Raw genomic sequence first — 57,671 nt, forward strand, 5'->3', positions numbered from 1 at the left:
CTGACCGTGGAAAACGGATTCATCCAGCCAGGGCGAAAAAAAACCCCACCGAAGCGGGGTTTTCGAGCCACCCAATCCAGTGGATTAACCAAGCAGGTTAATGGGTAGCTGGTCAGCTCCCGGAATTGGCAGGGTGCTGATAGCGGAGGTCAGCGCACTTGGATCTGTCGGAATAGGCAGTTGGTCCGCACCAGGAATGCTGCCCAGCATGTCTGTCAGAACGGCGGGATCTGTCGGAATAGGCAGTTGGTCCGCACCAGGAATGCTGCCCAGCATATCAGTCAGTGCACTTGGGTCTGTCGGAATGGGAAGGCCACCCGCTCCGCCGCCACCTGCAGCGCCTGCGTCCGCACCGAGCAGTTCACCGACCAACGGCAAAACGCCGCTCGGGTCTGCACCAGCTGTGTTGTCGTAAATGGCCTGTCCAAGCGTTTGCACTCCGTCGGCCACCGCAGAGACCACCATGTCCGAGACTGCTGTAGTGACGGGCTCCAAGGGATTTAAAGCCGAATCGGGTGCGGTCAAAAGATTCAAGCCATCACCCACCGCATTCAATGTTCCAGGTACACCGTTGTCGGCAGCAGGGTCACCACTAGAGCCAACGACGGGTCCCAAGACACCGCTGGTGAGCGGATTCAGGGCACTTTGGTCCATGCTCAGCAATGTACCGGCGATACCAACACCATCGGTTACACCTGAAACAGATCCATTGTCAGAGCCTACCGCACCAGCGAGGGGGACGACCAAACCCGAAAGCGGTGTGTCCGCAGCGCCCATCGCCAATCCAGTTGAAATGCCATTCAATGTGCCCACCAGGCCATCGGACCCAATCGAAGGTTGGCTGGTCGTACCCACAACCTGTGCAAGCAAATTGACTACGCCGGAAGGATCCTGCGCACTTGCACCACTCAGGGCGTCACCGACCATGAACAAGCCACCGGACAAGGGGTCAACCACACCGCTCAAGGGTTGCAATGGGGTTGAATCGAGACCATCTGCAAGCGCCGCCAAACCGCCAGCTACGCCAGCACCACCGGTGTCGCCGGTGCCCGTGTCTGTACCAGTTCCTGTGCCTGTGTCGGTGCCTGTACCTGTTCCAGTGTCGGTGCCAGTTCCTGTGCTTGTACCCGTTCCTGTGCCTGTACCTGTACCTGTTCCGGTCCCCGTGCCTGACCCAGTTCCAGTGCCTGTTCCTGTATCACTGCCAGTTCCTGTTCCTGTTCCGGTGCCGGTCCCAGTTCCAGTTCCTGTACCGGTTCCAGTGCCTGTGTCAGTACCCGTGCCAGTGCCGCTATCGGTCACAATGGTGTCGCCACCGCCGCCACCGGCGGCTGCAAGGCCCAGCAGTCCGAGTCCACCCAAGGCAACCGCACCGGCACCGCCGCCAGCGGCGCTGGCCAGCAACCCTGCACCCACCAAGCCACTCATGGTGCCTTCATAGGGTGTCAAAATCGCTGAGCTGATGTCATCTGAAATGTCGTACAGCTCAACGCCTTCGGAGAGCGCAACCACTTCGGTGCGGGCATACCCGTCAGCGGTTGGGCTGGGAATCTGTTTGAGTTCGGCAGAGGCGCCAGGCGCCAACGTCAGCAATGTGCTGCCCTGGCCTTTGTATTGGGCGGGAATCAGCACTTCAATATCAGCGGCGGTTTTGTTGGTCAGTACGTCACCCCATGCCAAGCTGCCGTCCTGCCCCAGCGTCATTTGTTGTCCGGCTCTGGAAACGTCCAGGCCTGTGGTGGTGGTTTTAATGGTTGCAACGGGAGATGCCATGGTGGACCTCGTCAGTAAATGGATGTAAAAAGACTTCAAATGGATACAGGTTTTACTGACAGCCGATTGTGTTTGGATTCAAAAAAAGAAAAATTTTTTTTTGTTTTTAAATCAATCTGTTCGTGGAATGTGATTTGTTTTTCCGGCGATTTTGTTACATGTGTTGCGTGGATGTTTTTAACGTACTGACTGTGTCAGATGCATGCTTGGATACGACACACTTTCAATCCGCTGGCCCGCTGCCCGGCTTTGGGGCGGTGGTTGAGCGGCAAAAGCCTTTAACATGCTGATTGGTCTGTTGTAAAAAGAATGTGCTTTGAAAAGTTTTGTCCCGACACGGTTGGTTGCGGTGCTGCTGGGTGTTGCGCTCCTGGGGCACCGGTTTGCCTTGGCTCAGGAACCGGCGGATATCCCTGAAGTGCGGGTGACCGTGCCTGCCCAATTTGAGGACTTGATTCAAAATGCCATGGCACCGATTCGCCGGTCTGCCACGGTCAATGATGAAGGCGATGTGTGGCAGCTGTTTCGACGCTTGCGGCCTGTTCTGCGCGATGCCTTGGGCACCCGGGGCTACTTCTCGCCGGTGATTTCCCGTGTTCCCGATGCCAATCGATTGATCATCACCATCGACCCTGGGCCCCCCAGTGTCGTGACCGATCTACAGATTGAGTTTGACGGTGCCATCAATGAGCCGCAGTTTGCAGAGCGCCGTGAGCGCTTGAAGACGCTGTGGCTGCTGGGCCGGGGGCAAACATTTGATCAGGCTGAATGGACCGCGTCCAAAGACCTGTTGTTGCGGGATTTGCTCTCGCGCGATTTTGCGGCCGCCACGCTGGCCGAAAGCAGCGCACAGGTGGACCCTGAGACGCATTCTGTGGTACTTCGGGTGGTTTATGACAGCGGCCCCGTGTTTACTTTTGGCCCATTGCAAATAGAGGGACTGAACAAGTATCGCCCTGACCTGATAGAGCGTTACAACACCATTGAACCTGGCGACCGTTATGAGCAGGAGAAATTGCTCACCTTGCTGTCCGATTTGCAGAACACGAGTTATTTTTCTGGCGTTGATGTCAAGGTGGACACCGATGACCGAACGCCAACGCATGTGCCGATTCAGGTGTCTGTTCAGGAAAGTGATTCCAAGCGACTGGGCCTCGGTGCTGGCTACAGTTCAAACACCGGGTTTCGGACCGAAGCCAGTTACCAGTTCAATAACCTGTGGGACAAGGCCTACACCTTGTCGACCGGTGCCCGTCTGGAACAGAAGCGCCAGTCTGCTTACGCAGACCTGTTTTTCCCGCCCTCCCGGCGTGGCGTGGTGGACTCGTTGGGCATCGCGTCCGATCATCAGACCTTGAGCAATCTGGAGATCAATCGCAACTCGGTGGGGGGTATTCGTGAGTACCGGTTTGGCAGCAATGAGGTGCGCCTGGGTTTGAACTACCAGCAGGAGGAGCGGCAGTCGCTGGGTGTGAATTTCGGTGCGACGCAGGCTTTGGTGAGCAGTGCGTCGTGGACCCACAACCGGGTAAATGACCGGTTGAATCCATCCAGCGGCTACATTGCATACGGGCAGGTGGCCGCAGCCAGCGAGCAATTGGCCTCGGATCAGGATTTTGTTCGCCTGTATGGCCGCGTGCAGCGATTCTGGTCCCCATCCCGCCAAAACCTGTTCTCCGCCCGGCTAGAGGCTGGCACGGTTGCCGCCAGCGCGCGGCGCGACATTCCCCAGGATTATCTGTTTCGGGCCGGTGGCACCAACAGTTTGCGGGGTTTTGAGTTTCTGGACATCGGGGTGCTTGACCAAGGGATTTTGGTCGGTGGACGGCGCCTGATGATTGGCAGTCTTGAATACACGCGTTGGTTCAAAGGCAACCTGGGTGCTGCCGTGTTCACGGATGTGGGTGATGTGGCTGACAATTGGTCGCAACTGGATCTGCAAAAAGCAGTGGGTGTGGGTTTGCGCTACAAAACACCGGCAGGCCCGATTGCGTTGGATGTGGCCAAGGCGGTCAACCAGCCCCGCGTCCGCATCCACTTTTCACTGGGGGTGGCATTTTGAGGGTGCGCTGCCGACAACAGGGTTTTGCCACAGCGTTGTTTGGGTTGCTGGGTACCGGAATAGTGCTGCTGGCCTTGGGCATGTACTGGCTATTGGGGACTTCCGCCGGGTTGCGCTGGGCATTGGGTTTTATTCCGCAGACCCAAGTGGGCCAGGTTGACGGCACGGTGTGGCAGGGGTTCTCACTGGATGCGCTGGAGTGGGTATCCACCCGGGCAGACGGGAAGACCCAACGGGTTGCCGTGAGCGGCTTGAGGTTGCGTGTGGACTGGTCGGCCCTGACCACCGGAACACTTCGGATCGAGCAACTCCAGGCTCAAGCGGTGAGCCTGAATTTTCCGTCCAATGAAGAGGAAAAGCCGATTGAGTTGCCCGACAAGATTGAATTGCCACTGGATGTTGAGCTGCAGGCCCTGCGCATTGATCAGCTGGTGGTGTCTCCGTCCGTGGCGCTGGAGCAGGTGGATGCCCGCGCTGTGGTTCGCGATGGTGCATTGACCGTCGAGCAGTGGTCAACCCGCCTGGATGGTGCGGACCTGGCCGTGTCTGGCCGCCTGGTGCTTGAGAAACCCTACGCGTTGACAGCCCAGGCCGACGCCAAACGGACTGTGCAAGACCTGGCCTTGACCGCGCAAGCCCGGTTGGCGGGATCGCTCGACCGAACCGAGTTGAGCCTGACCGCAACTGGCCGGCAGACCCCGTCGGAAAAAGCGGGCAAACCGCGATTGACGCAGACGCTTCAAGCCAGTGGCGTGTTGCACCCGTTGACCTTGGCACCAGTGGAGTCGGCCACGCTGGATGCCCGCCAGTTCAACCCCAGGGACTGGTTCAGTGCCGCACCCAAGGCCTTGTTGAACATCCACCTTGCGGTTGAACCGAATGCAGACTTCAGCGTGATCAACGCCAACCTGGATGTAACCAACCAAACCCCATTGGCCCTGCAGCGCGGTGGGTTGCCCTTGGGCCGTTTGGTGGCCAAGGTTCATGCACAGTTAAAGCACGGCATTCCCGTGCAGGCCAGCGCCACGGTGCAGCCGATTCAACTGGCCGATGAGCGTGGGCCGGGTGGTTCTGTGCAACTGCAGGCTGCATCCGATCGTTTGAGCAATGGGCTATTGACTTGGTCCCTGCGTGGCCAGGGTATTCGGCCAACCGTGTTGGCCGATGTTCCAGTGGCTGATGCGTTTGATGTGTCCGTGAATGGCAGTGTGCAGGCCAAACGTTGGACGATTGATGCGTTGGACATTCAGCAAAAGAACGCGCGGCTTCAGGGTGACGGGTACGTGAACATGGCGGGCAACTGGCCTGCCCGTGTTCACGTGACCTTCAGCCACCTGAACCCTGCCGCGTGGGTACCCGGTGCATCCTCATGGGCTCGAGGTGACCTGAATGGAGACGGTCAGTTTGACGGCACCTTGAAGTCGGTTCGGGATGAATGGATGCCAGCGGGACGTCTGCGTTCGCAACTGCAAGCGTCACGTTTGGCAGATGCGCCAATTCAATGGCATGCCATGGCCGATGGAAGTTTGCAGCGACTCACCCAGGTGCAGGTTGATTTGAACATGCTGGGCAATACGGTTCGCATGGATGGTGCGTATGGTGCGCCGGATGATGTGTTGTCACTGGATGCACAGTTGCCGCAGCTGGCGGCCTTGGGGCGTGTGTTCAATCAACCGTTGGCTGGGGATATTCGGCTGAAGGCCCGCTTGAAGGGCCAGGGTCTGCAGGCCGATGCGCAGGGTGACCTTCAGGTGACTGGTCTTCGATTGGCAGACCAGGCGGTGGTTCAGGGTATTCAGGGGTCATTTGCCTTGGGCAGCCGACCCGAATCCCCCTGGACAATGGATCTTCAAGCCGAGGGCATTGGCCAGCCTTTACCGGGTAGTCCCCGTTTGCAGTTGGCGGAAACCTGGGTTAAGACCCTGCGCCTGCAGTTGACCGGGACCCGTCGTCAACACACCTTCAATGCACAGGTGGTCTCAGGGTTGACGCCATTTAGCCGTCAGCGGCCTTTGAAGGTCGACCTGAGCCTGCGCGGCGGGGTGGGGCCGCAAACAGACCGGCCGGGCCAGCCGCTGGGCTGGCGGGGTGTGTTGCAAAGCTTGAAAGCGGAAGGGTTGTGGACTCCCGCCCGAAGCCTGACCTTGCAAAAACCAGTCTCGCTGGTTTGGGCACCACGCTACCTTCAGGTTGGCTTGCTGGAATTGATGGGGGAAGACAAAACCCTGATTCGCAACACCGTGTTGAAACTGGATGGGTCGACGGTCCAGATTGAGGGTGAGATGCCTGCGCTGGGTATTCCGCGGTTGTCGCCAATTTTGAGAACCCAGGCCTCGATTGAACCCAAGGACTTGGTGGCACGGGTGAATTGGCGTTATCGGGCCAACGCAGCCAGTGTTCAGGGGGTGATTGATCTTCAGCACGTGTCGGGTGGCTTGCAGGTGCTGGAGGATTCACAAATCGATGTACCCATTGAGCGGTTCGATGCCCACTTGCAGTTTGACCGCACTGCAGCAGCCATGCAGTTGGACCTGGTGGCACCACAATTCGCCGCCATCAACGCCAACCTGCGCGTACCTGTTCAAAAAAACCCGGTCACCCAGCGCTGGGGCTTGGCAAGCAACGGGCCCATGCAGGGCAGCATCGCGGCAGGTCTGTATCAACTGAATTGGCTGGGTCCTCTGCTCAGTGGTGGCGTGAGAACCAACGGCACTGGTCAGGTGGCCGTTGCCATTGCAGGCTCATTGAATGAGCCCGATGTGCAGGGGCGACTGTTTTTCATGGATCTGGATATTTTTCAGCTGGACCAGGGGGTTCGGCTGGAAGACGGCAATGTGGTGGTGGATTTCAACACGAGCCGAGCACGCATTGAGCAAGCGGAATTCAATGTGTACAACCGCCGCCCACCCCGAAAGCGCATTGAGCAACTGGGGCCCCTGATTCAGGGCACTGGCCGGCTGACCGCCAGTGGTGAATGGAATTTGAATGGTTTGAAGGGCGTGCTGACAGTGAAGGCCCAACGCGCGCCCTTGGTGCAGCGCTTTGACCGGTGGGTGATGCTGGATGCAGGCCTGCAGGTGCAGCAGCCCGACCGCGAGGGCGAGCCTCTTCGCGTTCGCGGCGATATCGAGGTGCTGGGTGCGTATGTCGAGTCGCCCGATTCGGGCGTGCCGACCCTGAGCGACGATGTGGTAATCCAGGGTCGCAATGCGGCCAGTGCGGCGGGCTTGCCGTTGGATGTGCAATTGCAGGCCCGCTTGGGCAAGCTGTTCTATGTGAGTGCAGAAGGCCTGAACACGCGGTTGGAAGGTGGTTTGAAGCTGAGCATGCTGGAGGGGGTGGGCGGCAGTGGCAATCGCCGTTCCGGCCGACGTTTGTCTGCCACTGGAACCATTCAGGCGGTGGATGGAACGTACCGTGCCTATGGGCAGGACTTGACCATTGAGCGGGGTGTGGTGAATTTCCAGGGACCGTTGGAAAACCCGGGCATCAATGTGCGTGCGGTCCGGAAAGGGGTGGCGGTGGAAGCTGGCGTGGAAATCACGGGCACTGCCCAGCGGCCCAAGGTGACCCTGGTGAGCGACCCAGCGGTACCCGATTCCGAGAAGCTCTCGTGGATGATCATTGGCCGCGGTACCAATTCCGCAGATCGGGACCAAACCCTGTTGCTAACGGCGGCGGCTGCCATCTTCGGCAATGATGATGAAAGCCCTACCCGGAAAATTGCGCGCCAATTGGGCATCGACGATGTGGCGCTGAGTACGGGTTCACTCACGGCTGCCGATTCCCGGGCGGTGGGCAGCAAGGTGGCGGTGGCGCCTGGTGCAGACCTGTCGGCCAACGTGATTGGCGCAGATGACCCGTTGTTGTCACAACGGATCATCACGATTGGAAAACGCATCAGCGACAAGCTTTACGCCAGTTTTGATCAGTCGGTGACCACAGCCGCCAGTATTTTCAAATTGAATTATCAGTATTCCCGACAGCTCAGCCTGATTGCCCGAACCGGCGCCGACAATGCGCTGGACGTGCTTTACCAGATTTCATTTGATTGACGCCTGAGCCGGTTTTTTATACCAAGTCAGCTTCAGTTGTGCGTTGGCTTTTTTGGCATCAATCAATTGGTTGTCCAATTGTTCCAGTTCTTTGAACAGTTGATCGCTGTGGCGTTTGGGTTCAGCGACGTTTTCCACGGTGGTTGTGGATGCGGCCTGGATTGCTTCCCGGGTTTGTCGCAGCGATTGTTCAAGTGCCTGAATGCGGGATTGTCGATCCGTGGCCGACAGTTGTGAGCGATCGACATCGAGCTTTTGCTGCACACTGCGCACTTGTTCCTGCAGACGTGCCATCTCAAGTCGTACGGCATTGAGTTCTGACTGAAGGCTGTCGGCCAACGGCGAGTCGGCCTGCAGTTGTTGCTGCTGAGTCAGCAGTTGTGCTTCACGGTTCTTCAAGCGTTGCAGCAAAACCTGTTGGCTGTAGACCGCTGCCTGTGCCGCGACTGGTGGTTGCACGCCGGCATCGGGTGTTTGTTTCAAGGTTTTTTCCAGTGCAGCCTGCAGGCTGCGTTCCCGCTGCTGCAATCGAGCCAGTGCCTTGCTGTCGGTGTGTTGTTGCAGGTTCGATTTTTCCGCCAACAAGGCGGCAGAAATTTCCCGCTCCTTGGCCCGCAAGGCTTCTTCCAGTGCTTCAATTTGCTGGTCAGTGGATGTCTGGTTCTGAATGTTGAGCCAGGATAGCCAGGCATCACCAGCCGACTCCAGCACCTGTTCCCACTGGGCAGCCCGGTGGGTGTCCAACCGGATTTCGATCAGGTTGGTGTTGGGCAATTCACGGGCAGACAAGGCCTTGGCCAACTCCCGACTGGCGATTTCGAACGACTCCTGGGGTTGAATCCAGCTTTCTCCGCGGCGGTCCTCCAGGGCTTTGAAAGCCACCGCTGGGTCCTGGATGCTACCCAAGGTTGCTTGAAGTTTGTCGTGGAGTTGTTGCTCTGTCCAGTCTGTATTTCCGATTTCCAGCAGACCAACTGCACTGTGCGCAGGCCGTGTGAGGTAACCCCACACCCCGCCAATCAGCACGGCTCCGACCAGCAGCAACAGCAGCAGGGCACGGCGCCCCAGGCGGTCGGTGCGGTCGGTGTTGCGCATGGCGGGTATTGCCTTCAATTTCAACGCCCCAGGCCAGCAGCCATCATGATTTGTTTGGCACTGAGTTGGGCCTGTCCGGTGGCTTCACCCAGGGCATTCAAGCGGGTGGCGGTGATTTTTTCGTCTGAAAATTGAAGACGGATTTTTTCACCTTGCCGACCAACCACGGTCATGGTTCCCTCCGTGGGTACAAAGGCGCCCTGCTGGATGGCCAGGTCCTGCCCCACCATGTCGTACATGGCTTGTTTGGGCTGTTTGTTTTCACCCAGACCATCAGCCATCGACAAGGCCACATAGGAGGTGCCCGGGAACACGGATCGGTGCGTCTGGATTTGTTTGCGCACCCGCAGGCCATCCATCACGACACCATTCAATGCGCACTGACTATTCCAGTCCACGGAGGCTTTGTAAGAGGAGCAATAGCCAATGGCGCCGTCCAGGTAGTCGATCACGGGTTGATCACCGGACAAATCAATCCGTTGTTTGAGGCTGGCCACCGAGCCGGCGTATCGGGTTTTTCCAATGATTCGACCCAACTGGCCTTGGGATTGCAGTTCAAATTGCTTGGCATCGCTGCGGGTGATCTCCGTCAGCAGGCTGGACAGCACGCTGGGGTCTGTCCGGAAGCTCAATTCTTCACAGGCCGATTCTGCAATCGAGAAACGATCGGGGGCTGACCATTGGTCGATGGGTGCATGATCACTCACACTGGCCCTAACACGTCCACCCAGTGCACAAATTTTCAGGTCATACGACAGGGTTTTGGTATTTTTGGCAGCGTCGAAATCCCGCTTGGTGTTGGCATATCCGGTTGGGTTGAACCCAACCCGCAACACCTCGGGAATAAACTGGGCAGCGTTCAGGTTGACTGCAGATTGTGCCGATTTGGTTCCGAAATCTGTTTGACCAAATCCGAGGGAAAAGGACACCACCGCCTTTTTGGCCAGTTCAAGCCATTCACTGTCTTTGCTGGGAATCGGGTTGAGTTTGGGGAAGTCACCACACAGCTTGGCATCGGATGGGCCTGCTTGCTGACACTGTTCCGCCGATTGAAATACCAGAACATCTTTCGCTGTGTAGGATTTTCCACGACCGGCTGTGTCATCAGTAGTGCGGGGGGCTGCCAGTGGTGCGGTGGGCGGCGTCGGGTTGCCGTCGGCCTGGCTGTAATGTTGATGCGCCACTGCGCTGGCCACAAACAAGGCGAAAGCTGAAAACGGCGTGATCATTGTGAGGTCATCTCCAAAGTGACTGGGTATCAAGTTGTGTTGCAGTATGCCAGAAAGCGCAAAGGGCTTGCGCAGTTGCACAAGCCCTGTGAATTGCCGCAATACTGGATCAAGTCAGGTTGGTGATGGTTTGCAGCAGCGTGTCCTGGGCCTGAATGCTCTTGGAGTTGGCTTGATAAATGCGCTGCGTGGCAATCATTTGCACCAGCTCTGCCGTCAAGTCGACGTTGGCTTCTTCAACAGCACCGGCTTGAACCAAACCAAAACCGGCGTCACCCGCGTTGGATGCAAACTCCGGCCCGGCCTGCAAAGTGGCCACCCAGTTGTTGTTGCCCACCGGTTGCAAACCTTCGGGATTGCGGTAGCGGAACAATCCGATTTTCGCAATGTCTTTGGTTTGGCCATTGGCGTAGTTCAGGGTCAGAACCCCTCGGCCATCAATGGTGAAGTTGGTGTAGTCGGCTGCGTCGTAGCCGTTCTGGGCCAGGTTTTGTAACTGGAAGTCGGTGCCGTACTGGGTGCTGCCACGCATGTCGATCCGGACGTCGGTGTTGGTGCTGTCAAATTCTGGTGACAAGGCCGACAGGTCAATTTTGTAAACAGCGTTGGCGGGGTTGTTCAGTGTGCCGTCGGTTGAAAAGTCCAGCGCGGCGCCGGTGGTGGGGGCACCTGGGTATGCAGCCGCTTCCTGGGAAATATCCACGGGAACGTCGTTGACCGTGGCGTAGACGCGCCACTGGTTGGGGCCTGTGGATGCTGGCGTGGTGGCTGCTCCGAGCTTTTGCCAGAACACCTGCAACGTCAGTGGTTCGCCCAACTGGTTATTGATCACAATGGCAGAACTTTGCGCATAGGAATTGGGGTCGGTTGCATCAAAGGTTGGGCTGATGCCGGATGGCTGTGTTCGGGAGTCCAGGTTGAAGCGGAACTCCGTCTTGCCCGTTGCCCGGGGTGCAATCGGCTCTGTTGAGATGGTCACTGGTGAGGCCACGTCCAGCACGTTGCCAGTGTCTGGGTCCAGCGGGAATGCGAGGAGGTCTTTCCCGTCTGCCGTGGTGACGGTGTTGTCCCGGTCCAGCTGGAATTGCCCGTTGCGCGTGAGGAACTCACGTCCGTCCTGGCCTTTGACCTTGAAGAACCCGTTGCCCGAGATGGCCAGGTCCAGTGGGTTTTGTGTGGCCACCACATTGCCCTGGCGGAATTCCTGTTTGATGGCCATGATGTTGACACCGCCGCCCACTTGCAGGCCTGCGTCTGCGCGTGACAGCGTGCTGGCATACACGTCGCCGAACTGGGCCTTGCTGGCCTTGAAGCCCACTGTGTTGGCGTTGGCCACGTTGTTGGCAGTCACCTCCAGACTTTTCTGTGAGGTGTTCAGTCCACTTAATCCCTGTTGAAATACGCCCATCTTCGCCTCGCGCTGTGATGTTGTTGGGTTGGTACAGCTTGCACCAATGACGCTTATTTAACCGGAAGTCCATTCCAACAACTTGGCAGCACACCCTTCGAAATTCAGCGCATTGTTGAAAAGATACGCCGCACCGCTTTTGTTAAGGTGTGGCAATTGAAGGCAATGGACGTTCTGACCGACGGGAGCCAACACGTGGAATGCATTCCTCACATCGAAGAGCTCTACATTCGAAGTTACCCGCTGGGCGCTTCTGCCGGGGCCTATGATCGCAAGTTGATTGATCTTCCGGTCACGCTTCGTCTCCAGGAGCAATCGTTTTACCTCACTTACCGCCGAAGCCTGGCCGGCCAGTGGTCGGTCATGTGTTCGGATGTTCAACTGCGCGCCTTGCGAAAGCACTTGACCGTGATGCAAGTGCAGGCCAGTGAACTGGACACCGAGTTGGCTCGAGTTTTTGCAGCGGTGCAATCCAGTTGCGCGGAAGCGCTGGATGCCTTGCCAACGCATGCAACCCGTCGTGATGTGTTGGATGCCTTGATTCAGTGCGGGGGTATCAACCCGCTGTTGGTGTTGGATGAGTTTCGCTTTTATCACTTGACAGGTCCGCAGGTGTTGGCGGTCCGAATGCTGCCTGGGCCAGATGGTGCGCTGGATGACGTCATCGAGCTGAGCCTGGTGCAGTGGAAAGAATTCTGTGCGGTGTTAACGACATTGGCCCCCCAGGGCCGCAACGCCATGATGGATTGGGTGCGCAACACCCTGCAGGAGATTCGTTCGCCCCTGTCCCTGGAGAACGCTGCATGATTGCGCTGCTGGATATTGTTTCGGGGCAGTTGCCGTCGGTGTCCAACCCGGCACAATCTCTCACGCCCAATGAGCGGCAGGCTGTGGTGGATTTTTTACAGACGCAAACACCGGTGTCGGGGCAAGATTTGACCGACATGGACGACGCTGCTCTCATTGACCTGGCGTTTTCAACTGCCCTGGCGCAAATGCGTTCAACACAGGGTGCCGATCCAGCCACGAACAAGCCTGTCGAACTGGATGTGTCGACAACACCGACCGCTGCAGTGTGGATGGATGGATACCCGAACGGGTACAGCGCACTGCCTGGTTTGCAGGTTGAGGCCGACCCGCTCGGCAGGTCGGATTCGATGGCGACAGTAGACGATGTGGCCGACTCTGTGGCCGGGCCGCCCGCATTGCCGTTGACCATGGTGCCCCCCGTGGTGCCTTTCGTGCCGGTATCCGTGCCAACCGTGCTGCCCAACCAGGCGCCGGTGGCGGAGTCTGCAAGGCCAGTCGACCCAGTGTTGACGCGCAACGCGGGTGTGGAGCCAACCGTCAATGTGCCTGTGCAGGCAACGCCCGTCACAACGCTTGCACCGGCCCGGCCCGTGCAGGCGGCTGAGCTTGACGTGCCGGCCTCTGCAGCGGCTGAGGATGCTGTCCAACTGCCAACCGGGGCAGCACAACCAGTGCCACGTGTTTCGGCCACAGCCGCAGTGCCTGCTCAGCCAGTGGCGCAGTTGTCGCTGTACACGCCCGCACAAGCACCAACGCACAAACCGACGCAAACACCGACTGAAACCGCGGTTGTATTCGCAGCGCCTGTTTTGAAGGTGACCACAAACGCCAGCGATGCGGTGGAGCCTGAGGCAGTGATGCTGCCCAAGCCGCCTGTGCAAGCCGAGTTGCCTGGCCGACTGATGAACGCCTTAGCAGCCGATGCGCCTGAGCCGGTGCAGGCCCCTGCGGTGTTCACGGCACAGTCACTGCCAGCAGAGCCTGCGGTGACTGCGGCTGTGCCGAGGCCGCAGCCCAATACTGCCGCTGCCGCACCCATGCAACCCCCGGTGAATGATGCACCGGCACCTCGCGTTGAGCTGGCGACGTTGACCACGGCGGAGCGGGAACTGCAGCCGCCTGTGCTGTCGTCCCGCCAGCGCTTGCAGTCCGCCTCGGTGTGGGTTTCTGCAGAGCCCGTATCCGCTTCAACCCTGGAATGGATGAAGCAGAGCGAGCGTTTTTCGCGACAGTTGTCTGCCAACCCTGCGCAGCCGGATCAAGATCACTCGGTGTTGGCCGCTGACGATGCCGTGGCGGTACCCACCAGCCCAGTGGGTGTTGTGACTGCAGACCCTGCAGTATCGGGTCCGGTGGAGTCAGTCCAACCAGGGGTTTCAGTGCCGCGTGGGGTAACGTCCATGAGTACTGTGCCGCCGGTGGCATTGCCGCGAGGTGCTGGCCGTGCTGAAGAACTGATCACTGTTGTGAATGACGCGCTCAAATCCATTGAAATGCGTTTGCCGGGTCGGGTTGAGGTCACCCTGCATTTGCGCGATGGTGCCCGCCTTGACCTCTTGGTGATGGCTGAAAACCGGACCATGCGGTTGGAAATGAACACAGACCGGGTTGGTTTGGGTGCAGGCCTTGGTGACGGCGCTCAACAACTGGGGCGAACCCTGGAGAACATGGGTTATCAACTCCAGCACTTGAAATTCAATGGCGATATTCTCGTCAACAGCCCGTCCAGTGGCAGTGACGCGGGCACGCCCGGGCAAGGTCAAAGTGCAAGTCAGGGGCAGACTCAATCCCAATTCAACCAGCGGGGTGAACAGGGGCGCGGTGTGTTCCACCAGCCTGATTCGCCAGCGGCAGCCGATGCAGCTGAGGCGCCGGCCGAGACTGAGCCGGTGAAGGCCAGCGGGATCAGTCTCTACGTTTGAAGGGCGTCCGTGCTAGCGCAGGATAACGTTGTTGACCAGCCATGCGCTGGTTTGCGGCAAGTAGTGCAATTCCACCACCACGTTTTCCGTAGACGGCCGACCATCGACCACTTGTGAGAACACAGCCCGGGCGCGGTTGGTTTCGGTCAGTGTGTCTGACACATACACATAGCGAAACGATTGAATGTGTTCATTCTGGATACGCAGGGCCACGGCTTCGCTCAAGAGCTTGATGGCCATGCGGTGCTCGGCCGTGTTCAGACTGAGCTTGGTGGCGGCGGCCTGATCGTTTTTTGCAATCGCGTCCAGAAATGATTGGGCTGCAATCCGGCGCTGAGAAAACTCCAGGTCCTTGCTGCAGGCGGTCATCAGCAACACAGCGCCCATCAACAGACCCATCAGCAGTGTGAGCCACGGGGCTTTCCGGTTTGCGAACATCGGGGGCAGTGCAGTCATGGCGTTGGGCATTGTTGGATCACTTTGGGTTTTTTCGGTGTTTTACTGCAAAGTTGCGCAAGGGCTGCTGGGCGATACTTTGCACACAGAGTAACCGAAACCTGTACAGGGGTTCAACGCCATGAATGAAATGTCCAGATTATCCAGTGCTTCTCCCTTGCAATTGCTGGGTACACAGTCGGGCATCAGTCCTCAGTCTGCATCCGGCACGCCCAGTTTCACCGAGGTGTTTGGTGATGTGTTGTCGTCGGTCAGCAAGGCACAGGACACCTCCCGTCAGTTGTCGGTCGGTCTTCAGATGAATGATCCCAAGGTGTCTGTGGAAGACGTGGCCATTGCGTCCAATGAGGCACAACTCAAGTTTCAAACCTTGCTCCAGACCCGCAACAAATTGCTGCAGGCCTACAGTGACATCATGAGCATGCCGGTCTGAAGGAGTATCCATGCTCGCTGAATTTCTCACCCAAGATGAAGTGGATTCGCTGCTCCGGGCCATCACCGGAGAGGACTCCTATTTCAATTCGGATGATTCGGAAGAGTCGCAAGTCAAGCCCTACAACCTGGCCAAGCAGGAGCGCATTGTCCGTGGGCGCATGCCAACGCTGGAGATCATCAATGAGCGATTTGCCCGCTTGTTGCGCATCGGCTTGTTTGATTTCATGCGGCGAATGCCCGAAGTCACCGTGGGCTCTGTCAAAGTTATCAAGTACAACGAGTTCATCCGCAACCTGGCGGTGCCCACCAATTTGAACCTGATTTCGCTCAAGCCACTGCGCGGCAATGGTTTGGTGATTCTGGACCCCACCATGATTTTTGCCATGGTCGACACCATGTTCGGTGGTGATGGTCGCTTGCAAACCGAAATTGAGGGTCGCGAGTTTTCCGCAACCGAGCAGCGCATCATCGCGCGGGTGCTTGAGGTGGTGTTCTCCGAATATGCCAAGGCATGGGCACCGGTGTACCCGTTGGTCCCAGAGTATGTGCGCTCGGAAATGCACACCCAGTTCGCCAACATTGCAAACCCCGCAGAGATTGTGGTGTCCAGCCGGTTTGAGATTGAATTGGGCGCCACTTCCGGCACCATTCACATTTGCATTCCCTATTCATCGCTGGAGCCCATCCGGGATGCGATGAGCTCGGCCGTGCAAAGCAACCAGGGTGAAACGGACCGCCGTTGGTCCAAGATGCTCAAAAGCCAAATGCAGCAGGCCGAAGTTGAGTTGCAGGTCAACCTGGCATCGACCCAGTTGACGGTTGCTGATGTGCTCACGCTGCAGCAGGGCGATTTCATTCCCTTGAGCATGGGGCCGACCGTGCAGGCCCGCGTTGACAACGTTCCCGTGTTTGAGTGTTCTTATGGCGTGAGCGGGGGGCAGTATGCGGTCAAGGTGGAAAAAATGATTAAACCAGGTGATGACTCCACGTTGCTGAGAACGCCCAGAGGTGCGGATTTCAAATCGCTCAGCGAGGTGTATTCGCTGGTGACCCAGCATGGTTCCGAACACCTGGACAAGCTGACTGACATTGCCAAAGCCGATTAATTCAGGATTGAGTTTCAACATGACCACAGACACCAGCAAAACCCAAGCCGATCCCGCGAGCAAAGTGATTTCAGAATCTGAACTCGGCGAGGTTGAGGCGCATCGCTTCGGCATGCTGTCCGGTCAGGGCAGCGAGGAATCGGGCAACGACATCGACATCATTTTGGACATCCCCGTGACCCTGAGCGTTGAACTGGGGCGAACCAAAATTCCGATCAAACACATTCTGCAGTTGGCACAGGGCAGTGTGGTGGAGCTGGATGGCCTGGCTGGTGAGCCCATGAATGTGCTGGTCAATGGTTGCCTGATTGCACAGGGTGAAGTGGTGGTGGTGAACGACCGCTTCGGTATCCGTCTCACCGACATCGTGACGCCCTCGGAGCGGCTGCGCAAACTCAACGGCTAAGGCATGCTCCGTTTTCTTCTTTCAGTGGGCATGGCCGGGTTGCTGCTGTCCCACAGTGTTCAGGCGGTTGAATTGGGCCGGATGGAAATCCGTTCCCAGGCCGGCATGCCGTTCATCGCCCACATTGCACTGACAGCCAGCCCCCAGGAGTTGAGCAATCCCGAATCGGTGGTTGTGAATTTGGTGGGTGGCGACAACAGCGATTTTCAGGGCAGTGTCAGAACCCGGCTTTTCCTGCAGCCGCAGGGAGCGGGTGGTTTTTTGCGTGTCACAGCATTGGACCCGTTGCCACGGTCGGTGGTGTTGACATTTTCGGCCTCAACACCCGACGGACCCTTGTTGCGTGAATATGCAATCGACAATGGTGTGGTTCGCACCCGTGACATCCAGAGGCCCAAACCCCCTGCGCCACCAGCACCCACACCCGTGCTAAAACCGGTGGCCGAACCGGAAGATGCCGATGTCAACGCTGACAAGGTGTTGGAACCCGCTCCACCCGAGGGAATTGAGCTGCGGCTGTTGGACCAGACCAATGATGGCGCGATGCCGTCCCCCCGCGCCACAGCCAGTGACCTGGAATTGCTGGCCAAGTCGGATGCAGCACTGAATGCAGACCCAAACCTGCGTGAACAGGCACGCACTGCGCTGGGTGTGATGGGTCAGTTGAAAGACCGTCTGGCCTTGTTGTTTCAAATCAAAGCCAGCAAGGCCGTGGTAGAAGCCGCAGTGAGTCGGGACATTGAACAGGAGCCCAGCAGCTACACCTTAACGTTGCAAACGGATGCAAAGACCAACCGTGCGCAGCCTGTTACTGAAACCGGCAGTGCGCCGGACAAGCCGCTAGCGCCTGTTCAGTCGCCCGCTGTGGGTGCACCCGCTTCAGCATCTGCCGCGCCAGCCTCGTCGGCAAGTCCTTCGGCGCAAACTCAACCACAGCAGCCCGTGGCCAAACCGGCACAACCCACGCGGGGCAATGATTTGATCCGCTACTTTGTCATCACGATTGTGTTTGCAGTGATTGTGCTGGTGGCGGGTTATGCCTGGATGCTGCGCAACAGGCCCCAGTGGATTCCCGCCCCGATGCAGTCAACGGATGCCCCTTCCGCGCTGCGTGAAGAACCGGTATTGCCCGCACCGCAAACACCGGTGGCCGCCTTGCCCAACCGGCCCGAGTTGCCTGAAGCGATGATGGATGAGCCAGTGGCGGATGCCAAACCTACCCCGCAGGCTGCACCACCGGTGATGGCGAGCTTGCCGCCTGAGCCCGACTTTGATGACACGCCGCCGGACTGGGCTGATGCCGATGATGATGCCATTGATGTGCCGCCTGCTGCGCAGGCCGATGCCGAGGTTACCAACCCGATGGTGGATGTAGAGCCTGAGCGGTTTGAAGAGCCTGAATTCAAGAATGAAAACGATGCCCGCATTGAGTTGGCGGCCGCCTACATGGAAATTGAGGACTTCGACGCTGCGATGAAATTGATCGACAGTATTGAGGGTGAGCTCACGGAGGTGCAGATGAATCGCCTTCAAAAAATTCGTGAAGAAATGACGCAGGGTGAGGCGGATCAATGAAAAGATTTGGATTGGCCACTGCACTGATGATCGGTTTGCTGTTGGTGCTGGAACCGGCATGGGCGCAGCAATTGCCAGGTTTCGTATCCACCCCGGGGCGCAACGGCTCCACCGTGTATTCGCTGCCCGTGCAAACGCTGCTGTTCATGACATTCCTCACGGTACTGCCCGGCCTGCTGTTGATGATGACCGGGTTTACGCGCATTGTGATTGTGATGTCCCTGTTGCGGATGGCGTTGGGCACGCAGAACTCGCCGCCCAATCAGGTCATCATCGGGTTGAGTCTGTTTCTGACTTTTTACATCATGTCGCCCACCTTCAATCAGGTGTACAACCAGGCGTATCTGCCCTACGACGACGGAAAAATCACCTTCCAGCAAGCTGTGGATGTGGCCACCAAACCCGTGGCAGCATTCATGATCAAGCAAACCCGAGCCGAGGATTTTTCACTGTTCGCCAGTTATGCTGAAAAACCCGTGAGCAAGGTGGAAGATGCGCCCATGTCGGTGCTTATCCCGGCTTTTGTCACCAGTGAACTCAAGACGGCGTTTCAGATCGGTTTCATGATCTTTCTGCCGTTTCTCATCATTGACCTGATTGTCTCCAGTGTGCTGATGTCCATGGGGATGATGATGTTGTCACCAATGCTGATTTCACTGCCATTCAAGTTGATGCTGTTTGTCTTGATTGATGGCTGGAACCTGCTGATGGGTTCCCTGATTCAAAGTTTCGCGTGAGCCGACATGTCGGAAGACAATGATGTCGAACGCGAGTTACCGGCCACCGAGCGAAAAATCCAGAAAGCTCGGGAAGAGGGCAACATACCGCGATCCAAAGACCTTGCCGGCGCATTGGTGGTGCTGGTTGGTTTGTTGGGGGTCAGTGTTCTGTCCGGGTTCCTGACCGACCAAAACAAGCAATTGATGAAATCGGCCCTCACCCTGAGTGTGGCCGATGCCAAGGACCCCGCCCGCATGCCGGTGGCTTTCATGGAATTGCTGCTCAAGGCATTGCTCGTGATTTCCCCCTGGTTGCTGGCGGTGGCTGTGGCTGCTGTGGTGGGCACTTTGCTGGTGGGTGGTGCGGTTTTCGTCACCAAAAACCTGGAGCCCAAATTCTCCAAGCTCAACCCAATCAGCGGGTTGAAGAACATGTTTTCCGCGCATGCCATGTTCGAGTTTGTGAAAGCCCTCGTCAAAGCGTTGGTGATTGGCGGTGTGGCGTTCGGCCTGGTGTGGATGAATGTGAATGAATTTCCCCGCATGATGACCATCCCCCTGCCCAACGCGATTGAACTGGCAACCGCCTTGGCCCTGAAGGACGCGATGGTGCTGGCCTTGGTGTTCGCGGTGGCTGTGTCGCCCGATGCACCGTACCAGATTTTCCGGTACCTCAAGCAGTTGCGGATGAATGTGGAGGAGATCAAGCGGGAGCAGAAAGAGTCCGAGGGAGATCCGCATGTCAAAGCCCGTGTTCGGCAAATACAGCGGGACATGTCGCGCCGACGCATGATGGCCTCAATTCCCAATGCGGATGTGATTGTGACCAACCCCACCCATTACGCGGTGGCCCTGGCTTACAAGGATGGCAAGGGTGCGCCACGGGTGGTGGCCAAGGGCGTTGACCTGATTGCCCACCAGATTCGTGAGTTGGGCAAAACCCATCACATCGCCCAAATTGAAGTGCCACACCTGGCACGTGCGCTCTACAAGCACGTGGACATTGACCGGGAAATTCCCCCAACGCTGTACACCGCTGTGGCCAAGCTGCTGGCCTATTTGTACACCATGGAGCAGGGCCAGGTTGATGAGGCGGTGTTTCCCGGCGAACAGGACATTCCGCTGGGCATGGACCCTGGGCCAAGCCCCGAGTCTTGAACCGCCACTGCGCTACCGATTCCAGATCGGAATGGTAAACAGGGTGTTGAATGCGCTTTCGAAAAAGCTGACAAAGAATGGCAGGGACAGGTACAGCAGCGCCAGGCCTGCGAAGATGGTGATCGAAAACCCCACCGACATGATGTTGAACTGCGGCGCTGCGCGACTCAACAGGCCCAAGGCGATGTTCACCGACAGCACACACGCCATGATGGGCAAGGTGAGCTGCATGGCGATTTGAAACAACAGCAAGCCACTTTGGGCAATTTTCAACGGGTTGAGAAAACTGAAATCGGTCGAGATGGGCACCACCTGAAAACTGGTGAGGATGCCATCCATGGCCATGAGATGGCCATTCATGCTGAGGAAGACCAGCGTGGCCATGATGTTGAGAAACGCGCCGATCATCGGCGAGGTGGTGGCTTTTTGCGGGTCAATGAACATGGCAAATGCCAGGCCCATCTGCAAGCCAATGAAGTCACCAGCCACCTCCATGGCGGCGAAAATCACCCGCATGAAAAACCCCAGTGAAACCCCGACCAGAATTTGCTGAAAAACCAGGGGAACCAGGGGCTGTGTGGTGTCGAAGCTGGCCACCGGTGTGCCGGCCACCAGGTATGCCGTGAAGGCAGCAAGGCCAATTCGCACGCGGCGGTTCACCGAGCGTGCATCAAACAGGGGAGCCGTGGCGAGCAGTGCGCTGACGCGAATGAAGGGCATCATCCATTGCATGAGCCAGGTGTTGAACCATGCACTGTCGATCTCAAACATGGCGGGCTTAACCAATCATGCTGGGGATGGTCTGGATCAATCGGCGCGAATAATCCACCAGGGTACTGAGCATCCAGGGGCCCAAGGCCAACAAACAAAAGAAGATGGCCAAGACTTTGGGGATGAACGACAGGGTCATTTCGTTGATTTGTGTGGCCGCTTGAACGATCGACACCAACAGTCCCACGATCAGTGCAATCAAGAGCAAGGGTGCAGAGACCATCAGCATGGTCAGCAGGGCATCCTGCCCAAGGTTCAGTACCGTCTGTGCATTCATGAAAAAAATTGTCCTGTGGGGGGCAGTGGGCCTTGTGGACATTATTTCCAAACCGGTGGCGGATTGGCCATGTGAAATCCCACCAAAATCAACCATTTCATTTGTGCTGTCGCCGTCAAAGAGTTGTTACAGTGAATGCATTCGATGTCAATGTGGACATAGCGCGCATGTACGGTGCCAAGGCATACAAATCGGTGGATTTGAACACCGCGGTGATTTCAGCCACGCCGCATGGTTTGATAACCATGCTGATGGACGAGGCAATCAAACGCATGCGCCTGGCTGTCATCCACATGGAAGAACGCCGGTATGCTGAAAAAGGCACCTGCATTGGCAAGGCGATACAAATCATTCAGGACGGCTTGATGGCCGCCCTGAACATGGAGGAGGGCGGTGAGATTGCCCTTCGCCTGAAAGGCCTGTACGAATACACCACACAGCAGTTGGTCTTGTCGTCAGCGCGCAATGACCCGGCCTTGTTGCAAGTGTGCATCGACATCATGGGTGAAATACGGGCTGGCTGGGTCGAAATTGCCCATGTGGCCGACAGTGCTGCCAAATCCGCCAGCGCTGGCGTGTAAGTCGGGGCGGGACCATGAACCAGTTTCGACCCGAGCCCGATGCCCATCCCGTCATTGCCCTGTATGCACAAATTGCCGAGCAGGCCGCGCGTCTGTTGCGGTCAGCACAGCAATCCCAGTGGGATGAATTCGCCCTCCAGGAGCAGCAATTCAGCCAGCTGGTCCAGTCGCTGAACAATTACCCGGAAGATCCCCAAACGCTGACGGAATCGGAGATCCTGCTTCGCACCGTGTATTTGCGCCAAATCATGAATGACAACGATCAGACCCACCAGTTGGTCAAGTTGCGAACCGATGAACTGGAACGAGCGCTGGTGTTGCAAAACAATGCAGACCGCCTTGAGAAGGGCTACGGGGAATAAGCACCATGAAGCTGGAAGGGCTGCCCAGTCCACAGTTGCAACAAAAAACCCAGGCCTTGTTGTCCCATTCCATTTCCGCGGTGCAGGGTGCCATGGCTGCGCAGGTGGGCGAGGATTATCAAAACCAGCGTTTGCAGGGCAGGGCCCTGAGTGGCCAGTTCATGGGGTACGACCCCCAAGGGCTGGCCAAGTTGAAGGTTGGGAATTTGGTGGTCCGTTTGCTGCTGCCCGTGGGGGCCAAGCCACCGGCCATTGGTGCCACCCTGGTGGTCAACATCACCGCGCGAGATTCCATCCTCCGGGGCGCTGGAGACTTGCCCGGTGAGTTAACCGAGTCATCTGACTTTGTGGGCGTGCTTAGCCGGCAGGCGCTGTTGCAGTCTGGTGCAAGTGACCTAGAACCCGATGACCTGTCTTTTCCCGCATTTCGGGCCCTGCACAGCGAGGATGTTCAAACCGATGTGAGTGAGAGCGGGCAACTGCTGGGCAAGTTGGTTCAGGCCATGGGTCCACGCGAGGGGGTTCGATTGGTGTTGATGGCCACGCAATTGGGCTTGCTCAGCCGCGTGTTGTTGGGTGAACCAGCCGATGGGGAACAACGGCCCCCCGAGCGCATGCACCCCTTGACCGAAGCCCTGGGTTTGATTGACGGCGGCGCGGATGACCTGCGCGACAACGCGACCCAGCTGGCCCGTCAACTGCAGTTGGCCATACAGCGCAGCGGGTTGTTTTACGAGTCGCATGTGCGACTGTGGCGAGAAGGCAAGTGGACCTTGACCGAGCTGGGCGAAGAGCCACAGTCGGATTGGGGGCAGGCCCAGGCCTTGGCGGGAACGGAGGCCTCGTTCAACCCCGAACAGAACAAGTCGGCTTGGTTAACCAACCTGCAATTGAATTTGCTGCACACGCCCCGCTTGAGCCTGGTGATGCCCGGGCTAACGGGCGAACCCATCCACCTGACCATCGCGGCCAGCCGGCAAGACAGCGACGATCCACCCGATGAGTCGTCTGCCGAACAGGCTGCGCAGCCCACACCCTACAATCGGTTTGAGTTTGACATCCGCATGCAACTGCCCACCTTGGGGCGAGTCCACGCGCAGGGTGTGATAGCCCGGCACAGCACTGATCTAACGGTGACTTTTGAAGAGGGCAAGCAGCCGCCCGAGAGCGCTGCCCACCAATTGAGCCGTGCATTGAGCGGCGCCCGGGTTCAGGTGCAAACCTTTCCGGATGAAAACGCCTAAAAACCCCCTCTTTCTTCTTCCCCGTTCCGCAGGGCAATCCACACAATAGTTTCAAATCCCGAAATTTTTGTGAGTTGTCATGTCGGAACTGCAAACCGTACCCAATGCAGGCAATGCTGTGGCCACGCAGGCCCTGTCGCCTGTTCCAGGCCCGCTGGCGCAAGCCGGGACGGCCGGGGCGGCATGGAATCCGGATCGCCTCTTCAAAGGACTTCGCGGGCTGAGCCCCCAAAAGCGACTGACCTTGTTGATTGCACTGCCGATGTTGCTCGGTTTGCTGGTGGCCGCCACGTTGTGGTCCACCCGTCCGGACTACAAAGTGCTGTTCACCAGCGTCAATGAAACAGACGGCGGCGCCATCATCAACTCCCTGAAGCAAATGGGTGTGCCTTACCAATACAGCGACAACGGGGGTGCCATTTTGGTACCCGCCGACAAGGTGTACGAAACCCGGTTGCAATTGGCCAGCCAAGGTTTGCCAAAAGGCAGCGTGGTGGGTTTTGAGTTGTTTGAAAACCAGAAAATGGGCGTGACCCAATTTCAGGAGCAGGTGAATTTTCAGCGGGGCCTGGAGGGTGAACTGATCCGGTCTATTCAGTCGCTGGACGCCGTGCATTCTGCGCGGGTTCATTTGGCGTTGCCAAAAAACAGTGTATTTCTGCGTGATCAACAAAAGCCGACAGCGTCCATCGTGGTCAACCTGAATCGCGGAAAATACCTCAGCCGGGAACAGGTCGACGGCATTGTCCATTTGGTGGCCAGCAGCGTGCCCCAACTCAGCCCCCGTGATGTCAGCATTGTGGACCAAACAGGCGCTTTGCTGACAGCCAACTCCAGTCCGAATGACCCGGCTTCGCTGACAGCAGACCAGATGGCCAAGGTCCAGAAAATGGAAGACACCTACAACAAGCGCATCATGGATTTGCTGGTGCCGATTGTGGGCGATGGCAATGTGCGCGCCAGTGTCACCGCCAAGGTCAATTTCAAGGAAGTGGAGCGGTCCGAAGAAAGTTACAAGCCCAACAATGAGAGTGGCAATGCCAGCATCCGAAGCCAGCAGCAATCCTTGAATGCCGAGGGTGCCGGGCTGAATCCACAGGGCGTGCCTGGCATGATTTCCAATTCCCCAGGCGAAACCGTGGCACGAATTGGTGCAGCACCCAACGCTGGCAATGGTGCCAACAATTCAAACAGCAATGGTGGTGTTCAAAGTCGGGAATCGCTGGTCAATTATGAGGTGGATCGGGAGATTGTGCGGACCAAATCCAACCAGGTGGATGTGGCGCAAATCAACGCAGCGGTTTTGTTGAACTACAAAAGCGTGACCAACAGTCGGGGAGAAACCCGTGAGGTTCCATTTACGCCAGCCGAATTGGCATCCATCCAGAAAATGGTCTCGGATGCCTTGGGCATTGATGCCAACCGAGGTGACACCTTGTCGGTACTCAACCAAAGTTTCGTGGGCAAACCCGAGAGTTTGGAAGCCGTGACCGAGCCATTGCCGTGGCAATCCTTGGTCAAGAATGCTGCAGTGCCTTTGGCATTGTCTGCGGTGGCCTTGGGATTGATTTTTGGCTTGTTGCGGCCCATGTTGAAATCACGGGATGGCGACAAGCCTGCCCCGCTGCAAGTCCAGCAAGACCCGTTGATGGAGGAGGATTCCGCACTGTGGCCCGAGCCTGTGGTGCTGCAGCGGAAATCAGATCAACCACCGATTTTGATTTCAAGCTCCGACAACCGGCAAGTGGAAGAAGTACAGCGCGTGGTTCGCCAAAACCCTGAATTGGCAGCCAACATCGTTAAGTCCTGGATTGGTGATTGAGAACGACTATGGCCAGCCAAGCCCCTGTGAATGCTGAAACACCCGTGGATGGAAAGAACGCTGCAGGCTCAGCGTCTGCGCCCGTCGCAACACCAGCTGCACCAGCCCGCCGTGAAGACGGTTTGGACAAAGCGGCGATTTTCATGCTGAGCCTTGGTGCGGACGATGCAGCCGAGGTGCTCAAGTTTTTCGGTCCGCGCGATGTAAACCGGTTGCTCACCCGCATGACCAACTTGCGCGATGTAAAGCAAGACCGTGTGGATTCCGTGACCCGAGAGTTTTTAGAAATCACCTTGGACCAAAGCGCCATCGGCACCTCGTCGGATCAATACATCCGGTCCATGCTGAACAAAGCGCTGGGCGAAGAGCGGGCCGGTTTCCTGGCTGATCGCATTCTTCAGTCGGGCGACACCTCGGGCATTGAAAGCCTGAAGTGGGTGGATGCATCCAGCGTGGCCGAGCTGATTAAAAACGAACACCCGCAGATCATCGCCACCATTCTGGTTCACTTGGAACGAGATCATGCCGCAGCCATTCTCAACGAGTTTCCAGACAAAGTGCGCAAGGATGTGACCATCCGCATTTCCACGTTGGATGGCGTACAACCCAATGCGCTGCGCGAGTTGAACGAGGTGTTGTCCAAAGCCCTGGCTGGCGGTGAGAAGGTCAAGAAAAGCACCTTGGGTGGCACCAAAACAGCGGCGGAAATCCTCAACTATGTGGGCACAGCCAATGAACAGGCGGTGCTGGAAAGCATCCGGGAATACGACGATCAATTGGCCCAGAAAATTCAGGACGAGATGTTTGTGTTTGACAACCTGATGGACCTGGACAGCCGCAGCTTGCAACAAACCCTGCGCGAAATCGACAACGCCATTTTGGTGATTGCATTGAAAGGCGCACCAGAAAACCTCAAGGAACGTATTTTCCAGAACATGAGCCAGCGCGCCTCGGAAGCGGTTCGCGACGAACTGCTGAACAAGGGGCCGGTGCGCATCTCGGATGTGGATGCTGCACAAAAGGAAATTCTGCGGGTGGTTCGCCGGTTGGCCGACGAAGGGCAGATTGTGTTGGGTGGATCGGGAGAGGATGCTTTTGTCTAAGCGGATTGTGAAAGGTGTGGAAACGGCCACACCCTGGAAAGCCCTGGCGCCCGACTCCAACAACCCCATTGGCGATTTGTTGGCCCACAAGGCACTGATCAAGCAGCGTGAAGAGGACATCATTCGCAAGGCACAAGCCCTGCGACAAAAAGAGCACGATGTTGAGCAGGTGGTTCACCAAAGCCGCGAGCAGGGTTACGAGGATGGCCACCGTGAAGGGTACAACGACGGTTTGAAGCTGGCCAATGAGGAAGCAGCGCGCTTGGCGCAAGTGTGTGTACAACTGCAAGCCGAATTAAGTGCCATTCAAAACCGGCTGGCCGAACGGATGCTGGACCTGGTGGTGGTATCGGCCCGTCAAGTCGTGCAGGACCACACCGTTCGTTGTCCCGAATCGATTGCCGCGCTGCTGAAAGCCGCCATCCAGTCCATCTCGGCGGATGTGGTGTACATCACCGTGGCTGCTGCACCGGCCACCATTGCCAACATGCAATACCACTTGCAAGCGCTGGGCCCGTTGTCCACGCAGGTTCAGCAGTCGGTGGCGGTCAATTTCAAAGAGGACCCGCGGTTGGCTGAAGGCGGTTTCATGGTGTATCACACCGCAGGGCAAATGGATTATTCGCTGGAGACCCGCTGGCGCAATGTGTTCTCGGCCTTGTCAGACCAACCGGAACACCTGCACCATGCACAGCCCGGTTGAGCCACCATCGGCCTTGCTCAACTGGCTGGATGATTGCACTGCGCAGGTGGTTCGCACCGATCAAGCGGTGGTGTCCGGTCGTTTGATGCGTGTCCAAGGCTTGGTGGTTCAGGCTGCCGGCCTGGAGTTGGCGGTGGGCACCTTGTGTCACATCCATGCGGGACTGCAAATGCTGGAGGCCGAAGTGGTCGGCTTCTCGGATGGCTACACCTACCTGATGCCCCATGGCGAAACGGCCGGGCTTCGACCGGGTTTGCGCATCACGCCGCAGCCGGCACAGTGGCCATTGCCCAGGCTCCACCAGCGGTTGCCCGCCTATTTGCCAGAGCAGCAACACAGCAAACACCTGCCGGTGGGTGACGGGTTGCTGGGTCGTGTGCTGGATGCCAACGCACGTCCTTTGGATGGCCTCGGGCCCATCCGGTTTTCACACAGCTCGCCACTGGCTGCACGTGCGGTCAACCCCATTGAGCGGGTGCCAGTTCGTCAACCGATTGATGTGGGTGTGCGCGCCATCAACGCATTGTTGACGGTGGGCAAGGGCCAACGCCTGGGCTTGTTTGCAGGCTCTGGTGTGGGTAAGTCGGTGCTGCTGGGCATGATGGCCCGCTTCACCTCCGCAAGCCGGATTGTGGTCGGCCTGATTGGTGAACGGGGTCGTGAAGTCAAGGAGTTCATTGAAGACATTCTGGGTGAGGATGGTTTGAAACGGTCGGTGGTGGTGGCAGCACCAGCGGACAGTTCAGCCCTGCTGCGCCTGCAGGGTGCCGCCTATGCCAGCACCCTGGCAGAGCACTTTCGAGACCAGGGGCATGATGTGCTGCTGATCATGGACTCGTTGACCCGCTATGCCCAAGCGCAGCGGGAAATCGCGCTGGCCATTGGTGAGGCACCGGCCACCAAAGGCTATCCCCCTAGCGTATTTGCCAAACTGCCCGCCCTGGTGGAGCGGGCCGGAAATTCCTCCACGTCGGGTGGGTCTATCACAGCGTTTTACACGGTGCTGTCCGAGGGGGATGACCAGCAAGACCCCATTGCCGATGCAGCCCGGGCCATTCTGGATGGCCATTTTGTGTTGTCCCGAAAGCTGGCCGAGCAGGGTCACTACCCGGCACTGGACATTGAGCAATCCATTTCCCGTGTGATGCACAACGTCACAGAGACCGTGCACATGGACACTGCGCGCTATTTCAAAGCGCTGTATTCCAAGTGCACCGCCAACCAGGACCTGATTTCGATTGGGGCCTATCAGCGCGGTGCCGACCCCATGGTCGACAAGGCCATCGACCTGCAGCCTGCCATGCGCGGGTTTTTGCAGCAAGGGATTCAGGAAAGCTGCAACATGCTCGACAGCCTGGATGCACTGGCCCGGGTGTTCAACCCGGACGCCACAGCGCAGTGAAACAGGCGCTTTTCGCCAGATTTCTTCCCGCATGCCAAGAAGGCTCCCCCGTACACTGAATTCATCGTGGGGGAATCATGAGCAAAGCCATTGAACTGTTGAAGGACCGCATCAGTCTCGAAGTCAGCGAGATGGAATCGCACATGGCCTTGATCCAGTCCAGCATCGAGAAAGGTCAGCACAGCATCCACATGCTGACCGATTACGTTCGCCAGTATTCAGAAAAATTGGCATTCATGGGGCAATGCACAGCGGTTGATGAACTCACTCCGCACACCATCAGTGGCACCGAATTGAAGGCGCACAATCAGTTTGCCGGAAAGCTCATGTCGGCCTTGGCTGCGCAGGTTCGGCAAAATGAAACCAACAAGGCCTACCTGCGGCAAGCGGCTGAAAATTTGAAACACCTGAAGCTCAAGCAGAAAACGCTGGAGCAATTGCTGGCAAGGCGCGAGGCTGTTCTGGAAGAAAAACAGCTTCGCCGTGCGCAAAAAGAACTGGATGAGCTGGCCAATGGTCGGTATGCCCGCACCCTGCTGCTGAAGTCTGCAGAAGGGAGGCTGGCATGAGCGTGCCCCAAGCCACCCTGAATGATGTCCTGAAAAACGCGGTGGACCTGAACAAGGCCCGTGCCCTTGCTGCGCCAGTGTTCATTTTGCTGGTGTTGGCCATGATGGTGTTGCCATTGCCAGCCATGGCGCTGGATGTGCTGTTCACCTTCAACATTGCGCTGTCCATGGTGGTGTTGGTGGCAGCCCTGTACACCAAAAAACCGCTGGATTTTTCGTCTTTTCCAACGGTGTTGCTGATCACCACGTTGCTGCGCCTAAGCCTGAATGTGGCCTCCACCCGCGTGGTGCTCTTGCATGGTCATGAGGGCACTGATTCAGCCGGCAAAGTGATTGAGGCTTTTGGCCACTTCTTGATTGGTGGCAATTTGGCGGTCGGCATTATCGTGTTTGTCATCTTGATGGTGATTAACTTTGTGGTGATCACCAAAGGCGCTGGACGCATTGCAGAAGTGTCTGCCCGTTTCACCCTGGACGCCATGCCCGGTAAGCAAATGGCCATTGATGCCGATTTGAATGCCGGGTTGATTACCGAGGCCGAGGCCAAGAAGCGTCGACAGGAAACCGCACAAGAGTCGGAGTTTTACGGCTCCATGGATGGTGCGTCGAAATTTGTTCGTGGTGATGCCGTGGCGGGTGTGTTCATTCTCATCATCAACATTGTGGGCGGACTGGCTGTTGGCATGTTGCAGTACGACCTTGGCTTTGCCAGCGCCGGGCAAAAATATGTATTGCTCGCCATTGGCGATGGCCTGGTGGCCCAAGTGCCTGCGCTATTGATTTCCGTGGCTGCCGGTTTGGTGGTGGCGCGCGTGGGCCAAGGGCAGGACATCGGCACCCAGGTGGCCTCGCAACTGGCGCAGTCCCCCCAGGTGTTTGCCATGTGTGCAGGCGTGTTGTTGTTGCTGGGTTTCATTCCCGGCATGCCCAACCTGCCATTCCTGATGTTCGGTGCCGGCATGGCCGGGCTGGCTTACTGGCTGCAAAAGCGGTCCATGGCCCCAGTGGAAGACAACACCGAGCAGGCCGTGAGCCGCGCCATGAAAGAGGTGGCCGATGCCAGTTGGGATGACATCAAACCCGTTGAACCCCTGGCCCTTGAAATTGGCTATCGCCTGATTCCCCTGGTGGACAAAGGGCCTGACAGCGATCTGCTCAAACGCATCAAGGCCATCCGGAAAAAATTCACCCAGGAAATGGGCTTTCTGCCACCCCCCATCCATGTGCGGGACAACCTGGATTTGCCACCCAACAGTTACCGCCTGCTGATCAAAGGCGTCAACATGGCGCAGGCCGATGTTGAGCCGGGTGCGTGGTTGGCGATTGATCCAGGCGAGGTGGTGCTGCGCTTGCCTGGCCCTCAAACTGTTGACCCCACGTTTGGCATGCCAGCCTACTGGATTGAGCAGGACATGACCGAGCGCGCCCAGGCCGGTGGCTACACCGTGGTGGACGCAGCCACCGTGATTGCAACGCATGTGTCGCACCTGTTGTCCAACCACGCGTCCAAACTGATCGGCCGCGTGGAATGCCAGCAACTGCTGGAACACTTTGGCAAGTTGTATCCCAAGGTGGCTGACGAGTTGATTCCGAAAATGTTGTCCCTGTCGGCATTCCAAAAAGTGCTGCACAACCTCTTGGATGACAGGGTCAGCATTCGCGACATGCGAACCATTTTGGAAACGCTGCTGGAACACGCACCCAAAACCCAACATCCAGTTGAACTCACCGGCTTGGTTCGCATTGCCCTATCCAGTTCGATTGTTCAAGGCTTGGCTGCACCCGACCGGGATTTGCAAGTGTTGGTATTCGACCCCAAGCTGGAAAACATGATTATCCAGTCCAATCAAGGGCAGGCACCGGCCGACGTGGCGATTGAGCCCAACCTGGCCAACACCATGAGCAACAAGCTCACGCATGAGGCGCAGCGCCTGCTCGCCATGGGCCAAAGCCCCGTGTTGCTGGTGCAGGATTTCTTGCGCCCAGCGCTTGCACAGCTGCTGCGCAAAGCTGCGCCAGGCCTGACGATTTTGAGTCATAGCGAAGTGCCGGAGTACAAAAAAGTCTCCGTGTTGTCTGTCATTAAATAATTGGGTGCGAATGTGTTGCAGAAACGATTGGCAGCAACCTCAGCGGAAGCCTTGAAATTGATCACCGATGAATTTGGTGATGACGTGGTGATCGTGTCGACCAAGCAGGTGGACAACGGCGTCGAAGTGATTTTCGCCAGCGCCCAGGCGGTGGCCTCGCTGGACCTCAGCCCTGATGGCAGTGTGCCCAAGGCCAAGCTCACCACGCGAAAGCGTCCGTCCGATCCTGCGCACAAGGAACCTCGCCCCCAGGGTGTTGAGCTGGACAATCGCGAGGCTGCACAACCCGACATGACCGAGGCACTGGCTCGGGAAGTGGCCCAGCTCAAGAACTTGGTGCAACAGCAATTCAGTCAGATCAGTTGGCAAAACTGGGCCACTGGCGACCCCTTGCGCGGCAAAATCTGGCAAGACCTTCAAGACCTGGGGTTCTCGCCACTGGTGGCCCGCACGCTGGTCGATGGCATTCCGGAGGGACTGGACCATGTCAAAGCCAGCGCCTGGGTGATTGAAGCCATCGCCAGCAAACTCACCGCGCTTCAGCCTGACATCGAGATGATTCAGAAAGGTGGTGTGTACGCTGTGGTTGGCCCCACCGGCAGCGGAAAAACAACCACCATTGCCAAAATTGCTGCGCGTTGCCTGGCCCTGAAAGACCGCGCCTCCGTTGCCCTGATCACCACCGACACCTACCGCATTTGCGCGATTGACCAGTTGCGGACTTACGCCAAAGTCATTGGCGTGCCCGTGCACGTGGCACTCAATGCTGGCGAGTTGGAATCGCACCTCAAAACCCTGTCGAAAAAACACTTGGTGTTGATCGACACCATGGGCTTGTCCCCCCGCGATGTGCAAATCACCGAGCAGATCGGCCTGCTGGACCGTCACGATATTCAAAAGCTGCTGGTGATGAATGTGTCGTCCCAGCCCCGGGCTTTGAGTGAAGTGGCAGACCGCTTCCGCGGCAACGGTTTTTACGGTGCTGTGCTCACCAAGCTCGATGAGTGCTCTTACATTGCAGGCAGCATCGACCTGGCGCTGCGCGAAAATCTCAATTTGATGTACATGTCGACTGGTCAGCGGGTTCCCGAAGACCTCTACCTGGCCGATGCGCACTTTCTGGTGCAACGGGCCATGCGTCGCCAATACGAACAAGCCTATGCCCGAACGGAAGAGGAAGTTCAGTGGCTGCGTTATGGTGTGGCCAATCAGGTGGTGAATGATGACATTCGACGCACTTGAAAAAGCCGCGCTGCTGGAGCGGCACATGCCCGAGGTGCAGCGCATTGCTGCCCAGATCCGCAGCAAACTGACCGCCAATGTGGAATTGGACGACTTGGTACAAGTGGGCATGATCGGCCTGATGGATGCCCTGCAGCGCTACACCCATGGCGAATCGTCCTTTGAGGCGTATGCACATTTCCGGATACGCGGCGCCATCATGGACGACCTGCGTGAAAAAGACCATTTGCCCCGTGCGGTGCGGCAAATGCGCAAGCAGGTGGAACGCCAGCGCCAGCAGCTGGCCCACCAACTGGGCCGGGAGCCCTCTGAAATGGAGTGTGCCGCTGCACTGAATTTGCCGCTGGTGGAGTACCGAAGCTGGCTCAATGATTTTGAACAAACCCAATGGGTGTCGTTGGAAGACATGGCCGACGACACCCAGGGCGTGCAGCAGGTGATGGACCGGTTGACCGAGCAGCAAGACACGCTGGAAGACACGCTGGCCCAACGTGAAAGCCGTGAAGAATTGCTCAACCTGATTGACGGTTTGTCAGACCGTGAGCAATTGGTGTTGCGCCTGTACTTTGAACAGGAAATGACATTCAAGGAAATTGGCAGCCTCATGGGCGTCAATGAATCCCGCGCCTACCAAATGCACAACCAGGCCTTAACCATCCTGAAAGGCATGGCAGCCCAGCGCCTGGCGGGCTGATTCAAAAAAGCCCCGGTAAACCCGCTTTGTTCAGCCCTTTGTGTGTCGGGGTGCTGGTCTACAGTGGTGACATGTTTTCCCTGTGTGCGGGTACTTGTCATCATGAGCCAAACCAATTCAGCCCCCAATCCCCGAGACATTCACGACGGATTTTATGAGTCGCTGGAGGCGCAAGCCCGTGATGCACTGATCACGGGTGACTATGCACGGGGTTCGCTGATCAACCCAGCCACGGTGCTCATGCTCCTGGCCGAGTTGAGAAAGTCACGCAGTGCATTGAAATCCGTGTTGGGGCAGGGTGATTATCAGCAGGGTTACAAAGACGGTTGGGTGGATGCACGCTTAACACCGCCCGCCGATTGCAAGCCTGTGGCGTGGGCCATCATTCAACCGGGTGAGAAACTGGTCAAGGTGTTTTCCGAACCACCCCAAACATTGCCGGCCAATGCGCAATGTCGCCCACTGTATGTGCAGGCTCAAACTTCACTTTCTTCTTCAGTCAAATAGCGCTGGTAGTGTTTGTTGTCAAAGCAAATCTTGGGGCCAGGCCGGCTCTGGATGTCGCACAGCGCACACTGAAACTGCCCCGCCACATCATACGGATCCACCACGAAATTGCCCTGGCATTGATGGCAGGTGATGGTTCGTAGCACACCGCTGGCCACATGGCGAAACAAGCTCCAGGCGCGGGTCATGCTCAAAATGGGTGGGTTGTCGATGGCCTGCACCGTTTGCAGGTACAAGGTGTATGCCGCAATCAATACATCGGTTTTTCCAAGCTGCGGGTTGTCGCATTCCACTGTGTTGTAGATGCTCATGAACAAACTGGCATGGGCATTGGGCGCACGGAATAAAAACCACTCAGTGGAAAACGGCAATGGCCCCTTCTGGGGCGCTTCACCTTTCACTTCCTTGTAAATCGACAGGCAGCGGTCACGCGACAACTGGGGAAACTCCGACTGAATCACCTGCAAGCGCGCACCCAGCGCAATCAGCTGGGCAGCCTTTTGAACGGCTTGCGCATCGTCCAGTACGCTTTTCTTCAACGCAGTGCCCATGGTCAACCCGCCAACTTGTGCTCAACCGGGTGACGAAATCCGAGAATGCTTGCATGCAGGGCCGTGAGTCGAGGGTCAGTGGACTGGTCATTGGCCAGTGCCCACAGTTTTTCATGGTCAAACCGCAAGGTGCACAGCGACAGCGATGTGGAGGCCAGGCGCATCAGGTCCGTGGTGCTCATGTCCATCAGGGTGTCGGCCACACCATCGGGCAGGCCCAATTGCGCTTTGGCGGTCACCTTGTTGTCGTTCAGCATGCGCTGGGCCAGCATCAGGAAATTCAGGTTCAATTCCCGCAGCTCATTCAACATGCGTTCTGCGCTTCCTTTGCCCACGCTCAATGCACTCATGGTTCCTCCGAACAGCAGCCTTGGGGGTGCTTGTGTTTCATTTCAACTTCGCCGTACAATCGCCTCACTGGGTCTGCAAACTTCAGTCAAGCTTCGCGGCGTTTCATTCAGTGTATTGCTCGATGGGACGCCATGATGAAAAAGAAAACCGCGTTTATTGGAGGATTTCTCCTCCTGCTTCTTCTGCTGGGTGGCGGTGCCACCGGCTTCATCTATTACCAGGCCCGTCAGTTTCAACACACCATTCAATCCTGGGCTGGTGAATCGGGTCTTGAGTTGGGCCACTTGCGCCTGGGCTTGGGTGACCTTGAGCAGGGCGATTCCTTTCCAGTGTCCACCGGACAATTCCGGGTGTCGGTGCTGAACCGCTGCAATGCAGAAGTGCTGGATGTTGGCGTGGTCAAATACACCATGGGTCAGGTGCCGTTTTTTTACGAGCACGGCAATTTCCAATGGTTCCCCGCCGATTCTGACGACACCGATCCCCTGTTGACCGTGACCACCTTGCGCAAAGCCAACTCGGTGGATGTCAGCCTGCAACCCTCCCCATGGATGAGCACCTTCGCGCTGGCACCGGCACTCAAGCTTCAAGTGGGCAGCCGCCAAATTGAGCTCGACATGGCTGCACAGCTCATCAAGCTGGCTGCTGTCACCGAGCAGCCGGATGACCTTCTGGCTCGTCAGGTGAGCCTGAAACTCAAATGGGACACCCGTGATGCCCTGAACTCCGAGCTTCACGTGCATGCAGACCAAATCAGCAGCGATACCCACAACGTGAAAGACCTGGACATGCGCGTGATTGCCGAAAGCGATGACACCGATCAAATCCAGTGGGTGTTGAGCGCAGAAACCGGTGCATTGAAATGGGGCGATGTGTTACTGGACAAAACCAAAACCGACACCAGTCTTTTTGTGGGTCACAGTCCCTCCCTGCAATTCCTGTTGCAATCGGCCATGCAGTCATGCGGTGGTTTTGCAACCGCCAAAAGCCATGAGTTCAATGTTCAGTCTGCCTACAACCTGCTGATCCAGAAAGGCCTGCGGTTGCAGCACACCTTGACTGGTGAAATCAATGCCGCACCCGTGGTTTGGGACACCCGAATCAGCCTGAACCCGCAGCTGGACTTCAACACCGGCCTGATTCACCTGGGCCGTTCCATCGACATCACCAATCAACTCACCATTCCGTTTGACAAATTTGGCAAGAAGCAACTGGCACAAGCGATGGAGACCGGGCTGTTTACCGCCCGCGAACTGAAAGGCCCTTATGACATCAAAACCACCCGCAACGCCAGCCTGCTTCAACGGCAACTGGCCGCCATGGATTCAGCCAGCGGCCAGCGGGGTACCACGTTGGCCGGGTTGTGGGCCAATGATTTGAAACGCTGGTTGAACGACGCGGAGCAATCGCTGTACCTCAAAGAGTTTGCTTTGGCACCCAATGTGTCCACCACACCCCGGGTGAATTTTGAAGGGCTGGATGGTGTTCGCGTCGATGCACAAGGCGGTGTTCGAAAACTGCTGAAAACCCCGTAGGGGCCAGCGCAATTGCCTGTCGCCTGTTTGAAACCACCTGTTTTTAGCCTGTTTCAAATTGCCGGCGGGGCCGCTGTGCCACAGATAATGAATTGACAAAGGCTTTGCGCACACACCATGAAAATACTCATCAGTTTTATCGTGGCCACACTCAGTATTTTTGGTGGCTATATGCTGGCCGGTGGCCAGCTCTACCTGCTGTTACAGCCAGCGGAGTATCTCATCATCGTGGGCGGCGCGGCTGCAGCGTTTTACTTGGGCACCAGTCAGAAATCGCTGACCATCCTCAAAGGTGTGCTCAAGAAAAGCATGCAGCCCGAAATGCAAACTGACGAATACATGGACGTCATGGGCGTGATGCACGATGTGCTGGCCAAACTCAGCCGTGAGGGCATGATTGCCATTGAGGCCGACATTGAACGGCCCGAGTCCAGCAACCTGTTTGGTCGTTATCCTTCCGTGGTTCGCGACCCGCAAACCCTGAATTTCATCACCGACTATTTGCGGATGATGGTGACCTCCAAAATGAGTGGTCAACAAATTCAAAGCGCCATGGACGATGAAATCACCGCGCGCCGAAAGGAAAACGACAAGGCAGCCGGTGCCATCTACAAAACAGCCGATGCCTTGCCCGCCTTCGGCATCATGGCCGCCGTGATGGGTGTGGTGCACGTCATGGGCTCGGTGGGCCAGGTGAGCAATGCCGAACTGGGTGTGATGATCGGCAGTGCGCTGGTGGGCACCTTCATTGGCGTGTTGATTGCCTACGCCTACGTGGGGCCTTTGGGACAGTTTGTGGAAAGCCGCCTGGCCGACCAGGTTAAAAAGCTGGAGTGCATACAAGCCATTTTGGTGGCGCACATTGGTTACGGTTTTTCGCCGGCATTGTCGGTGGAGTTTGGTCGCAAAACTCTGTTCAGCGGTGTGCGCCCCAGCTATGACGACATGGAGATGCGCATCAAGGAACTGCGCAATGCAGGCACCGGTAGCGGTGGTGCAGCAGGCGCTTCGGCCACCAACATCTTTCAGGCCCGTTAAATCGTCATGAAAGACGCCAGCCCCAAGCCAGCCATTGTGCTGGTTCGTCGACAAAGTGACGATGAGCTTCCCAAGCCTTTTGGTGCCTGGAAGCTGGCCTATGCCGACTTCGTGACCGCCATGATGGCCTTCTTCCTGCTGATGTGGCTGTTGTCTTCTCCGCGCCCGTCTGACCTGGCTGGTTTGGCCGATTACTTCACGCTCAGCAAGCCCACGGCCACACAAGCCAAGGGGCAGTCTGCATCGCAAAGCGACAGCAAAAAAGACACACAAGGTGGCAAAGCCCGCGAGCAGGACAAAAAAGAGGCAGCCAAAGAGGTCAAGCCCCAATCCAGCATGCTGGAGATGGCCCGGCAAGAACTGAAGATTCAGCAAGAGAAGGCTGATCAGCAGCGCCTGGAAAACCTCAAAGACCAGCTGCAGGCCATGATCGACAAAGACCCCAACACCCGCCCGTATCGAGACCAAATCAAACTCGACAACTCGGTGGAAGGTTTGTTGATTCAGTTGATTGACGGCGGCAAGCGCCCAATGTTTGATTCGGGCAGCGCCAACCTGCGCCCCTACGCAGCCGATATTCTGGGGCGCCTCACCCAAGTGCTGAACCAGGTCGACAACCGCATGACGGTGACTGGACACACCGACGGCATTGCCTTCTCCGCCCGCGGTGGCACCTATTCCAATTGGGAATTGTCCTCCGACCGAGCCAATTCATCGCGCCGCGCCATGGTGAGCAGTGGCCTGCTGGAACAAAAAGTGATTCGCGTGGTGGGCATGGCCGACGCCAACCCCATGGTGGAAGACCCGGCCGACCCGGTTAACCGCCGCATTGAAATTTTGGTGCTCACCAAAAAAGCGGAAGTGGATTTGCTGAAGCGTCGAATACTGGAAGGCCTATGAACAGCAACGACAACAAGGAAGATGTGAGTTTTCTGGAATCACTGCCGCGAATCGATAAGTTCACCGGCATTCGCGAAAGCGAGCCATTGCCGCGCAACAATGCGTTCAAGGATTCGCTGCCCCTGCAAGGCACCACCGTCCTGATTCTGGACCGCAGCGCACCCTCCACCAAGCATCTGAAAGATGAACTGGCCCAAATGGGCAGCACGCAGTTTGATGTGGTGAACAACCCGAACGATTTTTTCCGCTACGTGCTGGAGCGCAATTACGACTTCGTGTTTTGTGACTACAACATTGACGAACGCCGCAATGGTGCCGTGGTTATGGAAGAACTTCGCACCAAGCAGGCCGCCCATTTTGGCAGCAGCATCATTGTGGTGTCGGGCGACCGCTCCTCCAGCGCGCTGGTGGGCATGATGGAATTTGAACCCGAAGCCTTTCTGATCAAACCCTTTTCTGCCGAAGAGTTGTCCAAGCGCGTCATTCGCATTCATGCACGCCGCATGGTGCTCAAGGCCGCCTTAAAGGCCAAGCACTACAAACAGTACGACGCCGCCTTGGTGCTGTGTGATGAAGTGCTGCGTGACTTTCCACAATACGACAAGGATGTATTCCGCCTGAAGGTGGAGGTGTTGCTGCAGGCCAAACGGCATGATGAAGCCGAAGCCCTGTTGAAAAACCACACCTCGCTGCAGGCACCCGGCTGGATCGACCTCACCTTGGCACGCTTAAGCCGCATCAAGGGCGACAAAGGCGAAGCGGAAAGCTGGCTGCGCAAAGCCATCACCTATGCCCCGCACTTCATCCAGGCGCATGACGAACTGGCCGATTTGCTGATCGAGTCCAGCCGCGTGGAAGAGGCACTCAGTGTGCTGGAAGGCTTGAGTGCGGTGGTGGCGCCCTCCATCAAGCGTTTGCGCTGCTTGTCCGAACTGGCCGACCTGCAAGGCTACGATGACAAAAAACGGAATTACCTGAACCGGCTGATTGACCGCACGGTGGGCACCACCCTGGTGTCGGCCAACGACTTTTACCGCCTGGCCCAAGCCCAAATCGACAACCAGCGCCCCGATGAGGCCTACAAGGTGTTGGGCCGCATGCGCAGCGTGATTGATGCCGCGGAAGCCGAGATGGCCGAAAACCTGCTGATTGTGTACGGCCACTACCTGAACAACGATGTGGAGCGCGCCAGGGCCGACCTGGAAGTGGTGGTGAAGAAACAAATCAGCAAGGGCATTCAACTGTGCACGGAAGGGCGCATTACGCTGATGACCCTGTGCGCCCGTTTGGGCTTGCTGAAGAAAGCAGAGTCGCTGCGCCAGCAGTTGCTCAAAACCACCGCCAGCACCGCCACCGTGTTGCGCATTCACCGGGCCATGCAAACACCCGCAGCACCGGCGAAAGCAGCATACTGACCTGTCCAGCCTGGGCTTTAGCCCTGCTGTTGCTGTTGCAGGGCACCCAGGCGCTGGGTTAGCAAATTCTGGCTGCTTTGCAGGCTGGAAATGCTGGCATCCAGTGCCGAGAACTGCTTGAACAGCCGTTCCTGAATGCGGTCCACCCGTTTGTTGAATTGAATGCGGTCATTGTCAATGCGGCGAATGGCCGCGTTCAGTGAATCGCTGCGCTGGGCCAGTGGGCCTGCAATGCCGGTGAGGTCCTTCAGCACCTTGTCCAAATTGCTCAGCAAGCCCGTGTTGCCACTGCTGGTGCTGCCCAAAATGTTTACAGCGCCATTGGGGTCGCTGGCCACCAGGGCATCCAGCTTGGCGCTGTCATCCAGCACCATCAAACCGGTTTTATCAATCTTGATGCCCAAGTCGCTCAGGTATTTTTGGGTGCCGCCCACATCTGCACCGGCGGCCAACACCCGGCGAATGGACTGTTCAATTTGACCGGGCAGGCTTTCGCTGGACAGCTTGGCGTCCTTGTCCTGGTTGGCCTTCAGGTTGCCAACGGTTTTGTTGTAGGCGGTGATGAAGTCGGCAATTTTTGACTTCACGGCGGCATTGTCCACACCAAAGGTGCCAGTGATGGTGGCGGTGGCCGCGTCCACCTTCAGCGCCGCAAAGCTTAAGCCAGCCACTGCATTGTTGAACTGGTTGCTGCTGCTGGCCACGCCAATGTTGCCATTCACCACCGCTTTGGCGTCTTTCGCGGCCGACACCTGGGTCACATCCCCCGCACTGCCAACGGCCGGGTCAAACAACAAAGCCTCCAAGCCATTGGTGGGGGCACCCCCGGCATCGCCAATCTGAAAGGCCTGTGCCGTGCCCGTGCCCTTACTTTCAATCACCAGGCGCTTGTTGGGTGTGCCAATCACATCGTCCACTCGGGCGCTGATGCGGGTTTTCAACGTGGTGTCGGCATTGATGGCGGCGGCAATGTCACTCAAGTTGTATTCGCCACTGGCATTGGCCGTGAGCGCCAGGTCCACCGTGGTGCCATTGCTGGTAAACGCTCGGCCGGTGTCTGCATCGGCCACGCCATTGGCGTTGCTCGCCAGTGCACCAAAAGTAAAACGAAGGGTGCCTTGCGTGCTGGCCGCCACGCCAGTGGTCAACTTGCCGGCGTTGTAGCCGGTGGTTTGCACCAACTGCTTGGTGGCCAACTGGTTCACCTTCACCGTGTAGGTGTTGTTGGTGCCGTTCACCAACGTGGGGGTCACAATCTCGGGGTTGGTGTTTTGGGTTTTTTGGGTGCCGGCAGCCAGCTCCCGAATTTTTTTGGCAGCGTCCTGCAGGCTGGCCAGGTTGCTTTTGATCAAGCCAAACTGGCTAATGCGGTCTTTGTAGTCCGCCTGTTGCTGGGTTTTGGGCGCAAACTTGGCCCGTTCCAGGTTCACCAATTGGCCCACAATGCCATTGATGTCCAGGCCCGAGCCCAAGCCGTTTGCAGTAATCCCCATGCTTAGGCACCACCCGCGTCAGAATCTTTCAACATGCGGGCCACCATGTCTGCATTCACATTGGCCTGGGCTTTCAGCGCGCTGTCTCGCTGGCCTTGCATGCTTTCCCCCAGTTTGCCCAGCACGCGCTCCAGCCCCTCGCGGGTGCCCAGGTCGGCCTCGGCTTTGCTGCTGGCCGCACTCACCGTGCTGGTCAGTTTCTCCAGCCGTGTTTGCGCCTTGTTCAAAGCCTCGTTCACCAGGCTCACGGCTTGCGCCAGTTGTTTCAGTTCGGTTTGGCCAGCCCCATCCAGGCCTTGCTTGGCCACCTTGGCCAGCACCGCCACCGCTTCCACCACATCGGTAAAGTTGGCCGTGTCGGAATTGGCCAGGCGCCGTTGCACATCGGCCAGCTCTTGCTCGGCCCGCACATTGGCCAGTTCGCTCAACAGGCGCAGGGATTTGTCACCGGCCTTTTTGAGGGTGTCGTCGCTGGCTGGGCCACCTTCACCCAACAGCAGTGGGCGAATTTCCTGAAAAGCGCTGGTGGCTGCCTGAAACACGCTGCGTGCACCTTGCAGTTCTTTCAGGAAGGCATTGGCCGTGTCCACCTGTTGGCGTTTTACGGAGCTGAGTTCCACCGTGCTCTCGCTGGTTTGAGCGCGAACAGCCGCCCCCGGGTTCCCCTTGTTCACTGGGGCCTCCGCGGAAAAAGGCTTGATCAAGTTCAAACTGTTCTGGCTCACGGCGCTGCTCAAGGTGGTGTCGGTGCTTTGCGGCATAGTCGTTTCTCCATGCAATCAAGCCAACTTGCACAAGGCGTGGCTCAACCCATGTTGCAACCTCACTGTGGAATACGGCTCAAGGGGATGTGAACTTTACAAACACCACCCTACACCGCAAACACAGCCGTGCCACAAAAGAAATCGGGCCAAAACCAGGGTTTTGACCCGAAAAGCTGCTGTATACAGCCCCAAGGCGGCGGGTAACCGCCCGGGGTTTGCTGCCGCGTGTGGATTAACGCAGCAGGGACAGTACGCCCGATGGGATCTGGTTGGCCTGGGCCAGCACAGAGGTACCAGCCTGCTGCAGAATCTGCGCACGGGTGAGGTTGGCAGTTTCTTTGGCAAAGTCGGCGTCGATGATGCGACCGCGGGCGGCGGACAGCGAGGTGCTGCTGGTGTCCAGGTTGGCCACCACAGAGTCCAGGCGGTTGATGCCGGCGCCGAGGACGGAGCGCTGGGAGCTGATGGTGCTCAGGAACGTGTCCAGCTTACCGATTGCAGCACGGGCATTTGTTCCGTCTGTTCCATCAATCGCCGCACCCGACAGATAGCTGCCAAGTGTGAAGTTTGTACCGTTCGATGTCAGGCTCAAGCTCAGTGCGCCGATTTGAACGCTGGTATTGCCATTGACCGCAGCCTTGTTTTGCAGTCCGAGGTTACCCAATGTCAATGCGGTAACGGTATTTGTGTTCGCGGCGGTCACATCAATGGCATCGCCCACGGCATCGCCATTTTTGTCGAGGAACTGAACAGAACTAATGATATCAGCGCCACCCGCAGCGTTGCTTGCACGTAAGTCGGCAATTCCATCACCGTCCAGGTCATATGTTGTGGATGCGCCCTGGGCTACGGCTGCTACACCATCAACGACACCGCCGCCTGTTCCGGTGATGTTTGCCAGAGTCAACGCATTGGATGTTGGCGAAGCAAGAACACCTGTGGTTGTGGTTGTAGAGAAAGTACTGAAAGCACCTTCGATGTCACCCAATGACACAATCAGACTATCGGTATTGTTTGCGCCCACTTGTACATCAAGGTCAACGGCGGTTGATGTCAGAAGCTTGATGCCGTTGAAGTTGGTGTTCTGAATGATGCTGGAGACGTTGGATTTCAATGCATCGTATTCTTCTGTCAACTGATCACGGTCTGCAGAGGTCAGCGTACCTGTCGATGCCTGAACGGCCAGTTCACGCATGCGTTGCAGGCTGTCAGTCACAGAGCCCAATGCGCCTTCAGCCACTTCCAGGGCAGAAATACCGTCATTGCTGTTGCGCTTGGCCACTTCGAAGCCACCAATTTGTGCGCGGAACTTTTCGGAAATGGCCAGGCCGGCTGCATCATCCTTGGCGCTGTTTACACGCAAGCCTGACGACAGGCGTGCAATGGCGGTGCTCAGTGCGGCACCGGATTTGCTCAGGTTGTTCTGTGCGAACAAGCTGGCGACGTTTGTATTAATTCCTGCCATGTTAACTCTCCCGTTGATCTGTCTGTTTGGCGTTGTTGTCGAGGGGGTTTTCTCCCTCTTGTTACCTTGTTACGGGGGTAGGGCAACTGAACTTTATTTTTCCATCCGCAGCAAAATGTTATTCACTGTTAACGAAATCCTCACAAATGATTGATTTTAAGAATAGTGATTAAGAATAATGCCGATTTGTAACAAATTCAGGGTATTTCGGTTTGCCGTTATTTCGGCGAATGTTGAGCCACTTCAATAAAAAAATCGGGCTCATGCGATGAGCCTGTTAACGAATCACCCCAAACCGGCCGTCTAACAGCATGCACAAACTATCCGCTGTTCCAGTCATATGCACTTGCGTGCTGACTTCTCTTCTTGCCTCCTGCGCTACGTATCAAAGAAACAACGGGGGTAACCCATTCACTGGAAATGCAGACCCCTGTGCCAGCTATCAGGGGCGCGTCATTGCCACAGTGCTCACAGGGTTGTTGGGTAGTGTGATCGGTCATGAAATGGATAAAACCGGCGGCGCCATAAAAGGTGCGGCGGCGGGTGCTGCATTGGGCTATTTGATCGGCCGTGACATCGATCAGCGCAATTGTGAGTTGTTCAAAATCGCCCAAACAGCACAAATGGAGCTTTCCATTCAGACATTGAAGGCCAGTTCTTTAGATAAGGCGGTCGGGTCCAGTGTCTCCATTCAGGCAGCCAGCGCGCAGTTTGCCAGCAATGCTTCAACGCCAACACCCGAGGCTCAGCGTGCTTTTCGGGCCATGGCCAACCAGTACTTTGGTGAGGTTCCGCCCCAGGCCACGGCTAAAGACCGCGAGGCCATCGCGGCAGCTCGTCAGAAAATGCGCATATTTTTGGTGGGGCACACCGACGACACAGGCTCTAGCGAACGCAACGCAGAGCTTTCGGAAGCCAGGGCTCGTGAAGTTGCGAAAATTTTTGAGCAGGCAGGGTTTGATCGTGCTCAAATTTTCTATCAAGGTGCAGGAGAAACCTTGCCGGCCAAGACCAACCTCACTGCAGAAGGGCGAGCTGCCAACCGCCGTGTTGAAATTGTTGATTTGGCCACCGAGGCTGATTTCGCCACGTATTTAAGCCAACGGGTGGCCAACCCGGCTTACTTCAGGGCAGCGGCCATCGAGCCACCAACCGACAAGCCGCAGGGTGGGGCCACAGGGGCTACATCGGGCAGTGTGGGCAAGCCTGCTGCGCCCACCAAACAACCGAAAAGGAAAGAAGCCACTGGCGTGGCCGCAGCGCCCTCTAAAGCACCGGCTTCCCCGCAGCTCGATTCTGGAATAGATTTCGGCGGCGAACCCGTGAAGGGCCGGTTCTCAACACTCAATATTGGAAGTACGCAGTCTGAGGGGCTGTTTTCGCTCATCAGCTCCGCGCAGGCAGACGACAGCAGCCCTGTGCAAAGTTGCTCTGTGGACCGCCCAAGGATTAGTCGCGGTGTGAAAGCCCTTCAAAACGACCAGCCCCGCAAGCCCAGTGTGACGGATTATCTTCCAAACCTGTATGGCACGGCATGGACCGGATCGGCCAATGGCCACTTGCTGGCAGTCACCAACGTGGCTGTTCTAAAAGATGGTGGCCTGCCCGCGCAGGACCCCACCGTTTTGATTTACAAAAATTACGACTCGGTAAAAGGTGCTCAAGCGGACATTCGGCAAGTGGCCAAAGTGAATACCTATCGAGGTGACCGTGGCTTGCTCTATCGAGTGTTCTTGAAAGGCCGCGAACTCGACTGTATTGATTTCGTGATGTCTGATTCAGCCAGCGGACGAGGGGTAATGAATGTGTTGTACACCCGGCGTGGTGAGCTGTATCAAAAACAAATGGATACCAGCAAGGCCAAATCGTAAAGCCGAGTTGAATCAGTAAAAAGGGAGTCGATGAAGTGGAAGAATTAAAAAATACGTTGGCAAACTACAGCGCCCTGATCATGGCGTTGTCAGTGCTGGGTGCGATCCTGGCTGCCCTTACAAAATCAAGCGTTCGTTTCCGGCTGATGGATTTCTGGGTGCAGTTTCCCCTGTTGGGTACGATTGCAAGATTGGCCAAAGACACCACCGATGCCAACAATGGTTGGCGCCGTGCAGAAGAAAAGCTCTGTGCCAAATACAAGTCCTATGTCTCAATGGTCAGCCGCGAAACATTTCGGGAGCGAATTGAGTATCTAAAAAATGCGGGCGATCTTGGCCGTACACCCACACCTACCTTTGTGTGGATGTTGTTGGTGGTGCTTTTATTGGCCGAAGCATTTGGATTTTCTTTCATGCTGGCCGGCTGGATGGACGGTGGAAAAGGGACCGCAAATACGCAGTTTGTGTTGGCGCTTGCGATCGTGTTGGTATTGGCCATTTTGTTGTTGGCACTTACACACAGTGCGGGCCACGAATATTTCAGAACGTCACTGCTGCGGTCCAGCTTTAAGACTTTTAAAAACAACGGTGGTAAGTCGTACTTCACACAGCTTGTGTCGCTTCAGGATCGGCAAGCCGTGGACATGGCAGACCCACCCAGCGTTCGCACGGCCAACCGTGTTGCGTCCAATGCCAATGATCGGGGTGGATATACGACGGTCATTATCACTGCAACGGTGGTTGCTCTCATTGCTATTGTGTCCACCTGGATGCGGGTTGAAAACCTGAACTCCACATTGATTCAGGAGACACTTGGGCATTCTGGCGGCAACAGCACCCAGCAGGACAATCCATTTAACGAGAAAACTGGGTTGCCTAGCGAAATTACACAGGGCCAAGCCGCTGTTGAATCCCAGGCTGCCAAGGAAATAGACAGTTCACACTTCAGTGAAGGATTGGCGGCGTTCATTATGCTGGGTGCGATTTTTGTTGTAACCCAGGTGGTCGGCATTGGTGCAGGTTATCGGTTTGGTTTTGCGGGTAGGGAATCAAAAAAGGCATTTTTTGAGGTGTATGGTTGCTCGACTTTTGAGGAGTACATGAACCTTGTTAGACCCATTCGGGACATCGCGAATGCCCGTCTGAAGGATTTGCAGCAAAGGCTTGAGGAAACCTCAGGTCAGCAATTGAAACTGACCAAAACATTCGACGATTACCTAACCCGTGATCTTTCTCAGGAACTCGAAATGCATCAAAAATCGTCGGCAGAGGTGTTGAAAAGCGCCACAGCCAGTGCAGCGCCAACGGTTGACGATGTAAAGGCCCAGATGATTGCGCTGAATGATCCGGAGAAGGAGAAACAAGCGTTTTTACAGCTACCGCCTGCTTTGCAATCCAACGTCGATCTCCAGTCATGGTTGAAGCAACGAAAACTTGATCGTTCAACACCCAAGGTGGCCATGGATGATCTGTTCTAAGATGAAATACCAAGCGATATTGATAGCAGCTGGTTTGGCGCTGTCTTCCGGCTTATGCCATGCCGGTGTTGAAAACGACGTGCCCAGCTGTTATGGCATAGAGGGTATTAGCGTTCCGTCCCCGGACAGTCAGCATGAATTGTTCCTGTTGATCGATCAAACCACGCCATTTGACGACAAATTGCGGCAGTCCATTCGAGAAAATGCAGGTCGTCTGATTGTGCCAGGCGCATCGTATGTGGTGGCGTCGTTTTCCTCATACGGCGATCGTCGCTATTTTGAGGTGATTTCCGCGGGCAAGCTGGAGTCACCCCTCACGCCAGCGCAGCGGGATAGCACCAAGCGCACAGCCATTCCGAAATTTGATGCGTGTATGAAAAGCCAGGCAGCCTATGGACGAAAGACGGCAGCCACCGCCATTAACAAGGCGCTGGAGTCCGTGTCAGGCGCCATTCCCCAGTCCGATGTTGCGAGCAGCTTGCAACGGCTCGCCCTTCGGGTGCGTGCCTCAAAGGCGGTGGACAAGGTCGTGTTTATTGCTTCGGACATGCTTGAGAATTCTAGCATCTCAAGTTTTTACGCTGGGCCTGAAATCAGAACCTTGCAGCCTGAACAAGAAATCCAAAAGTTCCTTCAAAAGCAGGCTGTGGCTGATTTTGGTCCAGCACGTGTCTACGTGCTGGGTGCCGGCTTATTGGCCCAAGGTAAAGATGCACAGAAGTCTTACAGAAAGCCGGAAACAATTCAGGCGTTGAATCGATTTTGGCAACTCTATTTTTCGAAAAGCCAAGCGAGCCTCGATGACTTTGGTGCGCCCACGCTGGTTAACCCCATTACATGGCGCTGAGTTTTTCAGCCATTGCGCCAATGATTGGCGACTATAAAAAGGCGTTGCACGCACTGCGATTCAAACGCTTTGGAGAGTAAGTCATCAACACATTGCCAGAATCGAACATGTGATGGTGCAACTGTTTCTGGCATTTTGGTGAATGAATAAGCCCCACAGAATTTGTGGCCCAAAAAATCACAACAATTCGTCAACAATGATTCACCTTTCACGCGGTAAATTTGCAGTGGCCGTACTGTCTGCAATTCTGGTTGTTCAAGTGGCTGTTGGTTCAACCACGGCATTCCAAAAAAAATCGGGTGGTACCTCCCTTGCAGTGCCTCAACCGGAAAGCCTGACAGCCGATGAACGTGTCGTATTCGTTGAGATGGCACCCGTGGCCGGTGCAACAGCACAAGCCAGCGTGGTGCGCGCCAACGTCGAGCAGTTGTTGGACACACTTCGGCTTCAAGCCGTTGTGGGTGGTCGGCTTTTGCAACGGTTTTGGTTGGTTCAATTGCCAACTGTGAATACGCGGGCCGAGTTACAGTCGGCGGTGGAACGCCTGCGCAACATGCCGGGTGTGGTGTCCGTTTCTGAGAACCGCCGGTACAGCCTGCACCAGTTCAGCGACCCGGGTTACACACCCCAGTTTGCGTTGTACACCGGCGCCAGCGAATCCACCAGCAACGTGTACAACAGCCAGTTTGTTCGTGTGATGGAACGCACTGCCAAACAAACAGACCGCAGCGTACGCGTGGCGGTGTTGGATTCCGGTGTGGTGGCCAATGGCGATTTGGCGGGCCAGTTCGACGTACAGGCCAACTTTGTAGAGGGGGTGCCACTGGACACGCAGGCTGGGCGCTTGAATTACAACGCCGCCTTGTTTCCGAATGCGATGGAGCCCGCCAACTCAGGACCCAATGGCATCGAGCCGTTCTACCATGGCAGCAAGGTGCAATCGCTCATCAACGCCAGTCGAAACACGGTGGGTGTTGCCGGTATCAACCCCGATTTCAAGGTGTCCCAAATCCGGGTGCTGTCTGACACCGGTGGCAACAGCCTCGCGGTGATGCTGGGCTTGGTGTGGTCCGTCGATTTGTATGAGCGATTTGTTCAGGAAGACCGGCAAGACACACAACACGATTTTTTTCCGGTGTTGCCAGCCAATGCCAAACCAGCCGATGTCATCAACCTCTCACTCGGCGGTCAGGGCACCTGTACCCAGTTTGAACAAGCCGCCATCGACTTTGTGAACAACAACACCCAAGCGCTGATTGTGGCAGCCGCCGGGAACGATGGTTTATACGGCTCAACCAGGGTGCCCAGCTCGCCAGCCAATTGCAATGGTGTTATTTCCGTCGGCGCAGCCACCACCAGCTATGGCAGCGCCACCTACAGCAACGTGAGTCCGGCGTTGATCACTGCCACATTGGGCGGCGAAGGTGCGCGCGCAAACCTGCTGCCAGTGACCGACCCCAGCATCAATGCCAACAGCAGTGGTTTTTCCTACGCGACCGGTACCAGTTTTTCAACACCGCTGGTGTCTGCCGTGTTGGCCAGTGCCGTCAAAATTGGCTTGTTACAAAGCATGAGCAATCGACAAGCCATCATCAATGCCTTGAAGAGCACGGGGTACGAATACCAAGATCAGCGTGATTTTTGTGGTGCCAACACCCAACCCAGCAACAACATGCGCCCCTGTGGCACCATTTTGAACACCGTGGAGTTTTTGAAGACAGTGACCGGTGAGGATTTGCTGGCTCAAGCTGCACCTGCTGCCCCGTCGCCTGGCTCATCGAATGCGCCACCGCCGCCTTCAACGGTTGAACCGGATCAACCCTCGGTGACAGCGCCCGATGCAGGGTCAGAGGCTGGTGGGCAAAACCCACCAGAATCACGCAGTGTTCAGTTCACCGGTACAGTGGACAATGTCGACCCATTGTCTGTTCAAATGACAGCCAATGACAGTGCTGTGGCTGCCAATACGTACGCAGTGTCTTACAGCCCCGACAGCAAGTCCTTTTTGGTCACCGTGTCGGTGCCAGGTGCCTACACGTTGCGGTTCCAGGCTGACCGGGCCGTTCAAAGCCAAAACTATCAACCTGCAGCAGCAGGACAGTCCACTTTTGTGTCCAATATCACGCTGGACCCAAACACGCGAAACATCGCCGTGAGTGACCCAACGCTACAGCCCAGTGGTAGCCAGGCAGCAGCCCCTGCACCCTCTTCATCGGGTGGTGGCGGTGGTGGTGCTTTGAGGTTTGCTGAGTGCTTGGTGTTGCTGTTGGGGCTGTGGGGTGTTCGGCGCGCCCGTGTTGGGCGCTCATCGCCTTGTTCTGGATGTTGACTCACCGCAACGGCGGGTACTCCCGCTTGCAGCTTTCAAATTCCACCAATTGCATGCCTGGCAGTTGAAGCCGCAGGTCGTCTTTCACCTTGGCCATGGCCGACAACAGGGTGCGTTCCAGCACCCGGCACGTTACCCGGGCCATGCCCGAGTCGGCATCGCCTGCCTGTTCAATTTCCAGTGTGTAGGCAGGGTCCAGGGGGCGGATCTGCTGGGTGTCGCCTTTCAATCGCACCCTTAATAGGTAAGTCAGCATGGGTGGTAACGGGGTTCAAACAACCTCGTTGTATGCCAATCCAGCGCACACAACAATCCGTAAAGTTTGGTGCAGCAAGGCGATTGTCCGCATTGCGCATGGGTTAAAAGCGTTCAGTACTTGGGTGTGGTGGCCATCGAATACACCGATGGAACCCCCAAGGGTTACAGGCGGGCAAAACACAACGCCTGTTGGCCGAGTTGCACGCCCAACACAGGCTAGGCTCAGCCGCCGAAACCCTTGCCTTCGCCCAAGGTTTAGTCTTTGAATACCGACAGTCGGGTTAAATCCTCGATGACTTTTTTTCCGCTGGCGGTCAGTTGAAGTTCGGTGTGTTCGTCGCCGCTGCCCAGCAATTGCAGCAAGCCATGCGCTGGAATGGTGAGGGCATGGGTGTCGCCGCGGTCGGCGTTTTTGCCGCTGCGCACCGGCTTCATGGCAAAGCCCAGTTCAAGGGCAACCCGCGCGGCTGCATCGCCTTTCAAGCCCAAAATGGTTTGCCATTGGGCATGGGTGGTTGTTTTCCCTTCCGACTGCCGTTGTGCCACCAGCAGCATCACCATGGCCGATTCAAACCCCAGCTCGGGTAAACCTTTGCGGCGGAAAAAGCCGAGCAACCCCATCACCTGAAACAGCTTGGTCTGGTCCCGTTCATTGAATTCATCGAAATACCGGTACCTGGACCGCAAGCCCGAGATGCGTTGATCCGCGGCCAACTGTTCATTGGATTCCGGTGTACCAAAGGTGCTCAGTGTGTTCATGCTCGACATTCAAATGCCCTGTTTTTCGGGGATTTCGTTTGTGTCATTTCTTCTCAAACACTTTACGCTGAACTTCACATTGCACAAGAATTGAAATCAGCCTGAATGGGCCGATATCGGGTGAAGGAAGGGCACATGGGAAGTCGGGAGCTATTGTCCAAGCGCTTGTCGAAGATGCTAACGGCCCGTCAGCAGCAGGCTGACCAGGGCATGGGCTTGGCTGCGCCTGGCGATGCAGACCCCCTGATGCAGGCCCCCATGCCACCGGAGTTGCCCAATCCGTTTGCGCTGGGGCAAAGCACCGAAGCCGCCAGCGAGGCCAGTAGTGTGAGCATCGGCAACCGCGCCCGCAGCATGGTCAACCGCGCGGAGTTCATTGCGCAAATCGAAAAAAAACTGTCCAGCCATGCAGCATCCGCCAGCATCTCGCTTAAGCCCTATGGTCTTGAACGCAAGCCTGGAGAGCTGCCCGACACCTGGGAAGACCTGGATTCCGAGGTGGAGAGTAAAAAGCAAATCAAGCCGATTGTGGAATTGAAGCTGGGACAATTACCGGCCACCTCGGTGCCAGCCAACCCCGCGCCGCAGCCGCAGCCGCTGCGTGGCCTGGCTGCTGACTTGCACGCCCTGGAAATCATCAAGCAGCGCGCCCGCACCCAGGCCAATGTACTGGCTGCCGCAGGCAAACCCAAGCGCGCGCCCCGAAAACCCAAGGCAACCGAGGTGGTTGCAAAGCCACCAGCACAGCCAGACCCCGTGGTGCCCAAGGCGCCGCCCGTGCGCAAAAAAGCAGTCGACGTGGCCCAAGCGCCTTTGGCGCAATTCATGGCCACACCCGCTCACCTGGAATTGCAATCGCGGGCGCAGCTTGACCTGGCCACATTCTTTCTCGATGAGTTTCAGGTGCAGGCATTTCGGTCCCGCGTGCTGGCCGAAAAGCAACAGCAAACCCAATTAAAGCCCTCGGTGTTTGACCCCAGTACTCAGGTGCTGGACTTTCAGGTGCAAGCCAGCACCGAGCTGGTGAGTCACACCCGCTCGGCCCTGTTCAATGAGCAGGAATTCGAAGACTGGGTGGAGTCGCTGGAGCGTGAATTTCCGCCGTTGTACCAGCAGGAAAAGCGCTTTGAGCCCACCGAAATTTCACGCCGCACCCGCGATGCCTTGAAAATGCTGCCCTTGTTGGGCCGCAATGTCACCGTGGGTTCCATGCTCAATTCCTGGAAGCTGATGGGGCAAATGGGCCGCAACCGGTCCCTGGTCATTCAACCCGATTTTGTTCGGCTCGACACCCAGGAAACCCTGGAGCATGAGTTGTTTCTCGGGCAGTCCGGTTTGCCAGCCCATCGCAATCACACCCTGTTCAAGCCCACCGAAAGCCAGGGTTACCTCAGCGCCACCGCCATTCACCTGTTTCGCCCACGCCAACTGGTTGCACCCCATGAAGATGCAGAACTCTTCATGAGCCGTATTCACCCGCTCACCAAACGGCACATTGCGCAAGAGCCGTTTTCAGCATGGTTTGAACGGGTCTTCACCACGAACTTGTCCCACGCCACATTGATTGAAAGCTGGGTGGGTGAAGTGGTGAGTCGTTATTCCATGATGCACAAAAAACTGTTGAAGCAAGCCCGTGTTGTGTCGCAGGAGCTGATCAAGGAATACGAAGGTGGCGACACTGGTTTGCGTCAGAACACCGCCTTCAACATGCGGTTTTACCAGTGCCATGGCTTTTTGCCCGCTGCATCGTTTTATGAGTTTTTGCAGTGCCCGGTGCGCCCCGGTGGAACCTGGGGTGCCAGCATTCCGCTGTGGCAGGCCTTGGGGCAGGGGCATGTGGTGGGCTGGAATGATGTCATTCTGGAAGAGCAGCCCATGGACCTGTTGCTGCTGCATTTCCTGGCGGTGTTTGCGCAAGGGCCGCGGCACCACGAGGGCTTGCTGGGCACGCTAGCCCTGCTGGATGTGTTGATGCGCTGTGGCGATTATTTCGACGCCCCACAGCAATTTGCCAGCAAGGCCGACCAACTGGCCATGGACCGCTCACTCGGTTCGCTCAAGGCTTATGAACAAGTGCTCAGCGATGAAGCCCTGAAGCACAACCCCAACCCCAGTCACAACCTGGGTTCCTATCGCGTGGCGTGGGACCGGCACACCAAGGCCACGCCGGCCGACGGTGCCTATCTGTCTGCACACCAGGAAGTTCAATTGGTGGAGTCATTCGCCGGATTGAAAAGCACACTGCAAAACGTGGGCGTGTGGCGGGACGACATTGCCCACCTGATTGAACTGAGTCAAATCAAACTGGCCAATGTGGAGGCTCTTCATGGTCGATAAAATTCGCGAAGCCATGGGCACGTATGCTGATGCGCTGAAACTGCGCGCCACGCGGCAGGAGGTGATTGCGGGCAACATGGCCAACGCCGACACACCCAATTACAAGTCTGTGGACTTTGATTTTTCTCAAGCCCTGCGCCAAGCCAAAACAGGGGGGAAATCCGGTTCCACCATCAACACCGCCGCCACACACCCCGCGCACCTGGTTAAAAAAGGCAAGGGCGTCAATGGCAGCGACTTGCTGCTGAAATTCCGTGAAGTGGAAAAGAAGTCCCTGGACAACAACACGGTGGACATGGACATTGAGCGCGCCGCGTTTTCAGAAAACACCGTGAAGTACGAGGCGGCAAGCCAGTCTTTGTCTGGCCTTGTTCGAACCATGCGCAGTGCCATCACGGGCAATTGATCCAATCGACAGCTGTTTGAACACAGTGAGGTGAACCATGTCTTTGTTTGATTCTTTCAAAGTGGCCGCATCGGCCATGCGCGCACAAAGCCAGCGCTTGAACGCCACTGCCAGTAACATGGCCAACGCGGGCACCGTGTCAGCCACACAGGACGACACTTACAAAGCCAAGCGCGTGGTGTTTGAAGCGGTGCTGGAGAAAAAACGCGGCATGAACAAAGCCAACGCCGCGGTGCAGGTGCGCGCCAAGGAAGTGCTGAACGACAAGATTGATCCGAAAAAAATCTACAACCCACAGCACCAGTTGGCCGATGCCCAAGGCTATGTGTACATGCCCGACATCAACCCCGCCCAGGAAATGGTGGACATGGTGGAGGCATCGCGTTCATACCAAACCAATGCCGAAGTGATGAACACCACCAAGAACCTCATGATCAAGACCCTCAACCTGGGGAACAACTGAAATCGGTTTGAAATCACCGATTTCATTTCTCATCCCCTGCGCCCGATTTGCCATGATGGTATCAACCCACACAGGAGTTGGACATGGTTGCATCCGTTGATTCCACCGCAGCACGCTCGGCACAGAAGGCCAACAACACGGCCGGCTTGTTGGGCAAACCCGAAGATGTTGAAGCCATCCAGACCCGCTTTCTGGAATTGTTGGTGGCCCAGTTGCGCAACCAAGACCCACTGGCACCCATGGACAATGCGCAAGTCACCAGCCAGATGGCCCAGCTCAACACCGTGTCGGGCATTCAGAATTTGAACAAAACCATGGAAGGTCTCGGTGAAATCATCGCTGCGGGCCAGTTCTCGCAGGCGGTGGCCCTGGTGGACAAACTGGTGTTGGTGCAAGGCAATCGCCTGACCTATTCAGACCAGCCCACAGCGGGCCAGTTCCGGGTGGATGGCGCGTATGACCGTACCGTGGTCAGCATCAAAAATGGCGCCGGCCAAGTGGTGCGCAACCTCGACTTGGGCAGAACCGCCCGTGGCATGGGTGAATTCACCTGGGATGGCAAAGACGACAATGGGACCAAACTGCCCGCCGGCAACTACACCTTCGATGTGCAGGGTGTGAGCGGTGACAGCATGACCGCCCTGTCCACCTACAGCTATGACGTCATTCAAAGCGTTGACAACAACGGCGCATCCGGATTTTCCATTGGCACCGCCCGCGGCGGCTCGATCAAGATGAGTGACATTGTGAAGGTGTTCTGATGGACAAAGTGGGTTTTTTGGCAGCCAATGCAGCCGCAGCGGCCATGTCACGGCAGGAAAACATCGCCAACAATTTGGCCAACGTGAACACCAGTGGCTTTCGGGCCCAGGTGGTGGCCTTGCGCAGCACGCCGCTGGTCGCCCTCACACCCAGTGGTGAAGCGCGGCTGGACACCCGGACCTTCGCCACAGAAACCGTGACCGGTTACGACGCCCGACCGGGTGTGATGCAACAAACCGGACGGGACTTGGACATTGCAGTCAGCACACCAGGCTGGCTGGTGGTGCAGCGGGCCAATGGTGCAGAAGGCTATACCCGTGCCGGCTCCCTGGTGGTGAACAATGCAGGCGTCTTGGTAAACACCGATGGCCTGCCCGTGTTGGGCGAGGGCGGCGCGCTGGAAATTCCAGAAGGTGCACGGGTGCAAATCAGCGACACCGGCCTGGTGTCTGTTCGCAATGGCAACGGCAACAATGTGGCTTTGCAGGACATTGGTCAACTGCGATTGGTCAATCCGGAAGCCAATACACTGGAACGCGCGCCCGACGGTTACTTTCAGCCCAAGGCCGGTGCAGTGGCGCCCGAGCAGGCTCAAAACGTGCGCCTGAGGGCTGGTTATCTGGAAGGCAGCAACGTCAATCCAGCGGAGGCCATTGTCGAAATGATTGCAGCCCAGCGCACATTCGACGTCAGCATGAAAACCGTCAGCATGACCAAGGAAAGCGATCAAAAGGCCGACAGCCTTTTGCAGTTCAACTAAAGCGAATCAACCCGGCGAGGACTTGCCATGCTTCGATCCCTGTACATTGCCAAAACCGGCCTGGAGGCCCAGCAAACCCAGCTGGATGTGATTTCCAACAACCTGGCCAACACCTCCACCAACGGCTTCAAACGGTCCCGCGCGGTGTTTGAGGACTTGCTGTACCAGAACCTGCGTGAGCCGGGTGCACCCACCACCGACCAAACCAAGGCTCCCACCGGGCTGCAGGTGGGCACCGGTGTTCGCACCGTGGCTGCCGTGCGAAATTTCAGTCAAGGCAATTTGCAACAAACGGGCAACCCGCTGGATGTGGCCATCAATGGCGCCGGTTTTTTCCAGGTGGAGCAACCCGACGGCACCATCGCCTACACTCGCGACGGCAGCTTTCAGCTCAATGCAGAAGGGGTGTTGGTGACCACCGCTGGTTTTCCCGTGTCAGGCCCCATCACAGTGCCGCCGGAAACCGAGCAAATCACCATCGCGGCCGATGGGCAGGTGTCGGCTCGCCTGGCCGGCCAGGTTCAACTTCAGGAATTGGGCCGCCTCAACCTGGCCACCTTCATCAATCCGGCTGGTTTGAATTCCATCGGCGGTAACCTGTATTTGCAAACAGAAGCCTCTGGTGAACCTCAGGAACTGGAGCCCGGTGTCAATGGTGCAGGCCGCTTGCAACAGTTGTATGTCGAAACCTCCAACGTCAATGTGGTCGAAGAGTTGGTGGGCTTGATTTCCACGCAACGTGCTTACGAAATCAATTCCAAGGCTGTGACCGCATCGGACCAGATGCTGCAACGCCTGGGCCAACTGTAAGCCGCTGGAGCACTGACCATGCACGCGCTGTTTCGCAAACCCTGGCACTGTTCACCGTGGCTGTTGCTGTTGCTCACCGCATGTGCTGGATTTGAACCGCGTGTGGATTTTCCGCCCGAGGCCGGGGTTAGCACCATGGGTGCGCAGGGGCGAGCCGACCCCAAAGACTGGCAGGCCGAGAAAGCCCGCCAGCAGGCCTTGTTTGAAGACATGGCCGGCATGCGCATTCCACCCAAATCAGGCGCCATCTATTCCAGTTCAGGCTACCGGTCTTTGTATGAAGACAACAAAGCCAAGTACGTTGGCGATGTGGTGGTGATCGATGTTCAGGAAAGCACCTCCGCCCTCCAGGCCAAAACAACCTCAGCCAAACGCAGCGATTCAGCCAGCGTGAACGTGCCCAGCATTGGGGGCTTTAACGGTCTGAACGGCAGTGCATCGGGCAGCAAGGACTTTTCCGGCGATGGCCGCACCTCGGCCACCAACGCATTGAATGGCACCATCACCACCCGAGTCATTGAGGTGTTGCCCAATGGTTACCTGCGCGTGGCGGGTGAAAAACAATTGGGCGTGAATCGTCAGGTTGAAACCCTTCGGTTTTATGGCGTGGTTGACCCCTTCACCTTGAAGCCTGGCAGCCGCGTGGTATCGACCAATGTGGCCGATGCACGCATTGAAGTGGTGGGCTCCGGCACCATCGACGATGTGCAGATGATGGGCTTTTTGTCCCGCGTGTTTCTCAGTGTTTTACCGTTTTAGTGGACCCCTGTCATGATGACCCTGCGCAACCGTTTGCTGTGTTTGACCGTCGCCGCCCTCTCGCTCTTGGCGCAAGGGGTTCAGGCCCAGCAACAGCGCGTGCGCATCAAAGACCTCACCAGCATCGCTGGCGTTCGTCCCAACCAGATTTTCGGATACGGCCTGGTGGTGGGTTTGGATGGCACGGGTGACCGAACCACGCAAACGCCCTTCACCTCTCAAAGCACCGCAACCATGCTGGCTCGCCAAGGCATTGCATTGCCCGACGGCGTTCGGCTGGAAACCCGTAACGTGGCCAGTGTTATGGTCACCGCCATCCTGCCCCCATTCATGGCACCTGGGCAAACCATTGATGTCACGGTCTCCAGCATCGGCAATGCTCGCTCCATCCGCGGTGGCACGTTGTTGATTACACCGTTGAAGGGCGTGGATGGCAATGTGTACGCCCTGGCACAAGGGCAGGTGGTGGTGGGCGGGGCTGGCGCTGAGGCCAACGGCAATTTGAAAAAAATCAATCAGCTCAGCAATGGCCGTATTCCCAACGGCGCCATTGTTGAGCAAGCGGTGGACAACAACGGCGATGACCCCAAAGTCATTCGGCTGGAATTGTTGCGCAGCGACTTTGGCGATGCCTACAGCATTTCCGAGAACATCAACGCCAAGTTTGGTGAATACACCGCCCAACCGATGGACGCCCGAACCATCTCCATCAAGGCACCGATTCGACCCAATGAGCGGGTGGCT

General features: G+C 56.9%; 52 protein-coding genes (1 of these 52 cut by a window edge). 38 read left to right on the plus strand and 14 right to left on the minus strand.

The window, feature by feature from the left end:
* Positions 1 to 84: 84 nt before the first annotated feature.
* Positions 85 to 1,773, minus strand: a complete 1,689-nt coding sequence (locus tag VGE55_RS01705; protein WP_331130008.1) for a hypothetical protein — start codon at positions 1,771 to 1,773, stop codon at positions 85 to 87.
* 316 nt (positions 1,774 to 2,089) lie between these two features.
* Between VGE55_RS01705 and VGE55_RS01710 the strand changes: the two genes are divergently transcribed.
* Both VGE55_RS01710 and VGE55_RS01715 read left to right on the plus strand, forming a co-directional pair.
* Positions 2,090 to 3,835, plus strand: coding sequence for an autotransporter assembly complex protein TamA (locus tag VGE55_RS01710; RefSeq protein ID WP_331130009.1), 1,746 nt, complete (start codon positions 2,090 to 2,092; stop codon positions 3,833 to 3,835).
* A 2-nt stretch (positions 3,836 to 3,837) separates the two neighbouring features.
* Positions 3,838 to 7,890 carry a translocation/assembly module TamB domain-containing protein gene (locus VGE55_RS01715; protein WP_331130010.1) on the plus strand — a complete coding sequence of 1,351 codons (4,053 nt, stop codon included), beginning with the start codon at positions 3,838 to 3,840 and terminating at the stop codon, positions 7,888 to 7,890.
* On the opposite strand, the gene VGE55_RS01720 is transcribed toward VGE55_RS01715, so the two are convergent.
* The 3 genes from VGE55_RS01720 to VGE55_RS01730 form a co-directional block, all read right to left on the minus strand.
* Entirely contained in the window at positions 7,879 to 8,985 is a 1,107-nt protein-coding gene (locus tag VGE55_RS01720) for a hypothetical protein (protein WP_331130011.1), read from the minus strand. The genes VGE55_RS01715 and VGE55_RS01720 overlap by 12 nt on opposite strands.
* 20 nt (positions 8,986 to 9,005) lie before the next feature.
* Positions 9,006 to 10,214 carry a hypothetical protein gene (locus VGE55_RS01725; protein ID WP_331130012.1) on the minus strand — a complete coding sequence of 403 codons (1,209 nt, stop codon included), beginning with the start codon at positions 10,212 to 10,214 and terminating at the stop codon, positions 9,006 to 9,008.
* Positions 10,215 to 10,323: 109 nt separating this feature from the next.
* Complete coding sequence (locus tag VGE55_RS01730; RefSeq protein ID WP_331130013.1) at positions 10,324 to 11,622, minus strand: flagellar hook protein FlgE; 1,299 nt, start codon at positions 11,620 to 11,622, stop codon at positions 10,324 to 10,326.
* A 195-nt stretch (positions 11,623 to 11,817) separates the two neighbouring features.
* Here VGE55_RS01730 and VGE55_RS01735 point away from each other — a divergent pair, with 195 nt between their 5' ends.
* The gene (locus VGE55_RS01735; protein ID WP_256765305.1) at positions 11,818 to 12,429 is read left to right on the plus strand and encodes a hypothetical protein; all 612 of its coding nucleotides are present in this window, start codon (positions 11,818 to 11,820) and stop codon (positions 12,427 to 12,429) included.
* Positions 12,426 to 14,354, plus strand: coding sequence for a hypothetical protein (locus VGE55_RS01740; RefSeq protein ID WP_331130014.1), 1,929 nt, complete (start codon positions 12,426 to 12,428; stop codon positions 14,352 to 14,354). Before VGE55_RS01735 ends, VGE55_RS01740 begins: the two co-directional genes overlap by 4 nt.
* A 12-nt stretch (positions 14,355 to 14,366) precedes the next feature.
* Here VGE55_RS01740 and VGE55_RS01745 read toward each other — a convergent pair whose 3' ends face one another.
* Positions 14,367 to 14,810: a hypothetical protein gene (locus tag VGE55_RS01745; protein ID WP_256765307.1), complete on the minus strand. Its 444-nt coding sequence runs from the start codon at positions 14,808 to 14,810 to the stop codon at positions 14,367 to 14,369.
* A 121-nt stretch (positions 14,811 to 14,931) separates the two neighbouring features.
* Here VGE55_RS01745 and fliE point away from each other — a divergent pair, with 121 nt between their 5' ends.
* The 6 genes from fliE to flhB are packed head-to-tail and all read left to right on the plus strand — an operon-like array spanning position 14,932 to position 20,209.
* Entirely contained in the window at positions 14,932 to 15,243 is a 312-nt protein-coding gene (gene fliE / locus VGE55_RS01750) for a flagellar hook-basal body complex protein FliE (protein WP_256765308.1), read from the plus strand.
* A gap of 10 nt (positions 15,244 to 15,253) precedes the next feature.
* A complete protein-coding gene (gene fliM, locus VGE55_RS01755) occupies positions 15,254 to 16,351 on the plus strand; it encodes a flagellar motor switch protein FliM (protein WP_256765309.1) in 1,098 nt (365 codons plus the stop codon).
* A gap of 19 nt (positions 16,352 to 16,370) precedes the next feature.
* Entirely contained in the window at positions 16,371 to 16,757 is a 387-nt protein-coding gene (gene fliN / locus VGE55_RS01760; RefSeq protein ID WP_256765310.1) for a flagellar motor switch protein FliN, read from the plus strand.
* A 3-nt stretch (positions 16,758 to 16,760) separates the two neighbouring features.
* Positions 16,761 to 18,332, plus strand: coding sequence for a hypothetical protein (locus tag VGE55_RS01765; protein ID WP_331130015.1), 1,572 nt, complete (start codon positions 16,761 to 16,763; stop codon positions 18,330 to 18,332).
* Positions 18,329 to 19,069: a flagellar type III secretion system pore protein FliP gene (fliP, locus tag VGE55_RS01770; RefSeq protein WP_256765312.1), complete on the plus strand. Its 741-nt coding sequence runs from the start codon at positions 18,329 to 18,331 to the stop codon at positions 19,067 to 19,069. Before VGE55_RS01765 ends, fliP begins: the two co-directional genes overlap by 4 nt.
* Positions 19,070 to 19,075: 6 nt before the next feature.
* Positions 19,076 to 20,209, plus strand: a complete 1,134-nt coding sequence (gene flhB, locus VGE55_RS01775) for a flagellar biosynthesis protein FlhB (RefSeq protein ID WP_331130016.1) — start codon at positions 19,076 to 19,078, stop codon at positions 20,207 to 20,209.
* A 12-nt stretch (positions 20,210 to 20,221) separates the two neighbouring features.
* Here flhB and fliR read toward each other — a convergent pair whose 3' ends face one another.
* A complete protein-coding gene (gene fliR / locus VGE55_RS01780) occupies positions 20,222 to 20,980 on the minus strand; it encodes a flagellar biosynthetic protein FliR (protein ID WP_256765314.1) in 759 nt (252 codons plus the stop codon).
* Positions 20,981 to 20,987: 7 nt separating this feature from the next.
* A complete protein-coding gene (gene fliQ / locus VGE55_RS01785; protein ID WP_331130017.1) occupies positions 20,988 to 21,257 on the minus strand; it encodes a flagellar biosynthesis protein FliQ in 270 nt (89 codons plus the stop codon).
* A 131-nt stretch (positions 21,258 to 21,388) separates the two neighbouring features.
* Between fliQ and fliS the strand changes: the two genes are divergently transcribed.
* From fliS to VGE55_RS01845, 12 genes are all read left to right on the plus strand, one after another.
* The gene (gene fliS / locus VGE55_RS01790; RefSeq protein ID WP_256765316.1) at positions 21,389 to 21,838 is read left to right on the plus strand and encodes a flagellar export chaperone FliS; all 450 of its coding nucleotides are present in this window, start codon (positions 21,389 to 21,391) and stop codon (positions 21,836 to 21,838) included.
* 14 nt (positions 21,839 to 21,852) lie between these two features.
* Entirely contained in the window at positions 21,853 to 22,200 is a 348-nt protein-coding gene (gene fliT / locus VGE55_RS01795; protein ID WP_256765317.1) for a flagellar protein FliT, read from the plus strand.
* Between the two features lie 5 nt (positions 22,201 to 22,205).
* Positions 22,206 to 23,444, plus strand: a complete 1,239-nt coding sequence (locus VGE55_RS01800; RefSeq protein WP_331130018.1) for a hypothetical protein — start codon at positions 22,206 to 22,208, stop codon at positions 23,442 to 23,444.
* Positions 23,445 to 23,523: 79 nt separating this feature from the next.
* Positions 23,524 to 25,266 (plus strand): flagellar basal-body MS-ring/collar protein FliF, encoded by a 1,743-nt coding sequence (gene fliF / locus VGE55_RS01805; RefSeq protein ID WP_331130019.1) that lies wholly within the window; start codon positions 23,524 to 23,526, stop codon positions 25,264 to 25,266.
* Positions 25,267 to 25,274: 8 nt separating this feature from the next.
* Positions 25,275 to 26,369, plus strand: coding sequence for a flagellar motor switch protein FliG (gene fliG / locus VGE55_RS01810; RefSeq protein ID WP_256765320.1), 1,095 nt, complete (start codon positions 25,275 to 25,277; stop codon positions 26,367 to 26,369).
* Positions 26,356 to 27,072, plus strand: coding sequence for a FliH/SctL family protein (locus VGE55_RS01815; protein ID WP_256765321.1), 717 nt, complete (start codon positions 26,356 to 26,358; stop codon positions 27,070 to 27,072). The genes fliG and VGE55_RS01815 overlap by 14 nt, the downstream gene beginning before the upstream one ends.
* Positions 27,056 to 28,474 (plus strand): flagellar protein export ATPase FliI, encoded by a 1,419-nt coding sequence (gene fliI / locus VGE55_RS01820; RefSeq protein ID WP_331130020.1) that lies wholly within the window; start codon positions 27,056 to 27,058, stop codon positions 28,472 to 28,474. Before VGE55_RS01815 ends, fliI begins: the two co-directional genes overlap by 17 nt.
* Positions 28,475 to 28,551: 77 nt before the next feature.
* Entirely contained in the window at positions 28,552 to 29,043 is a 492-nt protein-coding gene (locus VGE55_RS01825) for a flagellar export protein FliJ (RefSeq protein WP_331130021.1), read from the plus strand.
* Entirely contained in the window at positions 29,040 to 31,133 is a 2,094-nt protein-coding gene (gene flhA, locus VGE55_RS01830; protein WP_331130022.1) for a flagellar biosynthesis protein FlhA, read from the plus strand. Before VGE55_RS01825 ends, flhA begins: the two co-directional genes overlap by 4 nt.
* A gap of 27 nt (positions 31,134 to 31,160) precedes the next feature.
* Positions 31,161 to 32,375 carry a flagellar biosynthesis protein FlhF gene (gene flhF, locus VGE55_RS01835; RefSeq protein WP_256765325.1) on the plus strand — a complete coding sequence of 405 codons (1,215 nt, stop codon included), beginning with the start codon at positions 31,161 to 31,163 and terminating at the stop codon, positions 32,373 to 32,375.
* Positions 32,353 to 33,069: a FliA/WhiG family RNA polymerase sigma factor gene (locus tag VGE55_RS01840; protein ID WP_331130023.1), complete on the plus strand. Its 717-nt coding sequence runs from the start codon at positions 32,353 to 32,355 to the stop codon at positions 33,067 to 33,069. The genes flhF and VGE55_RS01840 overlap by 23 nt, the downstream gene beginning before the upstream one ends.
* A 102-nt stretch (positions 33,070 to 33,171) precedes the next feature.
* A complete protein-coding gene (locus VGE55_RS01845) occupies positions 33,172 to 33,576 on the plus strand; it encodes a hypothetical protein (protein WP_256765327.1) in 405 nt (134 codons plus the stop codon).
* On the opposite strand, the gene VGE55_RS01850 is transcribed toward VGE55_RS01845, so the two are convergent.
* Both VGE55_RS01850 and VGE55_RS01855 read right to left on the minus strand, forming a co-directional pair.
* Entirely contained in the window at positions 33,546 to 34,127 is a 582-nt protein-coding gene (locus VGE55_RS01850) for a FlhC family transcriptional regulator (protein WP_256765328.1), read from the minus strand. The two genes, VGE55_RS01845 and VGE55_RS01850, sit on opposite strands and share 31 nt — an antisense overlap.
* 2 nt (positions 34,128 to 34,129) lie before the next feature.
* Positions 34,130 to 34,477 (minus strand): flagellar transcriptional regulator FlhD, encoded by a 348-nt coding sequence (locus tag VGE55_RS01855; protein WP_256765329.1) that lies wholly within the window; start codon positions 34,475 to 34,477, stop codon positions 34,130 to 34,132.
* 132 nt (positions 34,478 to 34,609) lie between these two features.
* On the opposite strand from VGE55_RS01855, the gene VGE55_RS01860 reads away from it, so the two are divergent.
* The 4 genes from VGE55_RS01860 to VGE55_RS01875 all read left to right on the plus strand — a co-directional run bounded on the left by VGE55_RS01860 (position 34,610) and on the right by VGE55_RS01875 (position 39,366).
* Positions 34,610 to 36,013: a hypothetical protein gene (locus VGE55_RS01860; RefSeq protein WP_331130024.1), complete on the plus strand. Its 1,404-nt coding sequence runs from the start codon at positions 34,610 to 34,612 to the stop codon at positions 36,011 to 36,013.
* Positions 36,014 to 36,130: 117 nt separating this feature from the next.
* The gene (locus VGE55_RS01865; protein ID WP_331130025.1) at positions 36,131 to 37,051 is read left to right on the plus strand and encodes a motility-associated protein; all 921 of its coding nucleotides are present in this window, start codon (positions 36,131 to 36,133) and stop codon (positions 37,049 to 37,051) included.
* Positions 37,052 to 37,057: 6 nt separating this feature from the next.
* Positions 37,058 to 37,951 (plus strand): flagellar motor protein MotB, encoded by an 894-nt coding sequence (gene motB, locus VGE55_RS01870; protein ID WP_331130026.1) that lies wholly within the window; start codon positions 37,058 to 37,060, stop codon positions 37,949 to 37,951.
* Positions 37,948 to 39,366, plus strand: a complete 1,419-nt coding sequence (locus VGE55_RS01875; protein ID WP_256765333.1) for a tetratricopeptide repeat protein — start codon at positions 37,948 to 37,950, stop codon at positions 39,364 to 39,366. Before motB ends, VGE55_RS01875 begins: the two co-directional genes overlap by 4 nt.
* A gap of 17 nt (positions 39,367 to 39,383) precedes the next feature.
* On the opposite strand, the gene fliD is transcribed toward VGE55_RS01875, so the two are convergent.
* The 3 genes from fliD to VGE55_RS01890 form a co-directional block, all read right to left on the minus strand.
* The gene (gene fliD, locus VGE55_RS01880; protein WP_331130027.1) at positions 39,384 to 40,859 is read right to left on the minus strand and encodes a flagellar filament capping protein FliD; all 1,476 of its coding nucleotides are present in this window, start codon (positions 40,857 to 40,859) and stop codon (positions 39,384 to 39,386) included.
* Positions 40,860 to 40,861: 2 nt separating this feature from the next.
* Positions 40,862 to 41,620 carry a hypothetical protein gene (locus VGE55_RS01885; RefSeq protein ID WP_256765335.1) on the minus strand — a complete coding sequence of 253 codons (759 nt, stop codon included), beginning with the start codon at positions 41,618 to 41,620 and terminating at the stop codon, positions 40,862 to 40,864.
* Positions 41,621 to 41,855: 235 nt separating this feature from the next.
* The gene (locus tag VGE55_RS01890; RefSeq protein WP_331130028.1) at positions 41,856 to 43,088 is read right to left on the minus strand and encodes a flagellin; all 1,233 of its coding nucleotides are present in this window, start codon (positions 43,086 to 43,088) and stop codon (positions 41,856 to 41,858) included.
* 311 nt (positions 43,089 to 43,399) lie between these two features.
* Here VGE55_RS01890 and VGE55_RS01895 point away from each other — a divergent pair, with 311 nt between their 5' ends.
* The 4 genes from VGE55_RS01895 to VGE55_RS01910 all read left to right on the plus strand — a co-directional run bounded on the left by VGE55_RS01895 (position 43,400) and on the right by VGE55_RS01910 (position 49,613).
* Positions 43,400 to 44,959: an OmpA family protein gene (locus VGE55_RS01895; RefSeq protein WP_331130029.1), complete on the plus strand. Its 1,560-nt coding sequence runs from the start codon at positions 43,400 to 43,402 to the stop codon at positions 44,957 to 44,959.
* Positions 44,960 to 44,994: 35 nt separating this feature from the next.
* On the plus strand, positions 44,995 to 46,437 hold the full coding sequence (locus VGE55_RS01900) for a hypothetical protein (protein WP_331130030.1): 1,443 nt from the start codon (positions 44,995 to 44,997) through the stop codon (positions 46,435 to 46,437).
* Complete coding sequence (locus tag VGE55_RS01905) at positions 46,424 to 47,284, plus strand: hypothetical protein (protein WP_331130031.1); 861 nt, start codon at positions 46,424 to 46,426, stop codon at positions 47,282 to 47,284. Before VGE55_RS01900 ends, VGE55_RS01905 begins: the two co-directional genes overlap by 14 nt.
* A 196-nt stretch (positions 47,285 to 47,480) precedes the next feature.
* Positions 47,481 to 49,613: a S8 family serine peptidase gene (locus tag VGE55_RS01910; RefSeq protein ID WP_331130032.1), complete on the plus strand. Its 2,133-nt coding sequence runs from the start codon at positions 47,481 to 47,483 to the stop codon at positions 49,611 to 49,613.
* A gap of 1 nt (position 49,614) precedes the next feature.
* Here VGE55_RS01910 and VGE55_RS01915 read toward each other — a convergent pair whose 3' ends face one another.
* Both VGE55_RS01915 and VGE55_RS01920 read right to left on the minus strand, forming a co-directional pair.
* Positions 49,615 to 49,869 (minus strand): hypothetical protein, encoded by a 255-nt coding sequence (locus tag VGE55_RS01915; RefSeq protein ID WP_256765340.1) that lies wholly within the window; start codon positions 49,867 to 49,869, stop codon positions 49,615 to 49,617.
* A gap of 257 nt (positions 49,870 to 50,126) precedes the next feature.
* On the minus strand, positions 50,127 to 50,630 hold the full coding sequence (locus VGE55_RS01920; RefSeq protein ID WP_256765342.1) for a hypothetical protein: 504 nt from the start codon (positions 50,628 to 50,630) through the stop codon (positions 50,127 to 50,129).
* Between the two features lie 135 nt (positions 50,631 to 50,765).
* Here VGE55_RS01920 and VGE55_RS01925 point away from each other — a divergent pair, with 135 nt between their 5' ends.
* The 8 genes from VGE55_RS01925 to VGE55_RS01960 form a co-directional block, all read left to right on the plus strand.
* A complete protein-coding gene (locus tag VGE55_RS01925) occupies positions 50,766 to 52,967 on the plus strand; it encodes a hypothetical protein (RefSeq protein ID WP_331130033.1) in 2,202 nt (733 codons plus the stop codon).
* The gene (flgB, locus tag VGE55_RS01930; protein WP_256765344.1) at positions 52,957 to 53,373 is read left to right on the plus strand and encodes a flagellar basal body rod protein FlgB; all 417 of its coding nucleotides are present in this window, start codon (positions 52,957 to 52,959) and stop codon (positions 53,371 to 53,373) included. The genes VGE55_RS01925 and flgB overlap by 11 nt, the downstream gene beginning before the upstream one ends.
* Positions 53,374 to 53,410: 37 nt before the next feature.
* Complete coding sequence (gene flgC / locus VGE55_RS01935) at positions 53,411 to 53,836, plus strand: flagellar basal body rod protein FlgC (protein ID WP_256765345.1); 426 nt, start codon at positions 53,411 to 53,413, stop codon at positions 53,834 to 53,836.
* A gap of 83 nt (positions 53,837 to 53,919) precedes the next feature.
* Positions 53,920 to 54,597 carry a flagellar hook assembly protein FlgD gene (locus VGE55_RS01940; RefSeq protein WP_331130034.1) on the plus strand — a complete coding sequence of 226 codons (678 nt, stop codon included), beginning with the start codon at positions 53,920 to 53,922 and terminating at the stop codon, positions 54,595 to 54,597.
* Positions 54,597 to 55,358, plus strand: coding sequence for a flagellar basal body rod protein FlgF (locus tag VGE55_RS01945; protein WP_256765347.1), 762 nt, complete (start codon positions 54,597 to 54,599; stop codon positions 55,356 to 55,358). The genes VGE55_RS01940 and VGE55_RS01945 overlap by 1 nt, the downstream gene beginning before the upstream one ends.
* Positions 55,359 to 55,385: 27 nt before the next feature.
* The gene (flgG, locus tag VGE55_RS01950) at positions 55,386 to 56,168 is read left to right on the plus strand and encodes a flagellar basal-body rod protein FlgG (protein WP_256765348.1); all 783 of its coding nucleotides are present in this window, start codon (positions 55,386 to 55,388) and stop codon (positions 56,166 to 56,168) included.
* An 18-nt stretch (positions 56,169 to 56,186) separates the two neighbouring features.
* The gene (locus tag VGE55_RS01955; protein ID WP_331130035.1) at positions 56,187 to 56,927 is read left to right on the plus strand and encodes a flagellar basal body L-ring protein FlgH; all 741 of its coding nucleotides are present in this window, start codon (positions 56,187 to 56,189) and stop codon (positions 56,925 to 56,927) included.
* 12 nt (positions 56,928 to 56,939) lie between these two features.
* Positions 56,940 to 57,671 carry the 5' portion of a flagellar basal body P-ring protein FlgI gene (locus tag VGE55_RS01960; protein WP_331130036.1) on the plus strand. 393 nt of this gene lie beyond the right edge of the window, so the window shows 732 of its 1,125 coding nt (coding positions 1-732); it begins with the start codon at positions 56,940 to 56,942; its stop codon lies off the right edge, out of view.

It is taken from the genome of Limnobacter sp., from assembly GCF_036405155.1.
Lineage (GTDB): Bacteria > Pseudomonadota > Gammaproteobacteria > Burkholderiales > Burkholderiaceae_B > Limnobacter.

Coding starts and splice junctions, on each gene's coding strand:
- VGE55_RS01850 (WP_256765328.1), bottom strand. CDS start 34,127: ATGGGCACTGCGTTGAAGAAAAGCGTACTGGACGATGCGCAAGCCGTT.
- flgG (WP_256765348.1), top strand. CDS start 55,386: ATGCTTCGATCCCTGTACATTGCCAAAACCGGCCTGGAGGCCCAGCAA.
- VGE55_RS01855 (WP_256765329.1), bottom strand. CDS start 34,477: ATGAGTGCATTGAGCGTGGGCAAAGGAAGCGCAGAACGCATGTTGAAT.
- VGE55_RS01725 (WP_331130012.1), bottom strand. CDS start 10,214: ATGATCACGCCGTTTTCAGCTTTCGCCTTGTTTGTGGCCAGCGCAGTG.
- fliT (WP_256765317.1), top strand. CDS start 21,853: ATGAACCAGTTTCGACCCGAGCCCGATGCCCATCCCGTCATTGCCCTG.
- VGE55_RS01800 (WP_331130018.1), top strand. CDS start 22,206: ATGAAGCTGGAAGGGCTGCCCAGTCCACAGTTGCAACAAAAAACCCAG.
- VGE55_RS01825 (WP_331130021.1), top strand. CDS start 28,552: ATGAGCAAAGCCATTGAACTGTTGAAGGACCGCATCAGTCTCGAAGTC.
- fliD (WP_331130027.1), bottom strand. CDS start 40,859: ATGGGGATTACTGCAAACGGCTTGGGCTCGGGCCTGGACATCAATGGC.
- flhB (WP_331130016.1), top strand. CDS start 19,076: ATGTCGGAAGACAATGATGTCGAACGCGAGTTACCGGCCACCGAGCGA.
- VGE55_RS01955 (WP_331130035.1), top strand. CDS start 56,187: ATGCACGCGCTGTTTCGCAAACCCTGGCACTGTTCACCGTGGCTGTTG.
- VGE55_RS01875 (WP_256765333.1), top strand. CDS start 37,948: ATGAACAGCAACGACAACAAGGAAGATGTGAGTTTTCTGGAATCACTG.
- VGE55_RS01945 (WP_256765347.1), top strand. CDS start 54,597: ATGGACAAAGTGGGTTTTTTGGCAGCCAATGCAGCCGCAGCGGCCATG.
- VGE55_RS01925 (WP_331130033.1), top strand. CDS start 50,766: ATGGGAAGTCGGGAGCTATTGTCCAAGCGCTTGTCGAAGATGCTAACG.
- VGE55_RS01730 (WP_331130013.1), bottom strand. CDS start 11,622: ATGGGCGTATTTCAACAGGGATTAAGTGGACTGAACACCTCACAGAAA.
- VGE55_RS01905 (WP_331130031.1), top strand. CDS start 46,424: ATGATCTGTTCTAAGATGAAATACCAAGCGATATTGATAGCAGCTGGT.
- VGE55_RS01745 (WP_256765307.1), bottom strand. CDS start 14,810: ATGACTGCACTGCCCCCGATGTTCGCAAACCGGAAAGCCCCGTGGCTC.
- VGE55_RS01895 (WP_331130029.1), top strand. CDS start 43,400: ATGCACAAACTATCCGCTGTTCCAGTCATATGCACTTGCGTGCTGACT.
- VGE55_RS01885 (WP_256765335.1), bottom strand. CDS start 41,620: ATGCCGCAAAGCACCGACACCACCTTGAGCAGCGCCGTGAGCCAGAAC.
- VGE55_RS01765 (WP_331130015.1), top strand. CDS start 16,761: ATGCTCCGTTTTCTTCTTTCAGTGGGCATGGCCGGGTTGCTGCTGTCC.
- VGE55_RS01720 (WP_331130011.1), bottom strand. CDS start 8,985: ATGCGCAACACCGACCGCACCGACCGCCTGGGGCGCCGTGCCCTGCTG.
- VGE55_RS01840 (WP_331130023.1), top strand. CDS start 32,353: ATGATGACATTCGACGCACTTGAAAAAGCCGCGCTGCTGGAGCGGCAC.
- fliF (WP_331130019.1), top strand. CDS start 23,524: ATGTCGGAACTGCAAACCGTACCCAATGCAGGCAATGCTGTGGCCACG.
- fliG (WP_256765320.1), top strand. CDS start 25,275: ATGGCCAGCCAAGCCCCTGTGAATGCTGAAACACCCGTGGATGGAAAG.
- flhA (WP_331130022.1), top strand. CDS start 29,040: ATGAGCGTGCCCCAAGCCACCCTGAATGATGTCCTGAAAAACGCGGTG.
- VGE55_RS01920 (WP_256765342.1), bottom strand. CDS start 50,630: ATGAACACACTGAGCACCTTTGGTACACCGGAATCCAATGAACAGTTG.
- VGE55_RS01740 (WP_331130014.1), top strand. CDS start 12,426: ATGATTGCGCTGCTGGATATTGTTTCGGGGCAGTTGCCGTCGGTGTCC.
- VGE55_RS01890 (WP_331130028.1), bottom strand. CDS start 43,088: ATGGCAGGAATTAATACAAACGTCGCCAGCTTGTTCGCACAGAACAAC.
- VGE55_RS01910 (WP_331130032.1), top strand. CDS start 47,481: ATGATTCACCTTTCACGCGGTAAATTTGCAGTGGCCGTACTGTCTGCA.
- fliN (WP_256765310.1), top strand. CDS start 16,371: ATGACCACAGACACCAGCAAAACCCAAGCCGATCCCGCGAGCAAAGTG.
- fliI (WP_331130020.1), top strand. CDS start 27,056: ATGCACAGCCCGGTTGAGCCACCATCGGCCTTGCTCAACTGGCTGGAT.
- fliR (WP_256765314.1), bottom strand. CDS start 20,980: ATGTTTGAGATCGACAGTGCATGGTTCAACACCTGGCTCATGCAATGG.
- motB (WP_331130026.1), top strand. CDS start 37,058: ATGAAAGACGCCAGCCCCAAGCCAGCCATTGTGCTGGTTCGTCGACAA.
- VGE55_RS01865 (WP_331130025.1), top strand. CDS start 36,131: ATGAAAATACTCATCAGTTTTATCGTGGCCACACTCAGTATTTTTGGT.
- VGE55_RS01815 (WP_256765321.1), top strand. CDS start 26,356: ATGCTTTTGTCTAAGCGGATTGTGAAAGGTGTGGAAACGGCCACACCC.
- VGE55_RS01705 (WP_331130008.1), bottom strand. CDS start 1,773: ATGGCATCTCCCGTTGCAACCATTAAAACCACCACCACAGGCCTGGAC.
- flgB (WP_256765344.1), top strand. CDS start 52,957: ATGGTCGATAAAATTCGCGAAGCCATGGGCACGTATGCTGATGCGCTG.
- fliP (WP_256765312.1), top strand. CDS start 18,329: ATGAAAAGATTTGGATTGGCCACTGCACTGATGATCGGTTTGCTGTTG.
- fliM (WP_256765309.1), top strand. CDS start 15,254: ATGCTCGCTGAATTTCTCACCCAAGATGAAGTGGATTCGCTGCTCCGG.
- VGE55_RS01915 (WP_256765340.1), bottom strand. CDS start 49,869: ATGCTGACTTACCTATTAAGGGTGCGATTGAAAGGCGACACCCAGCAG.
- fliQ (WP_331130017.1), bottom strand. CDS start 21,257: ATGAATGCACAGACGGTACTGAACCTTGGGCAGGATGCCCTGCTGACC.
- VGE55_RS01845 (WP_256765327.1), top strand. CDS start 33,172: ATGAGCCAAACCAATTCAGCCCCCAATCCCCGAGACATTCACGACGGA.
- VGE55_RS01860 (WP_331130024.1), top strand. CDS start 34,610: ATGATGAAAAAGAAAACCGCGTTTATTGGAGGATTTCTCCTCCTGCTT.
- fliE (WP_256765308.1), top strand. CDS start 14,932: ATGAATGAAATGTCCAGATTATCCAGTGCTTCTCCCTTGCAATTGCTG.
- VGE55_RS01940 (WP_331130034.1), top strand. CDS start 53,920: ATGGTTGCATCCGTTGATTCCACCGCAGCACGCTCGGCACAGAAGGCC.
- flgC (WP_256765345.1), top strand. CDS start 53,411: ATGTCTTTGTTTGATTCTTTCAAAGTGGCCGCATCGGCCATGCGCGCA.